The sequence below is a fragment of the Bacillus cereus genome, assembly GCF_002564555.1.
Lineage (GTDB): Bacteria > Bacillota > Bacilli > Bacillales > Bacillaceae_G > Bacillus_A > Bacillus_A cereus_K.
Map to the genome: position 1 here is coordinate 516,394 of NZ_NUVD01000020.1, position 57,671 is coordinate 574,064.

Genomic DNA, 57,671 nt, shown 5'->3' on the forward strand with positions numbered 1-57,671 from the left:
TTGTGAAAGAAGCTAATGCATCGTTAAATCGTACGCCAGATTTATTACCTGTATTAAAACAAGTTGGCGTTGTAGATAGCGGTGGTAAAGGTCTTGTTGTTGTATATGAAGGATTTTTAGCTGACTTAAAAGGAGAAACGATTTCTTCTAATGTGTCTGCTCAACCATCTATGAATGACATGGTGCGCGCAGAACATCACCGTAGTGTACAAAGCCAATTGAGTACAGAAGATATAAAGTATGGATACTGTACGGAATTCATGGTGAAATTAGAGCCTGAAAAAATGAAGGAACACAATTTCTCTGAACAAAAATTCCGTGAAGATATTAGTGTATACGGAGATTCACTACTTGTTGTATCGGATGATGAGGTTGTTAAGGTTCATATTCATGCGGAACATCCTGGAGATCCTATGAATTATGGACAACGCTATGGTAGTTTAATTAAGATTAAAGTAGAAAATATGCGTGAACAGCATACCGCTTTATTAGATGAACCTACTATGGTGCCTGAGCAAACAACTCAATCGAAAGAAAAACAACCATATGGTATCGTAACTGTAGCTATGGGATCTGGTATTAAAACTTTATTTGAGAGCATTGGTGCGACGAAAGTTATCGAAGGTGGCCAAACGATGAATCCGAGTACGGAGGATATTGTGAAGGCGATTGAAGAGGCGAATGCTGATAAAATTATTATTTTACCAAATAACGGAAATATCGTAATGGCAGCAGAACAAGCGGCATCAGTTGTAGATCAAGAAGTTATTGTTGTTCGTTCGAAAACAGTTCCTCAAGGTATGGCTGCAATGTTAGCATTTAATCCAGTTGGAACGTTAGAAGAGAATGAAGAAAACATGAAAGAAGCTTTATCTCATGTGAAAACAGGTCAAATTACGTATGCTGTTCGTGATACGGAAATTGACGGTGTGACAATTCAAAAAGATGATTTCATGTGTATTGCAGATGGGAAAATCGTATCAACAAACGCTGAAAAAGTAGGAGCTGCGAAGCAATTACTAGAGGCGCTAATTGATGAGGATTCTGAAATCGTAACGATTCTACAAGGTGAAGATGCAACTGACGAAGAAGTAGCTGAGTTAGTTGAATTTGTAGAAGAAAACTTTGAAGATGCAGAAGTAGAAGTACATGCTGGAAACCAACCAGTATATTCTTTCATCTTCTCTGTAGAATAAGAAAAGATTTGTTTTGAAAATAAATGGATTACTTATTTGCTAATGGATAAGAAGTAGTAATAGGAAGTTTATTACTGGTTTTTTATTCAAAAGGCTAGCATATTGAAGAAAGAAAAGAGCCTTGCTGCTAATAGTGAGGCTCTTTTTTTACTTGTTATATTGAGGGATTTGAGTAGTTTCTCTTAGAATGCCTATGATAGAATATATAAGGTGAAAGAGAGCGATTACGGATGTTAAGTAATACTCAAATAGAGTGCAATAAAGAAAATAATGTGACGGAGCGTGAGAATCTTGAATGAAGTTGTACAAGTTCCTGTTACGGATGTAAAGGGAATCGGAGGAGAAACATCTGAATTACTACATGAGATGGGAATTTATACAGTTTCGCATCTATTAGAGCATTTTCCGTACCGTTATGAAGATTATGCGATGAAAGATCTTGCTGAAGTAAAGCATGATGAACGTGTAACAGTTGAGGGGAAAGTTCACAGTGCTCCTTTACTACAATATTACGGGAAGAAGAAGTCACGACTTACAGTTCGTGTCCTTGTTGGTCGTTATTTAATTACTGCTGTATGTTTTAATAGACCGTACTATAAACAAAAGTTAAAGTTAGATGAAACAGTAACGATTACTGGTAAATGGGATCAGCATCGTCAAACAATTGCTGTATCAGAGCTTCATTTCGGACCGGTTGTACGTCAACAAGAAGTAGAGCCTGTATACTCCGTGAAAGGGAAACTTACAGTAAAACAGATGCGCCGTTTTATTGCCCAAGCGTTAAAGGAGTATGGGGATTCTATAGTAGAAGTGTTGCCAGATGGTTTGTTAAGTCGATATAAATTATTACCACGCTATGAAGCGCTCAGGGCGTTACATTTTCCTGTGGGCCAGGAAGATTTAAAGCAAGCGCGTCGCCGTTTTGTATATGAAGAATTTTTCTTATTTCAGCTAAAAATGCAAACACTACGGAAAATGGAGAGGGAAAATTCGAAAGGGACGAAAAAAGAAATCCCGTCAGCAGAATTACAAGAATTTATCGATGCACTTCCGTTTCCGTTAACTGGTGCGCAGCGCCGGGTTGTAGATGAAATTTTAAAAGATATGACATCTCCTTATCGGATGAATCGACTGTTACAAGGTGACGTTGGTTCTGGGAAAACAGTTGTTGCTGCGATTGGCCTTTATGCTGCGAAATTAGCTCATTATCAAGGAGCTTTAATGGTTCCTACAGAAATTTTAGCAGAACAACATTATCAATCGCTCGCGGAGACGTTTTCTCATTTTGGTATGAAGGTTGAATTGCTAACAAGTTCAGTTAAAGGTGTGAGACGCCGAGAAATTTTGGCGAAATTAGAGCAAGGAGAAATAGATATCCTTGTCGGGACGCACGCTTTAATTCAAGATGAAGTTATATTTCATAGGTTAGGTCTCGTTATTACTGATGAACAACATCGATTTGGTGTAGCGCAGCGCCGGGTTTTGCGGGAGAAAGGTGAAAGTCCTGATGTACTATTTATGACAGCGACACCAATTCCGCGTACGTTAGCAATTACTGCATTTGGAGAGATGGATGTTTCTATTATTGATGAGATGCCAGCTGGTAGAAAGGTAATTGAAACGTACTGGGCAAAACATGATATGTTAGATCGAGTTCTCGGTTTTGTAGAGAAAGAGATAAAAAAAGGAAGACAAGCATATGTTATTTGTCCTCTTATTGAAGAGTCTGAGAAGCTTGATGTACAAAATGCTATCGACCTACATAGTATGCTGACTCATCATTATCAAGGGAAATGCCAAGTTGGATTAATGCATGGGAGACTATCATCTCAAGAAAAAGAAGAAATAATGGGACAATTTAGTGAAAATAAAGTACAAATTCTTGTATCAACAACGGTTGTTGAAGTAGGTGTTAACGTACCGAATGCGACTGTTATGGTCATTTATGACGCAGAGCGTTTCGGTTTATCGCAGCTCCATCAGCTGAGGGGCCGTGTTGGGCGTGGTAGTGAACAATCGTATTGTTTATTAATCGCAGATCCGAAATCAGAAACTGGAAAAGAAAGAATGCGCATTATGACTGAAACAAATGATGGATTTGTATTGTCGGAAAAAGATTTAGAATTACGAGGTCCAGGGGATTTCTTTGGAAGTAAGCAAAGTGGTTTACCAGAATTTAAGGTTGCTGATATGGTACATGATTATCGGGCGTTAGAAACAGCAAGACAAGATGCGGCGATACTAGTAGATTCGGAAGCGTTTTGGCACAACGATCAGTACGCTGCCTTGCGCACGTATCTTGATGGGACAGGTGTGTTCCAGGGAGAGAAGCTCGATTAAAGGGAGTCAACGAAAATTTTTGTTGCATTCTACTTTTAATGATTATATACTACTGTTAGTACCTAGTCATAAAAATGGATGGTGCGGTATGAAAAAAAGAAGAAGTAAAAAAGAAAGACAAGAATTATTACAACAAACAATCGAAACGAATCCTTTTATAACGGATGAAGATTTAGCTGAAAAATTTCAGGTTAGTATACAAACGGTTCGTCTGGATCGAATGGAATTGTCTATTCCTGAATTAAGAGAGAGAATTAAGCATGTAGCTACAAAGCAACATGAAGAAGATGTGAAATCTTTACCGTTAGAAGAGGTTGTCGGCGAAATTATCGATATAGAATTAGATAGACATGCAATTTCTATCTTTGAAGTTAGGGTAGAGCATGTATTTAAAAGAAATCAAATTGCCCGTGGGCATCATTTGTTTGCACAAGCAAACTCACTAGCTGTTGCGGTTATTGATGAAGAATTAGCGTTAACTGCAAAGTCTACCATTCGATACATTCGTCCTGTAAAATTAGGAGAGCGTGTTGTTGCAAAAGCGCGCGTTGAAGATGTAGAGAATGATAAAGGACGGACGGTTGTCAAAGTGCGCAGCTTTGCTGGAGAAGAACTTGTTTTTACAGGCACTTTTGAAATGTATCGATCTAGTAATTATGGTGAGGAAGGTAACAACTTATGAAAATCGCAATAGATGCAATGGGCGGCGATCATGCTCCGAAGGCTGTAGTATTAGGAGCAATGAAAGCTATTAAGGAATATTCAGATATACATATTACGTTAGTAGGAAAAGAAGAAGAAATTCGTCAATACTTAACGAGTGAAGAGCGAATTACGATTCTTCATACAGACGAAAAAATCGAATCGACAGATGAACCAGTAAGAGCGGTTCGTCGAAAAAAACAAGCTTCGATGGTACTTGCAGCAGAGCAAGTGAAAAATGGTGAAGCAGACGCTTGTATATCAGCAGGTAGTACAGGAGCTTTAATGGCGGCTGGATTATTTGTTGTCGGTCGTATGGAAGGGATTGAACGACCAGCATTATCACCAACAATGCCAACTGTTGATGGAAAAGGTTTTGTTATGCTAGATGTTGGAGCGAATGTTGATGCAAAACCAATTCATCTATATCAGTACGCGGTAATGGGATCTGTTTACGCTGAAAAAGTAAGAGGAATTAAAAATCCTCGTGTTGGACTTTTAAACGTTGGAACAGAGGATGGAAAAGGTAACGAGCTTTCTAAACAAGTCTTTGCAATGCTGAAAGACGCGCCAATTAATTTCGTTGGCAACGTAGAATCAAGAGACTTATTGCAAGGTGTAGCAGACGTTGTTGTATGTGATGGTTTTACGGGGAATGTGGCGTTGAAATCATTAGAAGGAACAGCACTTGCTTTATTCTCTATGTTGAAAGAGCAACTAATGAGTTCGTTTACGAGTAAATTAGCGGCAGCGGTATTAAAACCGAAACTTATGGTATTAAAAGATAAAATGGATTATTCGGAGTATGGCGGAGCGGCATTATTTGGGTTGAAAGCTCCTGTCATTAAGGCTCATGGTTCTTCTAATGACCAATCGATATTCAGTGCGATTCGTCAAACGAGAGAAATGGTAGCGAAAGAAGTTATTCCTACAATTTCAAGTGTAATGGAGAAAGAGCCACTCCAATAAGAGGAGGATTTGAAATGGGAAAACTAGCATTTCTTTTTCCGGGCCAAGGTTCACAGGCAGTTGGAATGGGTAGACAGTTAGCGGATAATAATAAAGAGGTTGCGAAAGTGTTTGAAAAAGCAGATGAGGTGTTACAGGATTCACTTTCAGAAGTGATTTTTGAAGGACCACAGGAAAAGCTTACATTAACGACAAATGCACAACCGGCATTATTAACAACAAGTTATGCAATTTTGACAGCTTTGAAAGAGTACGATATTACACCTGACTTTGTAGCAGGACACAGTTTGGGTGAGTATAGCGCTCTTGTGGCAGCTGGTGCATTAACTTTCGAAGATGCTGTATATGCTGTAAGGAAACGCGGGGAATATATGGAAGAAGCCGTTCCTGGTGGGGAAGGTGCAATGGCAGCTATTTTAGGTGCTGATCCAGATATGCTGAAACGAGTTACAGAAGAAGTAACAAGTGAAGGATACGCAGTACAAATTGCTAATATGAATAGTACGAAACAAATTGTAATTTCTGGAACGAATCAAGGTGTAGAACTTGCTTCGCAAAGAGCGAAGGAAAACGGTGCTAAGAGAGCGATTCCGCTTAAGGTTAGTGGACCGTTCCATTCCTCGCTTATGAAACCGGCTGCTGAAAGGTTCCAAAGTGTGCTAAATGAAATTACAATTCAGGATACGAATATTCCTGTTATTGCAAATGTTACGGCAGATGTTATTACACATGGTATAGATATTCAAGAAAAGCTAATTGAACAACTTTACTCACCTGTATTATGGTACCCATCCATTGAGTATATGGTGAATCAAGGTGTAGATACATTTATTGAAATTGGACCTGGAAAAGTACTTGCTGGGCTTATGAAATCAATTGATTCTTCGGTAAAAGCATATGCGATTTACGATGAAGAGACATTAAAAGATACCATTTCAAATTTGAGAGGAGAAAACTGATGTTAAAAGGGAAAGTAGCATTAGTAACGGGTGCTTCACGCGGGATTGGTCGTGCAATTGCGATTGATTTAGCAAAAAAAGGGGCAAATGTAGTAGTAAATTATGCTGGTAATGAACAAAAGGCAAATGAAGTAGTTGACGAAATAAAGAAATTAGGTTCGGATGCAATTGCAGTAAGAGCAGATGTTGCAAATGCTGATGATGTTACAAATATGGTGAAACAAACAGTAGATACATTTGGACAAGTTGATATTCTTGTAAATAATGCTGGTGTAACAAAAGATAATTTATTGATGCGTATGAAAGAAGAAGAATGGGATACAGTTATTAATACAAACTTAAAAGGTGTATTCTTATGTACAAAAGCAGTATCTCGTTATATGATGCGTCAACGTCATGGTAGAATAATAAATATTGCTTCTGTTGTTGGTGTGATAGGAAATCCAGGACAGGCGAATTATGTTGCTGCTAAAGCTGGTGTAATTGGATTAACAAAAACATCTGCAAAAGAGTTAGCAAGCCGAAATATAACTGTAAATGCGATTGCTCCAGGGTTTATTGCAACAGATATGACAGATGTATTAGATGAAAATATAAAAGCTGAAATGTTAAAGGTTATCCCTGCTGCTCAGTTTGGTGAAGCGCAAGATATCGCAAATGCTGTAACGTTTTTTGCTTCTGATCAAAGTAAATATGTTACAGGACAGACGTTAAATGTTGATGGCGGTATGGTAATGTAATAAAAGAATCGATTTCAGCTAGTTTTTTTGGACAATATTTAATATAATATTTGAGGGGAGGTGAATGGAATGGCAGATGTATTAGAGCGTGTAACAAAAATCATCGTTGATCGTTTAGGTGTAGAAGAAACTGAAGTAGTACCAGCTGCAAGCTTTAAAGAAGATTTAGGCGCAGACTCCCTAGATGTAGTAGAACTTGTAATGCAATTAGAAGATGAATTCGAAATGGAAATTTCTGATGAAGATGCTGAAAAGATTGCTACTGTTGGCGATGCTGTGACTTACATAGAGAGTCATCTATAATGTTTGAGTGAAGTCCCGTTTTTTAGCGGGGCTTTCTCGGCTTATATCTGGAGGGACCTATGCCGTACCGAAAATATAGAGAAAAAAAATACGAAACAAAATATCGTGAAGCTTTTAAAGTGTTTCAAGAAAAGATAGGTATTACGTTTACAGATGAAAAATTATTGATTCAAGCATTTACGCATTCATCGTATGTGAATGAGCATCGAAAAAAACCGCATGAGGACAATGAGCGTCTGGAGTTTCTTGGAGATGCTGTATTGGAACTCACTGTATCACAGTACCTGTTTCAAAAATATCCGACAATGAGCGAAGGAGAGTTAACAAAACTACGTGCAGCTATTGTATGTGAACCATCTCTTGTTCGTTTTGCAAACGAATTGTCATTTGGTAGCCTTGTTTTATTAGGGAAAGGTGAGGAAATGACGGGTGGACGTGAACGACCAGCTTTATTAGCGGATGTCTTTGAAGCGTTTATTGGTGCCCTTTATCTTGATCAAGGGTTAGAAACAGTTTGGGGATTCTTAAAAGAAATTGTATATCCGAAAATTAATGAAGGTGCTTTTTCTCATGTGATGGATTATAAGAGTCAATTACAAGAATTGATTCAGCGTGATGGTAGTGGCAATATTGAGTATCAAATTTTGCAAGAAAAAGGACCAGCCCACAATCGAGAATTTGTGTCACGTGTTACATTAAATAATGTGGCATTAGGTCTTGGTAGTGGTAAGTCAAAAAAAGAAGCAGAGCAACAAGCTGCTGCAGAAGCATTAAAAAAATTAAAAGAACAACTATAAGGAATCCCCCTTTGGATGAGGGGGATTCCTTATGCATAGAATGAAACTTTCCTTTTATTTATAAATAAAAGGAAGGGAAATCCGTATAATAAATTGTTTTCGTACAGACAACATTTATAACAACGGAGAATAGGAGGAAGGCCTTTCGTGTTTTTAAAAAGATTAGAAATAGCGGGATTTAAATCTTTTGCTGAGCGTGTATCTGTCGATTTTGTCCCAGGTGTAACTTCTGTAGTTGGACCTAATGGGAGCGGAAAGAGTAATATTACTGATGCAATTCGCTGGGTACTTGGTGAACAATCTGCAAAGTCATTACGCGGTGCAAAGATGGAGGATATTATTTTTGCCGGCAGTGATACGAGAAGAGCGGTTAATGTTGCTGAAGTTACATTAACTTTAAATAATGAAGACCAACGTTTACCGATTGAATATAACGAGGTGTGTGTAACGCGCCGTGTATCTCGTTCAGGTGATAGTGATTTCTATATCAATAAACAATCTTGTAGATTGAAAGATATTATCGATTTATTTATGGACTCTGGTATGGGAAGAGAAGCTTTCTCTATTATTAGTCAGGGGAAAGTCGAAGAGATTTTAAGTAGTAAATCAGAAGAACGTCGTGGTGTATTTGAAGAAGCTGCAGGTGTGCTGAAATACAAACTTCGCAAAAAGAAAGCGGAAGGGAAATTAGCGGACACACAAGAAAACTTAAATCGTGTACAAGATATTATTCACGAATTGAGTAGTCAAGTGGAACCGTTAGAAAGACAAGCTTCTATTGCGAAAGATTATCTTGAGAAAAAAGAAGAATTAGAAAAAGTAGAGGCTGCGCTTATTGTACATGAAATTGAAGAATTACATGAGAAATGGGAAGCGCTTCGAAATCAATTTGGGCATAATAAAAACGAAGAAGCGAAAATGTCAACGAATTTGCAAAAAAGTGAAGAAGAGCTTGAGGAGTTACGTGGACAATTACAAGCGGTGGATGAGTCTGTAGATTCCCTGCAAGAAGTTCTTCTTCTTTCTAGTAAAGAGCTAGAGAAATTAGAAGGACAGCGTGAGTTGCTGAAGGAAAGGAAGCAAAATGCAACGACGCATTGTGCGCAACTGGAAAAGTTAATCATTGAATTGGCTGAGAAAGCTAAAAGTTATGATGGAGAAATTGAAACAAGTACAGAAGTGTTAATGCAATTTGCGAATCAAGTAAAAGAGTTGGAGAAAAAGCTGCATGATAACGAGCAATTACTGGCAACTTTTGCTGAGAATTTAGAGGAACAAATTGAAAATTTAAAAGGTGATTATATTGAACTTTTAAATCAACAAGCAAGCTATCGTAATGAATTGTCTATGATTGAAGAACAATCCAAACAGCAAAACTCTAAAAATGAACGACTTGATGAAGAAAATGAAAAGTATGTACAGAAACGTATGGAAATTACAGCGAAAAAGGCGAAGCTTGTAGAAAGTTATGAGCAAGTGAAAGCCAAAGTAGCCGGCATTATTTCCAGTATACAGAAAACAGAAGCAGCGCTTGGGAAATGTAAGACGCAGTATAGTGAGAATGAGACGAAACTGTATCAAGCGTATCAATTTGTGCAACAGGCCCGCTCTCGAAAAGAAATGTTAGAAGAGATGCAAGAGGACTATTCTGGTTTCTATCAAGGTGTACGTGAAGTATTAAAGGCTAGAGAAAATAGATTGCAAGGCATCGAGGGAGCTGTTGCAGAACTTCTGACTGTACCGAAAGAATATGAAGTCGCAATGGAAATTGCTCTTGGGGCAGCGATGCAACATATCGTAGTGCAAACTGAAGAACATGCTCGTAATGCAATTACGTTTTTAAAGCAAAATAAGCATGGGCGTGCAACGTTTTTACCTCAAGCTGTTATTAAAAGTAGATCGTTATCATTTGATCAATTACGCATTGTGAATCAGCATCCAGCGTTTGTGGGTGTAGCAGCAGAACTTGTGCAGTACAATAATAAGTATGAGAATGTAGTTTCAAATTTACTAGGTACTGTTGTTGTTGCGAAAGATTTACGCGGAGCAAATGAGTTAGCGAAGCAACTGCAATATCGTTATCGTATTGTAACGCTTGAAGGTGATGTAGTGAATCCTGGTGGTTCTATGACTGGTGGAGCGGTAAAACAAGCGAAATCTTCTTTATTAGGACGCCAACGTGAACTGGAAGAGTGGACTAAAAAGCTAACTGATATGGAAGAAAAAACGACGAAACTAGAAAACTTTGTTAAAGCAGTAAAACAAGAGATTCAAGAAAAAGAAATACAAATACGTGAACTACGACAAAGTGTAGAAACAGAGCGTATGGACGAACAAAAGTTAAGAGAAGAGATTAATCGTTTAGAACTAGAAGAACATCGTATCAATGATCGCTTATCTATCTATGATTTAGAGATTGAAGGATTTTTACAAGATCAAGTGAAAATGCAAGGGCGTAAAGAAGAGTTAGAAGTAATTTTAACAAAACTTCAAGCTGAGATAACGGAATTAGATAGCAAAATTCTCGCTCTAACGAAGCAAAAAAGCGAACAACAGTCTTCAAAAGAAAAAGTTCAGAAGGAAATGACTGAGCTAAAGGTACAAGCGGCTGAACAGCAGCAACGCTTGTCTAACCAAAAAGAAAAAGTTGAACGTTTGACGAAGGAAAAAGAAGAAACTGATGCGACACTTGTAAAAACACAAGAAGACTTAGCGTTCTTAAAGCAAGAAATGACATCTAATTCAAGTGGTGAAGAACAAATCACGAATATGATTGAAAAGAAAGCATATGATCGAAATCAAACTTCAGAATTAATTCGTTCTCGCCGTGAACAACGTATATTATTGCAAGAGAGAGTAGAACTTTTAGAACGCGATGTGAAAGAAACATTAGGTAAACATAAATACATTCTTGAGATGTTGAAAGATCAAGAGGTGAAAATTAACCGACTTGATGTAGAGTTAGAAAATAGATTACAACATTTACGTGAAACGTATACGATTTCATTTGAAGCAGCGAAGCTGAAGTATACTATGACGATGTCAGCAGAAGATGCGCGTAAGAAAGTGAAATTAATTAAATTATCCATAGAAGAGTTAGGTACAGTAAACTTAGGTGCAATTGATGAATATGAACGTGTAGCGGAACGTCATACGTTCTTACTAGAGCAAAGAGATGACTTGGAAGAAGCGAAAGCGACATTGTATCAACTGATTACCGAGATGGATGAAGAAATGAAAAAACGTTTTTCTACTACTTTTGAAGGGATTCGAACAGAGTTTCAATCTGTATTCACTGAATTATTCGGAGGCGGTAGAGCGGATTTAGTAATGACAAACCCTGAGGACGTATTAAATACTGGCATTGATATTGTTGCACAGCCACCAGGAAAGAAATTGCAAAACTTAAGTTTACTGTCAGGTGGAGAGCGTGCTTTAACGGCAATTGCGCTTTTATTTGGTATTTTAAAAGTACGTCCAGTACCATTCTGTGTACTAGATGAAGTAGAAGCGGCTCTTGATGAGGCGAATGTTGCTCGTTTTGCGCAGTATTTAAAGAAATTTAGTGATGAGACGCAGTTTATTGTGATTACACACAGAAAAGGTACAATGGAAGAGTCTGACGTATTGTACGGTGTGACAATGCAAGAATCGGGGGTATCAAAACTTGTTTCTGTTCGTCTAGATGCTGGAGAAGAACTTGTTGCAAGTCAATAGGAAGGGTGGAAAATATGAGCTTTTTTAAAAAATTAAAAGAGAAAATTTCAAAACAAACGGATACGGTAACCGAGAAGTTTAAACAAGGGCTAGAAAAAACAAGAAATTCATTCGCGGATAAAGTGAATGATTTAGTGTATCGATATCGTAAAGTAGATGAAGATTTCTTTGAAGAATTAGAAGAAATTTTAATCGGTGCTGATGTTGGTGTTGCGACAGTAATGGAATTAATCGATCAGTTGAAAGAAGAAGTACAACGTCGTAACATTCAAGATCCGAAAGAAGTACAGGCTGTTATTTCTGAAAAATTAGTGGGGATTTATAAAGGTGACAGCGACTTTAGTAATGAGATTAATATACAAGAGGATCAATTAACAGTTGTTTTATTTGTAGGTGTTAACGGTGTAGGAAAAACGACGACAATTGGTAAACTGGCACATAAATTTAAATCAGAAGGTAAGTCTGTCCTATTGGCAGCAGGAGATACATTCCGTGCAGGCGCGATTGAACAATTAGAAGTATGGGGCGATCGTGTTGGTGTAGAAGTAATTAAACAAGGATCAGGTTCTGACCCAGCGGCAGTTATGTACGATGCTGTACAAGCTGCGAAAGCGCGTAAAGTAGACGTATTACTGTGTGATACAGCAGGACGTCTACAAAATAAAGTGAACTTAATGAAAGAGTTAGAGAAAGTGAAGCGTGTAATTGAGCGTGAAGTACCAGGAGCTCCTCATGAAGTGTTGCTAGTTATTGATGCAACAACAGGACAAAATGGTTTAAGCCAAGCGAAAACATTCCGCGAGGCAACAAATGTGACTGGTATTGTTTTAACGAAGTTAGATGGAACTGCTAAAGGTGGTATCGTGTTAGCGATTCGTAACGAAATGGACGTTCCAGTGAAATTTGTTGGATTAGGCGAGCAAATGGATGACTTACAGCAATTCGATCCGGAACAATATGTGTACGGTTTATTTGCAAATTTAGTAGAAACAGAAGAAGTATAAGGAAAAGAAGCGGTATTTCCGCTTCTTTTTCTATAAAAATAAGTGATGTTAAGAAAAAAACTTGACACTCTTTTGTACTACATGTAAACTAATTGATGTAAAGGGAAATCACTTAACAAAGGATGATCCAACATGCTCGAAAAAACAACGAGAATGAACTATTTATTTGATTTTTATCAATCGTTGTTAACGCAAAAACAAAGAAGTTACATGTCGCTTTATTATCTAGATGATTTATCTCTTGGTGAAATTGCGGAAGAATTTGATGTAAGTCGCCAAGCCGTGTATGATAACATTAAACGGACTGAAGCGATGCTTGAAGAATATGAAGAGAAATTAGTATTACTTCAAAAGTTTCAAGAGCGACAGCGACTTGTTGCAAAGCTAAAACAGCTAATCAGCGAAGAAGAGCATGTGAATGAACAAATAAAACAAGTTGTTGAAGCTATCGAAAATTTAGATTAGGAGGGCGGCAATATGGCATTTGAAGGATTAGCCGACCGACTTCAACAGACAATGCAAAAAATCCGCGGCAAAGGAAAAGTTTCTGAAGCCGATGTGAAAGAAATGATGAGAGAAGTTCGTCTAGCTCTTTTAGAAGCAGATGTTAACTTTAAAGTAGTAAAAGATTTTATAAAGCGTGTGTCTGAGCGTGCTGTCGGACAAGATGTAATGAAAAGTTTGACCCCTGGACAACAAGTAATTAAAATCGTACAGGAAGAACTTACAGAACTTATGGGCGGAGAGCAAAGCAAAATTGCTGTTGCTAATAAGCCACCTACTGTTATAATGATGGTTGGTCTGCAAGGTGCGGGTAAAACGACGACAACAGGTAAGCTTGCGAATTTGCTTCGTAAAAAGCATAATCGTAAACCAATGCTTGTTGCAGCGGATATTTACCGTCCAGCAGCGATTAAACAGCTTGAAACATTAGGGAAGCAATTGGACATGCCTGTATTCTCATTAGGAGATCAAGTAAGTCCTGTTGAAATTGCGAAACAAGCGATTGCAAAAGCAAAAGAAGATCATCACGATTATGTTTTAATCGATACAGCAGGTCGTCTGCATATTGATGAAGAACTAATGGATGAATTAGCGAAAGTGAAAGAAATTGCGAAACCGGATGAAATTTTCCTTGTTGTCGATGCGATGACAGGACAAGATGCGGTAAATGTTGCACAAAGTTTCCATGAGCAGTTAGGTTTAACAGGTGTTGTATTAACGAAATTAGATGGTGACACGCGCGGTGGTGCGGCATTATCTATTAAGGCTGTAACAAACACACCAATTAAATTTGCTGGTATGGGTGAAAAACTAGATGCAATTGAAGCATTCCATCCAGAACGTATGGCATCCCGTATTTTAGGGATGGGCGACGTCTTAACATTAATTGAAAAAGCGCAAGCTACAGTTGATGAAGAGAAAGCAAAAGAACTTGAGCAAAAAATGCGTACGCTTTCGTTTACGCTTGACGATTTCCTAGAACAACTTGGACAAGTGCGTCAACTGGGACCACTTGATGAATTGTTAGGAATGCTTCCTGGTGCAAATAAAATTAAAGGGCTGAAAAATGCGCAAGTTGATGAAAAACAAATTGGGCATATTGAGGCAATTATTCGTTCTATGACTAAATTAGAGCGAGAACAACCGGAAATAATCAATGCTAGTCGCAAAAAACGCATTGCCAAAGGTAGCGGTACAACCGTACAAGAAATCAATCGTCTAATCAAGCAATTTGATGATATGAAAAAAATGATGAAGACGATGACGGGAATGCAAAAAGGTAAGAAAAAAGGACTAGGTGGATTGAAGTTTCCATTCATGTAAGGAAAAAAGATGGCTCTGTTAAGAAAAAATACTTTACAAAGCAATAGTCTTTTTGCTAATATAATTATCTGTGTGAAATAAATTCGGAGGTGCTTTATAAATGGCAGTTAAAATTCGTTTAAAACGTATGGGAGCTAAAAAAACTCCTTTCTATCGTGTAGTTGTTGCAGATTCTCGTTCTCCTCGTGACGGACGTTTCATTGAGGAAATCGGTACTTACAATCCGGTTGCTCAACCAGCTGAAGTTAAGATCAACGAAGAAGCAGCATTAAAATGGTTAGGAAACGGTGCTAAACCATCTGATACAGTTCGTAACCTATTCTCTAACCAAGGTATCATGGAGAAATTCCACTTATCTAAACAAGGTAAGTAATTGAGGCAATGACTATGAAGAAGTTAGTCGAGACGATTGTCAAGCCTCTTGTCGATCATCCTGAAGATGTAAAAGTTACACAGGAACTTTACAACGGAGAGATAAAGTATCGATTAACTGTACATCCTGAGGATGTTGGAAAAGTCATTGGAAAGCAAGGGAGAGTTGCGAAAGCGATTCGAATGCTCTTGTATTCAGTGGGACATCATAATGATGAAAAAGTAACACTGGAAATTCAATAAATGTAAAAAGGGCGAGGAGTTATTTCCTCTCCCTTTTTTAACATTTAAAGAGAAATTGCATGTTCCATATATGAAATGGAGATGCTTAATTTATATAGAAACCAGGGGTGACATACTATTTATGACAAAATGGTTTAACGTAGGGAAAATTGTAAATACTCATGGCGTAAAAGGAGAAATTCGTGTTATTTCTCGTACTGATTTTCCGGAAGAGCGATATAAAGTAGGAAACACGTTATACATATCGAATGAGAAAAGTACAGACTATCTTCCGGTAAAGGTAACTTCTCATCGTCAACATAAGACATTTGATTTATTAACATTTGAAGGATACAACAATGTAGATGAAGTAGAGAAGTTCAAAGGTTCTTTAATAAAAGTACCAGAAGAGCAGTTAGGCGAACTAGCTGAAGGTGAATACTACTATCATGAAATTATTGGTTGCAGTGTTGTAACGGAAGAAGGAGAAGCTTTAGGGACAATTAAAGAGATACTATCTCCTGGTGCGAATGATGTTTGGGTGATTAAACGACCAAAAGGTCAAGATCTTTTAATCCCTTATATTGATGACGTTGTACTTCAAGTTAACATTGAGAATAAATTAGTAACCATTCATGTAATGGAAGGGTTACTATAATGAAGATTGACATTTTAACGTTGTTCCCAGATATGTTTACGGGTGTGTTTGGATCTTCAATTTTAAAGAAAGCACAAGAAAAAGAAGCGGTAGAGCTTCGTGTTGTCAATTTCCGTGATTATACGACTAGTAAGCATAATAGTGTAGATGATTATCCGTATGGTGGTGGCGCTGGGATGGTATTAACCCCGCAGCCTATCTTTGATGCGGTGGAAGAGTTAACGAAGGGAACGGACCGTAAACCGAGGATCGTCTTAATGTGTCCACAAGGAGAGCGTTTTACGCAGAAGAAGGCAGAAGAGCTTGCTGAAGAAGAGCATGTTATTTTTGTATGTGGCCATTATGAAGGGTACGATGAACGAATTCGTGAACATCTTGTAACAGATGAGATATCTATTGGCGACTACGTATTAACAGGCGGAGAATTAGCCTCTATGGTGATTACTGATAGTGTCGTACGTCTCCTGCCAGGAGTACTAGGAAATCATGCTTCACAAGTGGAAGATTCGTTTAGTACAGGCTTATTAGAGCATCCTCACTATACACGTCCGGCTGATTTTCGTGGTATGAAGGTACCAGATGTACTAATGTCAGGAAATCATAAAAATATTGATGAATGGCGACATAAAGAGTCCTTGCGTCGCACGTATACACGTAGACCGGATTTACTGGAAGACCGAGAATTTTCTAAACAAGAAGAGAAATGGTTGAAACAGATTAAAGAAGACAAATAAGGGCTTGATATATTTGCTATTGCAACAGTCCTAGCAATATGCTATTATAACATTTGTGTTACTGAAATCAGTAGCCATATTAACGATGTTCCGCTGTAATTTATTAAGACTTTATAAGAGCATCTGTTTAAAGGAGAGAATTTAATATGCAACAATTAATCGCAGAAATTACAAAAGGCCAATTAAAAACTGACCTTCCTTCATTCCGTCCTGGAGACACTTTACGTGTACACGTAAAAGTAGTTGAGGGAACTCGTGAAAGAATTCAGCTTTTCGAAGGTGTTGTAATTAAACGTCGTGGTGGCGGAATCAGTGAAACATTCACAGTTCGTAAGATTTCTTACGGTGTAGGTGTTGAGCGTACATTCCCAGTTCACACGCCAAGAATCGCGAAAATCGAAGTACTTCGCCGTGGTAAAGTACGTCGTGCTAAGTTATACTACCTACGTAACCTTCGCGGTAAAAAAGCACGTATTAAAGAAATTCGATAAGACATGTATGGGAGCTTGTAAATGCGCAAGCTCCCTTTTTCCAATCTATATGAAATTTTGGTATAATACGAGCAGCTTACATAACCGTGGAGGGGAAATGTATGAAAAAAGAGAAGAGTTCACTTTGGGAATGGATCAAAGCAATTTTGATTGCTGTTGTATTAGCTGGTGTTATTAGACAGTTTTTCTTTGCACCAATTCTCGTAGATGGAGTATCGATGGCGCCAACTTTACACGATCGAGATCGGATGATTGTAAACAAAATCGGTTATCACATAGGAGACCCAAAACGTTTTGATATTATCGTATTTCGTGCAACAGAAGATAAAGATTATATTAAGCGTATTATTGGCCTGCCAGGCGATGAAATAGAGTATCGGAATGATAAACTATATGTTAACGGAAAGGCTTATGAGGAGCCGTATTTAGACAAGCAAAAAAAACAAATTGCTGACGGACCGCTTACATATGATTTTACTCTTGAAGAAATGACAGGAAAGAAAACTGTTCCAGAGGGTCAATTATTTGTTTTAGGCGATAATCGTCGTTTTAGTAAAGATAGTCGTTCCATCGGTACGATTTCAATGGATCAAGTAATTGGTGAAGCCAATATGTTATATTGGCCGTTAAAAGATGCACGTATTGTGAAATAAATGAAAAAGAAGGTGGCAACATGGTAATTCAATGGTTTCCAGGGCATATGGCAAAAGCTAGACGCCAGGTAACAGAAAAATTAAAGTTAATTGATGTTGTAATTGAACTTGTAGATGCTCGATTACCATTATCATCTCGAAACCCGATGATTGATGAAATTATTACACATAAGCCAAGGCTTGTTGTTTTAAATAAAGCGGATATGGCAGATGATCGTTTAACGAAAGAATGGATCGCATATTTTAAAGAAAAAGGCCATATGGCAATTTCAATTAATGCGCAAGCTGGACAAGGTATGAAGGAAATTACTGCGGCTTGTAAAGTGCTCGTTAAAGAGAAGTTTGATAAGATGGTTGCTAAAGGTATTAGACCGAGAGCAATTCGTGCATTAATTGTAGGTATACCGAATGTTGGTAAATCAACGTTAATTAATAAGTTAGCGAAGAAAAATATTGCTAAAACAGGAGATCGTCCAGGTGTGACAACAGCTCAACAATGGATTAAAGTTGGGAAAGAAATGGAACTGTTAGATACACCGGGTATTCTATGGCCTAAATTTGAAGATCAATTAGTCGGTCTTCGTTTAGCGACAACGGGTGCAATTAAAGATTCAATTTTAAATTTACAAGATGTAGCTGTTTACGCATTACGTTTTATGGAGAAACACTACCCAGCACGTTTAAAAGAGCGATATAATTTAAATGAGATTCCGGAAGATATTGTGGAGTTATTCGATGCAATCGGAAAAAACCGAGGTTGCTTAATGGGCGGCGGAATGATTGATTATGATAAAACATCTGAGCTTATACTTCGTGAGCTTCGTGGTGGAAAACTTGGAAAAATGACGTTTGAAACACCAGAAGAGTTTGCAGAGCAGGTAGAAGATGTGAAAAAAGTAGAAGAAGTATAGGACGTGCGTTTGTGCGTCTTTTCTTTTTGGTTACGTTTAAAAGGAGTGTTCATGGATGCAAAAAATGACTATTCAAGAAGCTGAATGTTTACTGCAAGAAATTATGAGTGAAGAAGATGAGCATTTTCAACTATTATTGAAAGATGAGCGAAAAGGTGTTCAAAAATTAATTTTGAAGTGGTATAAACAAAAAGAATTAGCGCGAAAAGATAGAGAAAAATTTCTAGAAATGTCAAAGTACGAAAATGCGTTACGTGAAAAGGGTCTCACATACATTGCTGGCATTGATGAAGTGGGACGTGGACCATTAGCAGGACCGGTTGTGACGGCGGCTGTTATCCTCCCAGAAGATTTTTATATCCCAGGATTAAATGACTCGAAAAAGCTGAGTGAAGCGAAACGTGAGCGTTTTTATGATGAAATTAAAGAACATGCGATTGCGATTGGAGTTGGTATTGTATCACCACAAGTTATTGATGAAATAAATATTTATCAAGCGACGAAGCAAGCAATGTTAGATGCTGTTGCTAATTTATCATGTACACCAGAATATTTATTAATCGATGCGATGAAGCTCCCTACAGCAATTCCGCAAACATCAATTATTAAAGGTGATGCGAAAAGTATCTCGATTTCGGCTGCATCTATAATTGCGAAAGTGACGAGAGATCGTATGATGAAAGAATTAGGAGAAAAGTATCCTGCATATGGATTTGAACAACATATGGGATATGGCACAAAACAACATTTAGAAGCGATTGAAGCCCATGGAGTATTAGAGGAGCATCGAAAATCATTTGCGCCAATTAAAGATATGATTCAAAAATAAGCTGTGAATATACAGCTTATTTTTTTATTTTGGTATATGAAGATTATTATTTTCAAAAAAGAATAAAGCGATTTCAGTTTTCTGACACTTTATTGTAGACAGCGTGCCAATCATCTTATACAATGGCAATGTAATGTTTTTTCAACATTAAAAAACTTTTCGAGTAAAACAGGAAAACAGGGGAGGATGGGACCATGAATATCCATGAGTACCAAGGTAAGGCAGTCCTTAGAAGCTATGGGGTTAGCGTTCCGAACGGGAAGGTTGCATTTACAGTAGAAGAAGCTGTAGAAGCAGCGAAAGAATTAGGAACGGATGTATGTGTAGTTAAAGCACAAATTCACGCTGGTGGACGCGGCAAAGCTGGCGGAGTAAAAGTTGCCAAAAATTTAGATGAAGTTCGTACATATGCAGAGAGCATTTTAGGAACTACACTTGTGACACATCAAACAGGTCCTGAAGGTAAGGAAGTAAAACGCTTACTTATCGAAGAAGGTTGCGATATTAAAAAAGAATATTATGTAGGTCTTGTGTTAGATCGTGCAACTTCTCAAGTTGTTTTAATGGCGTCTGAAGAAGGCGGAACAGAAATTGAAGAAGTAGCAGAAAAAACACCTGAAAAAATCTTTAAAGAATATATTGATCCAGCAGTAGGCTTACAAGGCTTCCAAGCGCGCCGAATCGCATTTAACATCAATATTCCAAAAGAGCTTGTAGGACAAGCTGTGAAGTTTATGATGGGCTTATACCGTGCGTTTATCGAAAAAGATTGCTCTATCGCTGAGATTAATCCACTTGTTACAACAGGTGACGGTAAAGTTATGGCGTTAGATGCAAAATTAAACTTTGATTCTAATGCTTTATATCGCCATAAAGACATTTTAGAACTTCGTGATCTTGAGGAAGAAGATGCAAAAGAAATTGAAGCTTCTAAATATGACTTAAACTACATTCCTTTAGATGGAAATATCGGTTGTATGGTTAATGGTGCAGGTTTAGCGATGGCTACAATGGATATCATTAAACATTACCATGGTGACCCAGCTAACTTCTTAGATGTTGGTGGCGGTGCGACAGCTGAAAAAGTTACAGAAGCATTCAAAATTATCCTTTCTGACAAAAATGTAAAAGGTATCTTCGTTAACATTTTTGGTGGCATTATGAAGTGTGATGTTATTGCAGAAGGTGTTATTGAAGCAACGAAGCAAGTAGGTCTTGAGTTACCTTTAGTTGTACGTCTTGAAGGTACGAACGTAGAGTTAGGTAAGAAAATTTTAAATGAGTCTGGTTTAAATATTGTTGCAGCAGAATCTATGGCAGACGGTGCACAAAAAATTGTTTCACTAGTGGGCTAATAGAAAGCGGGGGAGAAAAATGAGCGTATTAGTTAATAAAGATACAAAAGTTATTGTTCAAGGTATTACAGGTTCTCAAGGGTTATTCCACACAAAGCAAATGATTGAATACGGTACGAAAATTGTCGGTGGTGTAACACCAGGTAAAGGTGGCACTGATATTGAAGGTGTACCAGTATTTGATACAGTAGAAGATGCTGTGAAAGCAACAGGCGCAAACGCTTCAGTTGTATACGTTCCACCCGCTTTTGCGGCTGATGCAATTATGGAAGCAGTTGATGCAGAAATTGATTTAGTAGTATGTATTACTGAAGGAATTCCTGTATTAGATATGGTAAACGTAAAGAGATATATGGCGGGTAAACATACACGTTTACTTGGACCGAACTGCCCAGGTGTTATTACGCCTGATGAATGTAAAATTGGTATCATGCCAGGATACATTCATAAAAAAGGTCACGTTGGTATCGTATCTCGCTCTGGTACATTAACGTATGAAGCTGTACATCAGTTAACACAGGAAGGTATTGGCCAGTCTACTGCTGTAGGTATCGGTGGTGACCCTGTTAACGGTACTGACTTTATTGATGCGTTAAAAGCATTTAATGAAGATGAAGAAACACATGCTGTAATTATGATTGGTGAAATCGGCGGTACAGCAGAAGAAGAGGCAGCGGAATGGGTAAAAGCTAATATGACAAAACCGGTTGTAGGCTTCATTGGTGGCCAAACAGCACCTGAAGGCAAACGTATGGGTCATGCTGGGGCAATCATTTCTGGTGGTAAAGGAACTGCTGCGGAAAAGATTAAAACAATGGAAGCTTGCGGTATTAAAGTAGCTGAAACTCCAGCAGTTATGGGAGAAACGCTAATCTCTGTCTTAAAAGAAAAAGGCTTATTTGAGACTTGTAAAAACTACTAATCTGTTGAAAGACACCTTCTTGCTTGAGGGTGTCTTTTTACAATTTTTATTGTTTACATAATAAAAATTATGGGTAAGGAGAAAAGGGATGAAAAGAGAACGATTATTACATCTTCATTACATGCTAGCGGATCATTGGAAGGCGATAGAGAGGCTACTATATGTTGATCCGGAATTGAAGGGAATATATGCTTTTAGCTCAAAACAAATTGAATACTACACTGGAATATCCTCAAAAAAATCTTCTGAATTAGTAAATTTTCTTCAAAGTTCAAATCTCCTGCAATATATATCTTATTTAGAGGAAAATCGAATCTTTTATATAACTATATGGGATGAAGATTATCCACAATTATTACGTGAAATACAAGATCCTCCTTTTGTTTTATATGGAAAAGGAGAGAGGGATTTTCTTAATAAAGCAAATAAACTAGCGGTTGTTGGAACGAGAGAACCAACTTTATATGGGCATGAGAGTATGAAATTTATTTTACATCCTTTATTAGAAAAGGAATGGCTTATTGTGAGTGGCTTTGCAAAAGGAATAGATACAATTTCTCATGAAATTACAGTAAGAAAGAATTGTCCGACTATTGCGGTATTGGGACACGGATTATCTTATATGTATCCAAAAGAAAATAGACATTTATATGAAGCCTGGAAGGAATATATATTGTTATTAACAGAGTACCCGCCGCACTATGCACCGAAAAAATGGTATTTTCCAAAAAGAAACCGGATTATTAGTGGTATAAGTAAAGGGGTTTTAGTTGTAGAAGCGAAATCGAGAAGTGGAACACTTATTACTGCGGACCTTGCGTTAGAGCAAAATAGAGAGGTATTTGCGCTTCCTGGACCTATATTTATAGAGGGTGCATCGGGAACAAATCATCTTATTCAGCAAGGTGCAAAACTAGTAAGAAATGCAGAAGATATCTTAGAAGAGATTTTAAATTAATCTTATATTTTTATGTTTTTATTAAACAATTATTGACAAATGGTAGATTCGCACTGTATGGTATATTCATTCTTGATTGACAAAAACAAGAGAAATCAATAAGATTAATGAAGACTTGAATCCACCTCTTAAGGAGGCACTAGCATGTCAGATTACCTCGTAATCGTGGAGTCGCCTTCTAAGGCGAAGACCATTGAGAAATATTTAGGGAAAAAATACAAAGTTGTCGCGTCTATGGGACACGTTCGCGATTTGCCAAAAAGTCAAATGGGGATAGAAGTAAAGAATAACTTCACCCCGAAGTATATTACCATTCGTGGTAAAGGTCCCGTCTTAAAAGATTTAAAATCAGCGGCAAAAAAAGCAAAGAAAGTCTATCTCGCGGCCGATCCAGACCGCGAAGGGGAAGCAATTGCTTGGCATTTAGCAAATACGCTAAATGTGGACGTTGAATCGGATTGCCGAGTTGTGTTTAATGAGATTACAAAAGATGCAATAAAAGAATCATTTAAACATCCTCGTGCGATTAATATGGATTTAGTAGATGCACAACAAGCAAGACGTATACTTGATCGTCTTGTTGGTTACAATATTAGTCCTTTATTATGGAAGAAAGTAAAAAAAGGATTAAGTGCAGGACGCGTACAATCTGTAGCAGTTCGTCTAATCATCGAACGTGAAAGAGAAATTGAAAACTTTGAGCCTGAAGAATTCTGGACAATCAAGACAGAATTTGTGAAAGGGAAAGACACATTTGAAGCAAGTTTTTACGGTGTAGATGGTGAGAAAGTTCAATTAACGAATGAAACGCAAGTAAATGAAATAATTGAACAGATGAAAGATAATGCGTTTTCAGTTGAAAATGTAACGAGAAAAGAGCGAAAACGTAATCCTGCATTACCGTTTACAACATCTTCCTTGCAACAAGAAGCAGCACGTAAGTTAAATATGCGAGCAAAGAAGACAATGATGCTTGCGCAGCAATTGTATGAAGGGATAGATCTTGGAAAACAAGGGACTGTGGGTCTTATTACGTATATGAGAACTGACTCAACACGTATCTCAGAAACAGCTCAAACAGAGGCTCGTACTTACATTACTGAGGCGTTTGGTGCGGAATACATAGGAACAGAAAAGAAGAAAGAAACGAAAAAATCAAATGCACAAGATGCGCATGAGGCGGTTCGTCCTACTTCAGTAATGAGAAAGCCAGAGGAACTGAAAAGTTTCTTAAGTCGTGACCAACTTCGATTGTATAAATTGATTTGGGAGCGATTTGTTGCAAGTCAAATGGCGTCTGCTATAATGGATACTGTTACAGCAAAACTCATTAATAACAATGTTCAGTTCCGTGCAAGTGGATCAGTAGTGAAATTCCCAGGATTTATGAAAGTGTATGTAGAGTCAAAAGATGATGGTGCGGAAGAAAAGGATAAGATGTTGCCACCTTTAGAAGTAGGGGAAACTGTATTTTCAAAGGATTTAGAACCGAAGCAACACTTCACACAACCACCGCCGCGTTATACAGAGGCTCGACTAGTAAGAACACTTGAAGAACTTGGAATAGGGCGACCATCTACTTACGTACCGACACTTGAAACAATTCAAAAGCGTGGTTACGTAGGTTTGGATAATAAGCGCTTTGTCCCGACTGAACTGGGTGAAATAGTAATCGAACTTATTTTAGAGTTTTTCCCAGAAATTATTAACATCGAATTCACTGCCAATATGGAGCGAGGCCTTGATGAAGTTGAAGAAGGAAATGCGAATTGGGTGAAAATTGTTGATGATTTCTACGTAGGATTTGAACCGCGTTTAGAAAAAGCGGAAAAAGAAATGCGTGAAGTGGAAATTAAAGATGAACCAGCTGGTGAAGACTGTGAATTATGTAATCATCCAATGGTCTTTAAAATGGGTAAATATGGGAAGTTTATGGCTTGTTCGAATTTCCCAGATTGTCGTAATACAAAACCGATTGTAAAAGAAATCGGTGTTACTTGTCCAAAGTGTGATAAAGGGCAAATTATTGAACGTCGTAGTAACAAAAAGAAACGTCTTTTCTATGGATGCGGTACGTATCCAGAATGCGACTTTGTATCTTGGGATAAGCCAATTGGCCGTAAATGTCCGAAGTGTGAAGGTATGCTCGTAGATAAGAAGTTGAAAAAAGGCGTGCAAGTACAATGTATTTCGTGTGATTATGAAGAAGAACAACAAATGTGAGCGTAACTGCTCACATTTTTTTCGGGAAGAAAAGGAAAGGTGATATATATGACAACACAAGTAGTAAACGTCATTGGCGCAGGTCTTGCAGGAAGTGAAGCAGCTTACCAAATTGCAAAACGTGGTGTCCAAGTAAGATTATATGAAATGAGACCAGTAAGGCAAACACCAGCTCATCACACTGATAAATTTGCTGAATTAGTATGCAGTAACTCGCTTCGTGCAAACACATTAACAAATGCTGTTGGTGTTATTAAAGAAGAAATGCGTTTAATGGATTCAGTAATTATTCGCGCAGCTGATGAGTGCTCTGTACCAGCTGGAGGCGCTTTAGCGGTTGATCGTCATGAGTTTGCAGCTAAAGTAACTGAATACGTGAAGAATCATCCGAATGTAACTGTAGTGAATGAAGAGCTTACTGAAATTCCAGAAGGACCAACAATTATTGCAACAGGTCCACTTACATCTCCGGATCTTTCTGCTAAATTGAAAGAATTAACAGGTGAAGATTATTTCTATTTCTACGATGCAGCAGCACCAATCGTAGAAAAAGACAGCATTGATATGAACAAAGTATATTTAAAATCTCGTTATGATAAAGGGGAAGCGGCATATTTAAACTGTCCAATGACAGAAGAAGAATTTGACCGTTTTTATGAGGCTTTAATTGCTGCTGAAACAGTACCTTTAAAAGAATTCGAAAAAGAAATTTTCTTTGAAGGTTGTATGCCAGTGGAAGTTATGGCAAGCAGAGGAAGACAGACGTTAGTATTTGGACCAATGAAGCCTGTTGGATTAGAAGATCCGAAAACAGGGGAAACGCCATTTGCGGTTGTTCAGTTACGTCAAGATGATGCAGCGGGAACGTTATACAATATCGTAGGCTTCCAAACGCATTTAAAGTGGGGACCACAAAAAGAAGTGTTACAGTTAATTCCGGGACTGGAAAACGCAGAAATTGTACGCTACGGTGTAATGCATCGTAATACGTTTATTAATTCACCTAATTTGCTTCGTCCAACATATCAATATAAACAACGTGATGATTTATTCTTCGCTGGTCAAATGACTGGAGTAGAGGGATATGTTGAATCGGCGGCATCAGGATTATTAGCGGGTATTAACGCCGCTCGACTTGTGAAAGGTGAAGAGCCAGTTGTATTACCACCTGTAACTGCAATGGGAAGTATGGCGAATTACATTACAGCGACAAATGCGAAAAACTTCCAACCAATGAATGCAAACTTCGGTCTATTCGCACCGTTAGAGAAGAAGATTAAAAGGAAAGCAGAACGAAATGAAGCGTATGCTACACGCGCTTTAGAAACAATTCAAAATTTTGTAAATATTTAGTTAAATTTCTTGCAAAGGCTACTAAGTTGTGATACGATTTAGTAGCCTTTATTGAGGTGAGTTATGTGAATGTGAAGAAATTGTTACAATTATTCGTTGGATATTTACAAATTGAAAGAAATTATTCAAAATATACAATTGCAAGTTATCAAAATGATTTAGAACATTTTGTGCAATTTATGGAGCGAGAAGGTATATCCTCTTTTTTAGATGTTACATACGCGGATGTTCGTTTATACTTGACGACGTTACACGATGAAAAGTTAGCCCGTAAATCTGTCGCAAGAAAAGTATCAAGCTTACGAAGTTTATATCGTTTTTTGATGCGTGAAGGTTATCGGAAAGATAACCCGTTTGCACTTGCTTCACTCCCCAAGAAAGAATTGTCGATCCCAAAGTTTTTATATGCTGAAGAGTTAGAGGAATTATTTGAAGTTTCTGATACGAACACGCCACTAGGTCAAAGAAATCAAGCTTTATTGGAGTTGATGTATGCGACTGGGATTCGTGTAAGTGAATGCGTTAATTTGCAGCTTACAGATATTGACTTTGCAGTGGGAACAATTTTAGTGATGGGAAAAGGGAAAAAACAAAGGTACATTCCGTTCGGAAGCTACGCACAAGATGCTTTAATTACTTATATAGAGAACGGGAGAAAACAGTTAGCTAACAAGACTGAAGAACACTCTCATATGGTATTTTTAAATGCGAAAGGTACGCCGCTAACAAATCGAGGTGTGCGTTATGTATTAAACGAACTCATTAAGAAGGCTTCACTGACAATGCGGATAAGTCCTCATATGTTAAGGCATACATTTGCTACACACATGTTAGATGAAGGAGCGGATCTACGTACTGTACAAGAGCTATTAGGTCATGAAAATTTGTCGACGACACAAATTTATACGCATGTCTCTAAAGAAAGATTGCGTTCTGTTTACATGAAGCATCACCCGCGAGCATAAATTGCTTTTAAAGCTATAAAAACATATAAAGGAGTTTTTTCTATGGGAAATTTCCACGCTACAACGATATTTGCAGTTCAACATAATGGAGAATGTGCAATGGCTGGAGATGGGCAGGTGACGATGGGAAATGCTGTTGTAATGAAACATACAGCTCGTAAAGTTCGTAGGCTTTTCCAAGGTAAAGTTTTAGCTGGTTTTGCAGGTTCAGTTGCTGACGCATTTACTCTTTTTGAAATGTTTGAAGGGAAATTAGAAGAGTATAATGGCAACTTGCAACGTGCTGCTGTTGAAATGGCAAAACAATGGCGTGGCGATAAAATGTTACGTCAGCTAGAAGCGATGCTCATTGTCATGGATAAAACGACTATGCTCCTTGTTTCAGGTACAGGAGAAGTGATTGAACCGGATGATGGTATTTTAGCAATTGGATCTGGTGGGAATTATGCACTTTCTGCAGGTCGTGCTTTAAAGCAATATGCAAGTGAACACTTAACAGCGAAACAAATTGCGAAAGCGAGTTTAGAGATTGCTGGCGATATTTGTGTTTATACGAATCACAATATAATTGTTGAAGAATTGTAGAATCGTAAGGGAGGCATTTTATATGCATTTACATTTTACTCCGCGCCAAATTGTGGAAAAATTAGATCAGTACATCATCGGTCAAAAAGATGCAAAGAAAGCGGTTGCTGTAGCGTTGAGAAATCGATACCGTCGTAGTAAATTAGCTGAGAATTTACGTGATGAAATAGCACCTAAAAATATTTTGATGATTGGACCGACAGGTGTTGGGAAAACAGAGGTAGCACGACGAATGGCGAAACTCGTTGGAGCACCTTTTATTAAGGTTGAAGCTACGAAATTCACAGAAGTTGGATATGTAGGTAGAGATGTAGAGTCGATGGTACGTGACCTTGTGGAAACGTCAGTTCGTATCGTGAAAGAAGAAATGGTAGTGAAAGTTCAAGATAAAGCAGAAGAGCAAGCGAATCAACGTCTTGTTGAAATTTTAGTGCCGAGTCCGGAGAAGCAATCTGGATTTAAAAACCCGTTAGAAATGCTTTTTGGCGGCGCTCAAAATTCGAATCAAACATCTGATGCACAGGAAGATGCTGAAATCGAAAAGAAACGTCTAGACGTAGAAAAAAAGCTTGCTGCAGGACTTCTTGAAGAAGAAATTGTATCGATTGAAGTGACTGAGCAGCAGTCTTCGATGTTTGATATGTTACAAGGAACTGGTATGGAACAAATGGGGATGAATTTCCAAGATGCATTAGGAAGTTTTATGCCGAAAAAAACGAAAAAACGTAAACTTTCTGTAAAAGAAGCGAGAAAACTCTTGACAAATGAAGAGGCACAGCGCTTAATTGATATGGATGAAGTTACACAAGAGGCTGTTTATCGTGCTGAACAGCTCGGGATTATTTTTATCGATGAAATTGACAAAATTGCTGGTAAGCAGTCGAATAGCGTAGATGTATCACGTGAAGGTGTGCAACGTGACATTCTGCCGATTGTAGAAGGATCGAATGTTGCGACAAAATACGGATCAGTAAAAACGGATTATATTTTATTCGTTGCAGCTGGAGCGTTTCATATGTCTAAACCGTCGGATTTGATTCCGGAATTGCAAGGGAGATTTCCGATTCGAGTAGAATTAACAAAATTATCGACAGATGATTTTGTTAAAATATTAATCGAGCCTGACAATGCGCTAATCAAACAATATATGGCATTATTAGCGACTGAAGGTATAGAAATTGAATTTTCAGACGAAGCTATTCGTAAGATTGCTGAGATTGCTTATCAAGTTAATCAGGATACAGATAATATTGGAGCGAGAAGACTTCATACGATTATGGAGAAGCTCCTTGAAGATTTATCATTTGAAGCATCTGAAATTACGTTAGAGAAAATAACGATAACACCTCAATATGTTGAGGAGAAATTAGTGACAATCGCTAAAAATAAAGATGTGAGCCAGTTTATTTTGTAATAGTGTCATCAGGTGACTCGCCCTAGTTTCCAAGTGATGAAAAAATATGTAAGTAACATGTAGGAGGAACTTTTGAAATGGAATTATTAGCAAAAACGAGAAAATTAAATGCGTTATTACAAAGCGCAGCAGGAAAACCTGTAAACTTTAGAGAAATGTCTGACACAATGTGTGAAGTAATCGAAGCGAACGTATTCGTTGTTAGTCGTCGCGGTAAATTACTAGGATATGCTATTCACCAACAAATCGAGAACGAACGTATGAAGCAAATGCTAGCGGAGCGTCAATTCCCAGAGGAGTATACGCAAAGTTTATTCAATGTTACAGAAACATCTTCAAATTTAGGTGTGGATAGTGCTTACACAGCATTCCCAGTAGAAAACAGTGAATTATTCGGTCAAGGTTTAACTACAATCGTACCGATCGTTGGTGGCGGTGAGCGTCTAGGTACATTAGTATTAGCTCGTCTTGGTCAAGAGTTCTTAGATGATGATTTAATCCTTGCTGAATACAGCTCAACTGTTGTAGGTATGGAAATCTTACGTGAAAAAGCAGAAGAAATCGAAGAGGAAGCACGTAGTAAAGCTGTTGTTCAAATGGCAATCAGCTCATTATCTTACAGTGAGTTAGAAGCAATTGAGCACATCTTCGAAGAATTAAATGGAACAGAAGGTTTACTTGTTGCAAGTAAAATTGCTGATCGTGTAGGGATTACTCGTTCTGTAATCGTAAATGCACTACGTAAATTAGAAAGTGCTGGTGTTATTGAGTCTCGCTCTTTAGGTATGAAAGGAACATACATTAAAGTGCTAAACGACAAGTTTCTACAAGAACTTGCTAAATTAAAAACAAACTAATTGATAAAAAACTCTCCTCGGTTGAGGAGAGTTTTTTGCTTTGTAAGAGGTTGATGTTGCTTATGTGAAGCGTCATGGCAATGTTCTTTAGAAACTATTAAATGAATGTCACTCCCTTGCTTAAAGAAAATGAAGATTGGGAATACTAGAATTCGAGCATGGAAAAAAGAAAGTTTTACATTGTTCGCATTTTCGACTTGATTGTAATATTTCAGTATGATATAGTAAGCAGTGGTGTCAGTACAAAGTACACACGTTTACTGATTTAAGTGTTGGTGCTACGTTTGTAGTTTCGCTTAGAGTTGAAGTAAACGGAGGATATCAAAAACCATTTAGGAGGAACTATATTATGTCAGTAATTTCTATGAAGCAATTGCTTGAAGCTGGTGTTCATTTCGGACATCAAACTCGTCGTTGGAACCCAAAAATGAAGCGTTACATTTTCACAGAGCGTAACGGTATCTACATCATCGACTTACAAAAAACTGTGAAAAAAGTTGAGGAAGCTTACAGAACGATGCGTGACATCGCTGCTGAAGGCGGAGACATTTTATTCGTAGGTACTAAAAAACAAGCACAAGAAGCTATTAAAGAAGAAGCAACTCGTGCTGGTATGTACTTCGTTAACCAACGTTGGTTAGGTGGAACTTTAACAAACTTCCAAACAATCCAAAAGCGTATCAAGCGTCTTAAAGACATCGAAAGAATGCAAGAAGATGGTACTTTCGAAGTACTTCCTAAGAAAGAAGTTGTTCAACTTAAAAAAGAGTTAGAGCGTCTTGAGAAATTCTTAGGCGGTATTAAAGATATGAAAGGTCTTCCAAGTGCATTATTCGTAGTAGACCCTCGTAAAGAGCGTATTGCAGTTGCTGAAGCACGCAAATTACACATTCCAATCATCGGTATCGTTGATACAAACTGTGATCCAGACGAAATCGATCACGTTATCCCAGCAAACGATGATGCAATTCGTGCTGTAAAACTTCTTACATCTAAAATGGCAGACGCGATCCTTGAAGCAAAACAAGGTGAAGAAACTGTTACTGCGTAACAAATTTGGAAAGGTGATAAGGGGTTCGGCCTTTTATCACCTTTTTTAAGGTATAAACACCTTTTCAAAAGGTATAAATACATATTTTAGGAGGATGAAAAATATGGCAATCACTGCACAAATGGTAAAAGAACTTCGTGAAAAAACAGGCGCAGGTATGATGGACTGCAAAAAAGCTTTAACTGAAACAAACGGTGACATGGAGAAAGCAATTGATTTCTTACGTGAAAAAGGTATTGCGAAAGCTGCTAAAAAAGCAGACCGTATCGCTGCTGAAGGTTTAACTTTCATCGAAACAAACGGTAACGAAGGTTTAATCTTAGAATTAAACTCTGAAACTGATTTCGTTGCGAAAAACGAAGGTTTCCAAGCATTAATTAAAGAATTAGCTGCTCATTTATTAGCTAACAAACCAGCTAACATTGAAGAAGCTATGGCTCAAACAATCGAAGGCGGCAAAACAGTAGAAGAGCACATCAACGAAGCAATCGCTAAAATTGGTGAAAAACTTACACTTCGTCGTTTCGAAATCGTATCAAAAACTGATGCTGATGCATTTGGCGCTTACCTACACATGGGTGGACGTATTGGTGTATTAACAGTTCTTGAAGGTTCTACTGACGAAGCAGCTGCTAAAGATGTTGCAATGCACATCGCAGCAGTTAACCCTAAATACATCGACCGCGATGCTGTAACAGCTGAAGAAGTTGAGCATGAGCGTCAAGTATTAACACAACAAGCTTTAAACGAAGGCAAGCCTGAAAAAATCGTTGCAAAAATGGTTGAAGGCCGTCTTGGCAAATTCTTCGAAGAAATTTGCTTACTTGACCAAGCATTCGTTAAAAACCCTGATATGAAAGTTCGCCAGTTCGTTGAGTCTAAAGGCGGAACATTAAAAGGATTCGTTCGCTACGCTGTTGGTGAAGGTATCGAAAAACGCGAAGACAACTTTGCTGAAGAAGTAATGAACCAAGTAAAAGGTAGCAACTAATACAGATTAGGGAACACTTTGTGTTCCCTTTTTTAAAATAAAGATGTAAGCAATTGGAGGTTCATTATGAGTAAACCGAAATATAATCGTGTCGTATTAAAGCTAAGCGGAGAAGCGTTAGCTGGCGAACAAGGATTTGGAATTAACCCAGCTGTTATTAAATCAGTTGCGGAACAAGTGAAGGAAATTGCAGAACTTGATGTAGAAGTTGCTGTTGTTGTTGGTGGCGGAAACATTTGGCGTGGAAAAATCGGAAGTGAAATGGGAATGGATCGTGCTGGAGCAGATTACATGGGTATGTTAGCAACAGTTATGAACTCATTAGCTCTTCAAGATAGCCTAGAGAACATTGGCATTCAAACTCGTGTCCAAACTTCAATCGAAATGCGTCAGGTTGCAGAGCCGTACATTCGTCGTAAAGCAGTTCGTCACCTAGAGAAAAAACGTGTTGTGATCTTTGCAGCAGGTACAGGTAACCCGTACTTCTCTACAGACACAACGGCAGCATTACGTGCAGCGGAAATCGAAGCGGACGTTATTTTAATGGCGAAAAATAATGTGGATGGCGTATATAGTGCGGATCCATCTATTGACCCAACAGCTACAAAATACGAAACACTTACTTACTTAGACGTATTAAAAGAAGGTTTAGGTGTAATGGATTCTACAGCTTCTTCTTTATGTATGGATAACGATATTCCATTAATTGTATTCTCGGTTATGGAAAAAGGTAACATTAAACGTGCCGTTTTAGGCGAAAATATTGGAACAGTTGTAAGGGGGAAATAAATATGGGACAACAAGTATTGAAGTCTTCAAATGAAAAAATGGAAAAAGCAGTTGCAGCTTATTCTCGTGAATTAGCAACAGTTCGCGCTGGTCGTGCAAGCTCATCTGTATTAGATAAGGTACAAGTTGATTACTACGGTGCACCAACACCAGTTGTGCAATTAGCGAACATCACAGTTCCAGAAGCACGTTTACTTGTAATTCAGCCTTATGATAAAACTTCTATTGGTGATATCGAAAAAGCAATTTTAAAAGCAGATTTAGGCTTAAACCCTTCTAATGATGGAACTGTAATTCGTATTGCATTCCCTGCATTAACAGAAGAGCGTCGCCGTGATCTTGTTAAAGTTGTGAAAAAATATGCTGAAGAAGCAAAAGTTGCTGTTCGTAACGTACGTCGTGACGGTAACGATGATCTTAAGAAGCTTGAAAAAGCTGGCGAGATTACAGAAGATGATTTAAGAGGATATACTGAAGATATCCAAAAAGAAACAGATAAATATATTGCAAAAGTTGACGAAATCGCAAAAAACAAAGAAAAAGAAATCATGGAAGTGTAATAGCGATACCTTCGCAAATATGACCCTCTTCTTAAGGGGGTCTTTTTACACTTTTAGGCATACGTCTGCTTGCTGGAGGGTATGAATGATGTTTAAAAACTTTCCTTTTTTTAAAGGTAAAAAGGACACATCGTTTGATCATCTCGTTGAAAAAGTGAAAAAAGGATACATCCCAGAACATATTGCTATCATTATGGATGGCAATGGAAGATGGGCAAAGAGGAGAGCAATGCCTCGTATTGCGGGACATCATGAAGGCATGCAAGTTGTAAAGAAAATTACAAAATTTGCAAGTAAACTTAATGTAAAAGTATTAACTCTCTATGCTTTTTCAACTGAGAACTGGAAAAGACCGAAAAAAGAAGTTGATTATTTAATGAAGCTTCCAGAAGAATTTCTAGGTACATTTTTACCGGAATTGATTGAAGAGAACGTACAAGTCCGAGTAATAGGACAAAAAGATCGTCTTCCTACGCACACACGCAGAGCGATGGAAAAAGCCATGGAAGATACGAAAGAGAATACGGGATTAATTTTGAACTTCGCGTTAAACTATGGAAGTCGAGATGAAATCGTTTCTGCTGTGCAACATATGATGAAAGATAGTGAGGAAAGAAAAATTCGTGTTGAAGATGTAAGTGAAGAAATGCTTTCTTCATATTTAATGACGAGTTCTTTACCTGATCCAGAGTTGTTAATCCGTACAAGCGGAGAGCTACGTATTAGTAATTTCATGTTATGGCAAATTGCATATTCGGAATTTTGGTTTACAGATGTGTATTGGCCAGACTTTACTGAAGAACATTTGCTAAATGCGATTACAGACTTTCAGCATAGAGGGCGCAGATTCGGAGGCGTGTAGAAAGAGAGGGTTTGGTAGTGAAACAGAGAATTATTACTGGAGTGGTTGCTGCCGCGCTATTCATTCCCATCGTAATTTACGGTGGCGTGCCTTTTACGGTTTTAGTGTATGCACTTGCTTCTATAGGTTTATATGAATTAATTCGTATGAATAAGCTTACGCTTATTTCAGTACCAACAGTTTTAGCTGCAGTATTATTATGGATTATTTTAGTTCCAAGTAGTGCATCAGAACTGTTTACGTGGATTGGACTAGGTAAATTAGAAATCACATTTGTGATTGTTTTATTACTTTTATCATATACAGTCCTTTCTAAGAATACATTTACTTTTGATAATGCTTCATTTTTACTAATGGCAACGACATATGTTGGAATGGGATTCTTATATTTAAATGAAACGAGAATATTAGGAATTAAATATGTGTTTTGCGCATTATTTGTTATATGGGCTACTGATTCAGGCGCATATTTCATAGGAAAAGCATTAGGAAAAAGAAAATTGTGGCCAGAAATTAGTCCAAATAAAACGATTGAAGGTTCATTAGGCGGTATTGTTTGTGGGATTGTTGTTGCAGTTGTTTTCAACATGTTCTTCCCAGTTGAAGCGAATGTAGGGATTTTAATTGTGTTGACAATTATCATTTCTATTTTTGGACAAATTGGTGATTTGGTACAATCTGCATTTAAACGTCATTACGGCGTAAAGGATTCAGGTACAATTTTGCCTGGACATGGTGGTATATTAGATCGAACAGATAGTTGGTTATTTGTTTTACCAATTCTCTACTTCTTATTACAATATAATTAATAAATGAACGAGGGGTTGGAGTCATGAAGAACATTAGTTTATTAGGTGCAAGCGGATCAATTGGTACACAAACTTTAGATGTATTACGCTCGCACCCAGACCAATTCCGTCTCGTTGCTTTTTCTGTAGGGAAAAATATTGACTACGCAGTAAAGGTAATTCAAGAGTTTTCTCCGCAAATCGTCTCTGTGCAAAGAGAGGAAGATGTTTTAAAATTACAAGCTGTTTCGGGTAATACAAAAGTTGTATATGGTAGTGAAGGACTTTTAGAAGTAGCTTTACATCCAGATGCGGAGATTGTAGTAAATGCTGTTGTAGGTAGCGTAGGGTTGTTACCAACACTTCGTGCAATTGAGGCGAAAAAAACAATTGGAATTGCAAATAAAGAAACATTAGTAACTGCAGGGCATCTTGTAATGGAGGCTGCACGAAAACATAATGTTTCGTTACTTCCAGTAGATAGTGAACATTCAGCTATTTTTCAATGCTTGAATGGTGAAAATGAAAAAAGAATTTCTCGACTCATTATAACGGCTTCTGGTGGAAGTTTTCGTGATAAAGCGAGAGATGAATTGCATCATGTGACCGTAGAAGATGCGCTTCGACATCCAAACTGGTCAATGGGTTCGAAAATTACAATTGATTCTGCTACAATGATGAATAAGGGACTAGAAGTAATTGAAGCACATTGGCTTTTTGATATCCCTTATGAGCAAATCGATGTTGTTTTACATAAAGAAAGTATTATCCATTCTATGGTTGAATTTGAAGATCGTAGTGTAATGGCACAGCTTGGCTCACCTGATATGCGAGTACCAATTCAATATGCACTTACATATCCTGATAGATTACCTCTTTCAGACACAAAACAGTTAAATTTATGGGAAATGGGAACATTGCACTTTGAGAAAATGAATCAAGAACGTTTCCGTTGTCTACGTTTTGCGTATGAGGCTGGAAAAACAGGTGGGAGTATGCCAGCTGTAATGAACGCAGCGAATGAAGTTGCTGTTGAGGCTTTTTTACAAAAGAGAATCGGTTTCTTAACAGTGGAAGACCTTATTGAAAAAGCAATGAACCATCACAATGTCATTGCACGTCCGAGCTTAGAGGAAATTCTGGAAATTGATGCAGCCACAAGACGGTTTGTGATGGAACAAATTTAGCAAAGGTGGTTATGGAATTGGATACAGCGATTGCCTTTATATTAATTTTCGGTGCACTCGTATTTTTCCATGAGCTAGGGCATCTATATTTCGCAAAAAGAGCAGGTATTTTATGCCGCGAGTTCGCGATTGGTTTTGGTCCGAAAATCTTCTCATTTGAAAAGAATGAAACGGTGTATACGATTCGATTACTGCCCCTTGGTGGCTATGTAAGAATGGCTGGTGAGGATGCGGACACAGTTGAGTTAAAGCCAGGGAAAAAGGTTGGACTTGTACTAAATGAAAAAGACGAAGTTGTGAAATTAGTTTTTGATGGATATGAAAAGTATCCAAATGTTCGTGTCATTGAAGTCGAGCAAGCTGATTTAGAGCATAATCTTATGATTTCGGGATATGAAGAGTACGAGGAAGAGCTTCAAACGTTCCGTGTGAATGAAAAAGCTCGTATCATTACTGCTGGGGAAGAAATTCAAATTGCTCCATACAATAGGCAATTTGGCTCTAAAAAATTAGGTCAACGTGCTTTAACAATCTTTGCGGGTCCTGCAATGAACTTCATTTTAGCGTTTGTTATCTTTGTGATTCTTGGATTTGTACAAGGGGTTCCTGTTGACAAACCAATGGTCGGAAAAGTGATGGAGAACAGTGCAGCACAGCAAGCTGGATTAAAAGAAAATGATACAATTCAAGCGATCGATGGGAAAAACACTAGTACATGGAAAGATGTTGTAAATATTGTACGTGAAAACCCAAATAAAGAAATTACGTTACATGTAAAGCGTGATAGTGAACAGCTTAATGTAAAAGTAACGCCAACACTTGATAAAGAAGGTAAAGAAGAAGTTGGTAGAATTGGTGTTTACTCTCCTGTAGAGAAAACAGTGATGGGTTCGATTAAATCAGGATTTGAACAAACGTATCAATGGACGAAACTAATTTTTGAGTCTCTTGTGAAATTAGTAACTGGTCAATTTTCTATTAATGAGTTGTCAGGTCCAGTAGGGATTTATAATCTAACGGATCAAGTGGTAGATTATGGATTTACGCGTGTGCTAAGTTTAGCAGCAGTGTTAAGCATAAACCTTGGTTTATTTAATTTATTACCAGTCCCAGCTTTAGACGGTGGACGTTTATTCTTCTTCTTAATTGAAGCGTTACGAGGGAAACCAATTGACCGTCAAAAAGAAGGAATAGTTCACTTTATTGGTTTTGCTTTATTAATGTTACTTATGTTAGTTGTAACATGGAATGACATCCGTAAGTTTTTCTTGTAAAATAAAGTGGAACTTATAATGAAATAGAGTTCGTAGAATAAAATCCCTCACCTAACTCGAGGTGAGGGGTTTTACTGCGTGTAAGAGTAAAATGAAGAGGTGCGAATCAATGAAACAAAGTATGGTATTCAGTCCTACATTACGTGAAGTTCCAGCAGATGCTGAAATTAAGAGTCATCAGTTATTACTTCGTGCAGGTTTTATGCGTCAAAATGCGTCCGGTATTTATAGTTTTCTACCATTTGGTTTAAAAGTACTACACAAAGTAGAACGTATCGTTCGAGAAGAAATGGAGCGTGCGGGGGCTGTAGAATTATTAATGCCAGCTATGCAAGCTGCAGAATTATGGCAAGAGTCAGGCCGTTGGTATTCTTACGGGTCTGAATTAATGCGTATGAAAGATCGTAACGCTCGTGAATTTGCATTAGGAGCGACACATGAAGAAGTAATTACGGATCTTGTACGTGATGAAATAAAATCATATAAAAAATTACCATTAACACTATATCAAATTCAAACAAAGTTCCGTGACGAACAAAGACCTCGTTTCGGTTTATTACGTGGAAGAGAGTTTCTAATGAAAGATGCATATTCTTTCCATGCTACGCAAGAGAGCTTAGATGAAGTGTACGATCGCTTGTACAAAGCATACTCTAACATTTTTGCTCGTTGTGGCTTGAATTTCCGTGCGGTTATTGCTGATTCTGGAGCAATGGGCGGAAAAGATACACATGAATTTATGGTATTATCTGATGTTGGTGAAGATACAATTGCATACTCTGATACATCTGATTATGCTGCGAACATCGAAATGGCTCCTGTTGTAGCTACGTATACGAAGAGTGACGAAGCGGAAAAAGCACTTGAAAAAGTAGCAACACCAGATCAAAAAGCAATTGAAGAAGTATCTGCATTCTTAAACATTGAAGCTGACAAGTGTATTAAGTCTATGGTATTTAAAGTAGATGAGAAATTAGTAGTTGTACTTGTTCGTGGTGATCATGAAGTAAACGATGTAAAAGTGAAAAATGTATACGGTGCTTCAGTTGTTGAGCTTGCTTCTCATGAAGAAGTAAAAGAACTATTAAATTGTGAAGTTGGTTCATTAGGACCGATAGGTGTAACAGGTGATATCGAAATTATTGCTGATCATGCTGTAGCATCAATTGTCAACGGATGTTCAGGAGCGAACGAAGAAGGATTCCATTATGTAAATGTAAATCCAGAACGTGACTTTAAAGTAAGTCAATATACAGATTTACGCTTCATTCAAGAAGGAGACCAATCTCCAGACGGAAACGGAACAATTCTTTTCGCACGCGGAATTGAAGTTGGTCATGTATTCAAATTAGGAACTCGTTATAGTGAAGCAATGAACGCAACATTCCTAGATGAAAACGGAAAAACACAACCACTTATTATGGGTTGTTACGGCATTGGTGTATCTCGTACAGTGGCAGCAATTGCAGAGCAGTTTAATGATGAGAACGGTTTAGTTTGGCCAAAAGCTGTTGCGCCGTTCCATGTGCATGTAATTCCAGTAAATATGAAATCTGATGCACAACGTGAAATGGGTGAAAACATCTACAACTCATTACAAGAGCAAGGATATGAAGTATTACTAGATGATCGTGCAGAACGTGCAGGTGTTAAATTTGCAGATGCAGATTTATTCGGCCTTCCAGTTCGCGTTACAGTTGGTAAAAAAGCAGACGAAGGTATTGTAGAAGTGAAAGTACGTGCTACAGGTGAGTCTGAAGAAGTAAAAGTAGAAGAACTTCAAACATATATTGCAAATATTTTAAAATAAGAAGAGGTACCTCGTAATGGGGTACCTTCTCTTTCTTTGTAAACGTATTTTGTAAAAGAAGAAGGGAGAAATCTTTCTTTGTAGTACGTTTCAATTTATAATAGCAAATGGAAGGAGAGTGCTTATGTCTTTAACAAATGAACAACAAGAGCGATTTCAAATCTTGCTCCAACAGTTGCAAATACCAGACGACCTTATAAATCAATATTTACATGGCGGTGGTATTGAAAGACTCGTTATTGATAAAGCGAATAAAAGTTGGCATTTTGATTTACAAGTGCCACGTATTTTGCCGACAGAATTATATGAATTGCTAGAAACAAAGCTTAAGCAATCATTTTCTCATATTGCAAGAACAACATTTGCATTAGAAGCAGAGAATAAACAGTTTACAGAAGAAGAAGTGAGGGCGTATTGGCCGCTTTGTACGGAACGAATTACATTTTCACCTATGTTTGCGTACTTAAAAAAACAACTTCCGCAGGTGAATGGCGTGAAGTTGCTAATAAATGTGAATAATGATCTGGAATCTACTGCATTAAAGAAAAATGTTGCGAAACCAGTAGGTGATCAATATGAAGCTTTTGGATTTCCGCGTTTTCAGTTAGATACACATATAAAGCAAAATACAGAAGAAATGCAAAAGTTTCGTGAGCAAACGCAGCAAGAAGACCGCGAGCGTGTTATACAAGCTATGGAAGAAATGGCGAAGAAGCAAGCTGAAGAAAGCAGCGTTGTGCATGAAGGACCGATTACACTCGGGTATCTTATTAAGCCAGATGAAGAGATTACACCGATGCGAGAAATTCAAGATGAAGAAAGAAGAAAAACAGTTCAAGGATATGTCTTCCATGTAGAAACAAAAGAGCTTCGTAGTGGCCGTACGTTATTAACTTTAAAAATAACAGATTATACGGATTCTATTATGATTAAAATGTTCTCGCGTGACAAAGAAGATATTCCGATGCTGCAATCCTTGAAAAAAGGAATGTGGGTGAAAGCACGTGGTTCTGTTCAAAATGATACGTTTGTTCGAGATTTAGTAATGATTGCAAATGATATTAATGAAATAACGGGACCGTCTCGTAAAGATAAAGCGCCAGAAGGTGAAAAACGTGTAGAGCTGCATCTTCACACACCAATGAGCCAAATGGATGCTGTTACCCCTGTTTCTAGACTTGTAGCCCAAGCAGGTAAATGGGGGCATGAGGCAATTGCGGTTACAGACCATGCTGTTGCGCAGTCATTCCCAGAAGCATATTCTGCGGGTAAAAAGGCTGGGGTTAAAGTTATATACGGTGTCGAGGCGAATTTAGTTAATGATGGTGTACCAATAGCATATAACGAAGCGCATCGTCTACTTGCAGATGAAACATATGTTGTCTTTGACGTTGAGACGACAGGGTTATCTGCTGTATATGACACTGTCATTGAGTTAGCTGCCGTAAAAGTAAAAGGTGGGGAAATTATTGACCGCTTTGAATCGTTTGCAAATCCACATCAACCGTTATCTGCAACGATTATTGAATTAACGGGTATTACAGATGATATGTTAACGGATGCACCAGAAGTGGACGAAGTGTTTAAAAAGTTTGAGGAATGGATGGGCGATCATACACTTGTTGCCCATAACGCAAGCTTCGATATGGGATTCATTAACGTGGGCTTTAAAAAGGCTGGAATCGAAAAAACGAATAACCCAGTTATTGATACGTTAGAACTTGCAAGATTCTTATTCCCGGAAATGAAAAATCATCGATTAAATACGATGTGTAAAAAGCTTGATATTGAATTAACGCAACATCACCGTGCAATTTATGATACAGAAGCAACGGGATATTTACTGGTGAAAATGTTAAAAGATGTGATTGAAAAGGGATTTGAATATCACGATCAATTAAATGATAGCATGGGGCAAGGGGATGCATATAAGCGTGGACGTCCAAGTCATATGACGCTACTTGCTACATCAGATGTTGGATTGAAAAATTTATATAAACTTGTTTCCTATTCGCATCTAAATTACTTTTACCGTGTACCACGTGTACCGAGGTCACTATTAAAAAAATACCGTGAAGGAATTTTAGTAGGAACGGCTTGCGATAAAGGTGAAGTATTTGAGGCAATGATGCAAAAAGCACCTGAAGAGGTAGAAGAAATTGCACAGTTCTATGATTACATTGAAGTAATGCCTCCAGATGTGTTACGTCATTTAGTAGAACGTGAACTTGTTCGTGATGAAGGACAATTAAAAACAATCATTTCTAACTTAGTAAAACTAGGTGAGACGTTAGATAAACCAGTTGTCGCTACAGGGAATGTGCATTATTTAGACCCAGAGGATGCAATGTATCGTAAAATTTTAGTAAGTTCGCAGGGCGGAGCAAATCCGTTAAATCGTCATTCGTTACCACCTGTACATTTCCGTACAACAGATGAAATGTTAGAGTGTTTTTCATTCTTAGGTGAAGACGTAGCGAAAGAAATTGTTGTAACGAATACACAAAAGGTTGCATCATTAATTGGCGATGTTCATCCAGTAAAAGATGATCTATACACACCGAAAATTGAAGGTGCGGATGATGAAACGCGTGATATGAGTTATAAAATGGCACGTAGCATTTATGGTGAAGAACTACCAGAAATTGTAGAAGCTCGTTTAGAAAAGGAATTAAAAAGTATTATTGGGCATGGATTTGCCGTAATTTATTTAATTTCGCATAAGCTTGTGAAAAAATCGTTAGTCGACGGCTACCTAGTAGGTTCGCGTGGATCGGTAGGTTCATCATTTGTTGCAACGATGATGGAAATTACAGAAGTAAACCCATTACCACCACATTATGTATGTCCAAAGTGTAAGCAATCAGAATTCTTTAATGACGGTTCGGTTGGTTCTGGTTTTGACTTGCCAGATAAAGAATGTCCAACCTGTAATGTGTCATATGTAAAAGATGGACATGATATTCCGTTCGAAACATTCCTTGGATTTAAAGGAGATAAGGTGCCCGACATCGATTTGAGTGCGACACGTTCTTAACTGAAAAGGTTAAGCACTAGCATCTGCTAGTAGAACTGCTATTCCGAAGTATGGAACGATGGAGTAACGTCCTGAAACATACTCACTGAAGCTACGGCAAGCGATAGCGATAATGCAAACATCAACATCGTTTGAAGCCCGTTAAAGTAGGCTGAAGTTCACCCTAACGTAAAAGACGAGGAAAGGGAGATATAAATCTTCTGTGAATGATAGGTCTGGTGTCTATAAAATCCCTATGGTTAGAATCAGTAGAATCACTGGGACGAACCCTCGACTGACTTTTCGTGAATGTCACGTTACAGAAATGTAACGGGGTCCAAAGAGGACTTCCAAGTGTGGATGAGTAAGCGTTTGGTTATGAAAATCCATACTGTGTTACAGGCACAGTCAAGCTTGGCGGAATTTAGGGGGAACCTAAGGGGATTATGTACAGATAAGAATAGTGGAACGTGTGAAGCTTTCGACATAAGAGAAGATTGCACTTCGATGACGATGGTATGTGGAAAGGCAGATGCTATAACACATTTTACGAAAGTGGCAGTAGTGCCGTAGTACCGCTTAATGAAATGCCAAAGATGACTGAATAACCAATAAGTCGGAGGATAAAACATTTCAGAGGGAAGGGCACAAGTCGTTAACGTCGACAAAGTTAACGATGGAACGCCGTGTGAGTGTGAAAGCCTCATGCACGGTGTGGAGTGGGGGAAAAGCTGGAGATAACATCAAATGCTTACCTATCACTATACTTCTCCGGGGAATACCAACCACGTGCCCATAACTATACGAAAGTATTGTTTGGTGAAGATTATGTATATCGTGCAGGAACGATTGGTACGGTTGCGGAAAAAACTGCTTATGGGTATGTAAAAGGTTATGCTAATGATCATAACTTGACAATTCGAAATGCAGAGATTGATCGTCTTGTTTCGGGATGTACAGGGGTAAAACGTACAACTGGACAGCATCCAGGCGGTATTATCGTTGTTCCTGATTACATGGACATCTTTGATTTTTCACCAATACAGTTTCCAGCAGATTCAATTGGGGCCGAGTGGAGAACAACGCACTTTGACTTCCACTCGATTCATGATAATTTATTGAAACTTGATATATTAGGACATGATGACCCGACCGTTATTCGTATGCTTCAAGATTTAAGTGGTATTGATCCGAAGACAATCCCAACAGATGATCCAGAAGTAATGAAGATTTTCTCTGGTCCAGAATCATTGGGAGTAACGGAAGAACAGATTAACTGTAAAACAGGTACACTTGGTATACCGGAATTCGGTACGAAATTCGTAAGACAGATGTTAGAAGAGACAAAACCAACGACGTTCTCAGAGCTAGTCCAAATTTCTGGACTATCACATGGTACTGACGTATGGCTCGGTAATGCAAACGAGTTAATTTATAACGGTACATGTACGCTAAGTGAAGTTATCGGTTGTCGTGATGACATCATGGTATATTTAATTTATCAAGGATTAGATCCATCATTAGCTTTCAAAATCATGGAGTCGGTGCGTAAAGGTAAAGGCGTACCCGAAGAATGGGAAGAGGACATGAAAAATAACAATGTACCAGGTTGGTATATTGATTCATGTAAAAAGATTAAGTACATGTTCCCTAAAGCCCATGCGGCTGCTTATGTACTTATGGCTGTTCGTATTGCATACTTTAAAGTACACTTTGCACTTTTATTCTACGCAGCATATTTTACAGTTCGTGCAGATGATTTTGATGTAGAGGCGATGGCAAAAGGCTCAGCATCTATACGTGTAAAAATTGATGAAATTGCACAAAAAGGATTGGATGCAGCGCCGAAAGAGAAGAGTTTATTAACGGTACTAGAAATGACACTTGAAATGTGTGAGCGTGGATACTCATTCCAAAAGGTTGATTTATACCGCTCGCATGCAACGGAGTTTATTATTGATGGGGATACTTTAATTCCTCCATTTAATGCAGTGCCTGGTCTTGGTACAAATGCAGCATTAAGTATTGTGGAAGCGCGCAAAAATGGAGATTTCTTATCAAAAGAAGACTTACAGCAGCGAAGTAAGGTTTCGAAAACAATTATTGAGTATTTAGATAGCCAAGGTTGTTTAGGAGACTTGCCGGATCAAAACCAATTATCACTGTTCTAATAGGTAGGAAAATTCTTTGCAAATCAATATTTGCTATGGTATACTATAAACCGAGATAACCATGTCATGTATATTTTGTGAAAAAGAGAGTGGGGAAACCCACTCTTTCGTGTTACTATCTACATTTTATTCGTGTAGATAGTAAAGACATTTCTGTCGTATATACATATTTTGTTACAAGTTTTACTTCTTAAATTTGGTAATACTAAGACAGATATTCCCTGCTTAACGGCGGGGGCTTTTGTTAGCTAACGAGAAAGAATAAGATAGACCGTCTTTATGAACGGGATCTTTTCTTGTAAATGGTACATGGCGGCAGGAAGGAGGCTGTTTATGGATAAGAAAGTCACAGAAGTTGTAGAAGCATTTGCGCAGCCGATCGTTGAAGAGTTAAATCTTGAACTTGTAGATGTAGAGTATGTGAAAGAAGGACAAGACTGGTTCTTACGCGTATTCATCGATTCTGAAAAGGGAGTCGACATTGAAGAATGCGGTGCGGTAAGTGAACGTTTAAGCGAAGCTTTAGATAAAGAGGATCCAATTCCTCACCTTTACTTTTTGGATGTATCATCTCCTGGAGCAGAACGCCCATTAAAGAAAGAGAAAGACTTCCAGCAAGCGGTAGGAAAACAAGTGGCAATTAAAACATATGAGCCGATTGATGGCGAAAAGATGTTTGAAGGAAAGTTACTTTCCTACGACGGTACTACAATTACACTACTATTAACAATTAAAACACGTAAAAAAGAAATCCAAATTCCAATGGATAAAGTTGCAAATGCGCGACTTGCTGTTACGTTTTAGTAAGAAGGGGGATCTTCATGAGCACTGAGTTGTTAGATGCTTTGCTCGTATTAGAGTCAGAAAAAGGTATTAGCAAAGATATTATTATTGATGCGATTGAAGCAGCATTAATCTCTGCTTATAAACGCAATTTTAACCAAGCACAAAACGTTCGTGTGAGCTTTAACCCAGAAGTGGGAACAATTCAAGTTTTAGCACGTAAGGACGTTGTTGATAATGTGTTTGATCCACGTCTTGAAATCTCTGTAGAAGAGGCAAGACAAATTAATCCAAACTACCAAGATGGCGACGTACTAGAAATTGAAGTAACGCCAAAAGATTTTGGTCGTATTGCAGCACAAACTGCAAAACAAGTTGTAACGCAACGAGTGCGTGAAGCAGAACGTGGTGTTATTTATTCAGAATTTAGTGATCGTGAAGAAGACATTATGGTTGGTATTGTACAACGCCAAGATGCTCGTTTCATCTACGTAAGCTTAGGGAAGGTAGAAGCTTTACTACCTGTAAGTGAGCAAATGCCAAATGAGCAATATAAACCACATGATCGTATTCGCGTATTTATTACAAAAGTAGAAAAGACAACAAAAGGACCACAAATTTACGTATCACGTACACATCCTGGTCTTTTAAAACGTTTATTCGAAATGGAAGTTCCTGAAATTTATGATGGAACTGTTGACATTCGTTCTGTAGCGCGCGAAGCAGGAGATCGTTCTAAAATCTCTGTGCATGCAGAAAACATCGATGTTGATCCAGTTGGTTCTTGTGTAGGACCGAAAGGACAACGTGTACAACGCGTTGTAGATGAACTAAAAGGTGAAAAGATTGACATCGTTCGCTGGTCAAATGACCCAGTTGAATATGTTGCAAATGCTTTAAGCCCATCACAAGTTGTTAAAGTACTTGTAGATGAAGAAGAAAAAGCAACAACTGTTGTTGTTCCAGACCACCAGCTGTCATTAGCAATTGGTAAGCGTGGACAAAATGCGCGTCTTGCAGCTAAATTAACAGGCTGGAAAATTGATATTAAAAGTGAGTCTGATGCGAAACAACTTGGTATTGTGACAGAAGAAGATAGCGTAATCGCATTCGGATTCGATTCAGTTGAAGACGAAATCGAATAGAGGTGATGAGTATGAGCAATCGAAAAGTTCCGTTACGAAAATGTATTGCGACGCAAGAAATGAAATCAAAACGAGAGCTCGTTCGCATTGTTCGTTCCAAAGAGGGCGAAGTGTCTATTGATTTATCAGGAAAAAAATCAGGACGAGGTGCATATTTGTCAAAAGATAAAGAATGCATAATTCAAGCTCAAAAGAAAAACATTTTGGAACATCATCTAAAAGCGAAAATCGACAGTTCTCTGTACGAAGAGCTTCTTGAGCTTGTTGAGAAGGAGTCGAATTAAGTGTCCGATTGGAAATCGTTTTTAGGACTAGCAAATCGCGCTCGAAAACTCATTTCGGGTGAAGAACTCGTTTTAAAAGAAGTACGAAGTGGTAAAGCAAAGCTCGTATTACTTTCTGAAGATGCGTCAGCGAACACTACAAAACGTATCACTGATAAAACGACGTACTACAACGTACCAATGAAAAAAGTCGAAAATCGACAACAATTAGGGCATGCGATTGGGAGAGACGAGCGAGTCGTTGTAGCTGTGTTAGATGAAGGCTTTGCGAAAAAGCTACGTAGCATGCTCGATACAAATTACCGGGGGTGAAGGTATGAGTAAAATTCGAGTACATGAATATGCAAAAAAAAATAATATCTCAAGTAAAGATCTTATGACAAAACTAAAAGAGATGAATATCGAGGTTTCGAATCATATGACAATGTTAGAAGATGAAGTAGTAAACAAATTAGATAATGAATATAGCACTGGAGCGGAAAAACCTTCTGTTGCAGATGAGTTTGAAGTAGAAGAGAAAGTTGTTCGCAGTAAAAAGAACAGCAATAAGAAGAAGAAAAAAGGCAAAGGAACTGAAGACAAACGTCAAGATAACTTTGCTGGAAGACAACAAACACAAATAGTAGAAACACCAGATAAAATTACTTTCTCTGGAAGCCTTACAGTAGGTGAACTTGCTAAAAAATTAAGCAAAGAGCCATCTGAAATTATTAAGAAGCTCTTCATGCTAGGAATTATGGCAACAATTAACCAAGATTTAGATAAAGATACAATTGAGTTAATTGCTACTGATTACGGTATTGAAGTAGAAGAAGAAGTAGTTGTAAGTGAAACTGAGTTTGAAACATTCATCGATGAGCAAGATGATGAAGAAAACTTAAAAGAGCGTCCGGCTGTTGTTACAATTATGGGACACGTTGACCATGGTAAAACAACATTACTTGACTCTATTCGTAACTCAAAAGTAACTGCTGGCGAAGCGGGTGGAATTACTCAGCATATCGGTGCATACCAAGTTGAAGTAAATGATAAGAAAATTACATTCTTAGATACGCCTGGTCACGCGGCATTTACAACGATGCGTGCTCGTGGTGCGCAAGTAACGGATATTACAATCCTTGTTGTTGCGGCTGATGACGGTGTTATGCCACAAACAGTTGAAGCGATTAGCCATGCAAAAGCAGCTGGAGTACCAATTATTGTTGCTGTGAATAAAATGGATAAACCAGCGGCGAATCCTGATCGTGTAATGCAAGAATTAACAGAATATGAATTGGTTCCAGAAGCTTGGGGCGGAGACACGATTTTCGTACCAATTTCTGCAATTCAAGGCGAAGGAATTGACAACTTGCTAGAAATGATTCTACTTGTAAGTGAAGTAGAAGAATATAAAGCAAATCCAAATCGTTATGCAACTGGTACTGTAATTGAAGCACAGCTTGATAAAGGTAAAGGAACTATCGCGACATTACTTGTTCAAAACGGTACGCTTCGAGTTGGAGATCCAATCGTTGTTGGAACTTCATTCGGACGTGTTCGTGCAATGGTAAGTGATATTGGTCGTCGAGTAAAAGTTGCTGGTCCATCAACTCCTGTTGAAATTACAGGTTTAAATGAAGTACCACAAGCTGGAGATCGTTTCATGGCATTCGCTGATGAGAAGAAAGCTCGTCAAATCGGTGAATCACGTGCACAAGAAGCGTTAGTTGCACAACGTGGTGAGAAATCTAAATTAAGCCTTGAAGATTTATTCCAACAAATCCAAGAGGGCGATGTAAAAGAAATTAACTTAATCGTAAAAGCAGACGTACAAGGTTCTGTTGAAGCGATGGCAGCATCACTTCGTAAAATTGATGTTGAAGGCGTAAAAGTTAAAATCATTCACACTGGTGTAGGTGCGATTACAGAATCTGATATTATTTTAGCTTCTGCATCTAATGCAATTGTAATTGGATTTAACGTACGTCCAGATGTGAACGCGAAGCGTACAGCTGAACTAGAGAACGTTGATGTTCGCTTACACCGCATTATCTATAAAGTAATCGAAGAAATTGAATCAGCAATGCAAGGTATGCTTGATCCAGAATTCGAAGAAAAAGTAATCGGCCAAGCGGAAGTTCGTCAAACATTCAAGGTAACAAAAGTGGGAACAATCGCAGGTTGTTACGTAATAGATGGTAAAATTACACGTGATAGTGGCGTTCGTATTATCCGCGATGGTGTAGTAATTTTCGAAGGACAACTTGATACGTTAAAACGTTTCAAAGACGACGTAAAAGAAGTTGCACAAAACTATGAGTGTGGTATTACAATTGAGAGATATAATGACCTTAAAGAAGGGGACATCATTGAAGCATACGTTATGGAAGAAGTGAAGCGATGATTATCGCTTCACTCTCATTCGAGTGTATGATTTACGATGTACATTCTTTAAAAGAGAAACGGGCAATTTTGCAACGAGTGCTAACTCGTGTGAAGCAGCGTTATAACGTAGCTGTTTCAGAAGTAGGGCATCAAGATGTATGGCAACGTACAGAAATTGCGATTGTTTCCGTATCCTCAAATCGTGTTATCTGTGAAAAAGAAATGAATCGTGTACTTGAGTACATCGATTCATTTCCTGAAATTGAACGTACGATAACACAATTGGAATGGTATTGAATGAGGTGAAGAGTTATGAAATTACGTGCAAACCGTGTAGGCGAGCAAATGAAAAAAGAATTAGGCGACATCATCAGTCGTAAAATTAAAGACCCACGTATCGGATTTGTTACAGTAACAGATGTACAAGTGAGTGGAGATTTACAAATTGCTACAGTGTATATTTCTGTTTTAGGTGATGAAGAACAGAAAGAAAGTACATTAAAAGGTTTAGCGAAGGCAAAAGGCTTCATTCGTTCAGAAATTGGCCAACGTATTCGCCTGCGTAAAACACCGGAAATTTCCTTTGAATTTGATGAGTCTATCGGATATGGTCATCGAATTGATACACTTTTACATGAAATTAATAAAGACGGTAAACGTGAAGAATAATGGATAGACATTTGTCTATCCATTTTTTCAATGCAAAATAAGTTTTGAATATTTACTATGAAAGAATTCTGATGAGGTGAACATATATGGAAGGTGTAGTATTATTACATAAGCCAAAAGGCATGACGTCGCATGATTGTGTATTTAAATTAAGAAAGATATTGCGAGAAAAGAGAATTGGTCATACGGGAACATTAGATCCAGATGTAACGGGCGTATTACCGATTTGTGTTGGTAGAGCAACGAAGATTGCACAATTTCTAACGAGTGAGACGAAAACATATGAAGGTGAAGTGACATTAGGGTTTTCAACAACAACTGAAGATGCTTCTGGTGAAGTTGTGGAAACAAAAAATGTTGACCGTGTTATTACCCGTAAGGAAGTAGAGGGAGCTCTTGCGGAATTAACAGGTACGATCGAACAAATGCCACCTATGTTCTCAGCTGTAAAAGTTAACGGAAAAAAATTATATGAATATGCAAGAGCAGGACAAGAAGTTGAACGTCCAGTTCGTACAATTACAATTCATGAATTCGTATTACTTGATGACCGTGAAGTTTTTGAAGGGGAAAACATTTCATTCCGTTTCCGTGTAACGTGTAGTAAAGGGACATATGTAAGAACGCTAGCAGTAATGATTGGAGAAAAACTTGGTTTTCCATCACATATGTCTCACCTTGTAAGAACAGCGTCTGGTGAATTTTTATTAGAAGATTGCATATCATTTGAAGAAATTGAAGAAAACGTGCAAAATGGAACAGTAGAGTCTATCTTCATTTCAATTGATGAAGCTTTAAGTAAGTTTCCAAAAATGGTTGTAGATGACAAGCAAGCAGAGAAAATAAAGAATGGTATGTTCTTAAAGAATGATTTAGAAATAACAGCACCATTTATTACAGTGTTTGATAAAAATGACCGTTGCTTAGCAATTTATGAGCATCATCCAAAACACCCTGGTATGCTAAAGCCGATGAAAGTACTTGTGAATAATCAAGAACTAAAGCTATAATGAATTATTGGAAGGATTATTACAGAAAAAGGTGAATTCAAGCGTGAAACTTATTCATTTAACTCATCCACATGAACAAAATAAATTAGAATTACCACCTACTGTAATGGCATTAGGGTTTTTTGATGGCATTCACTTAGGGCACCAACGTGTAATTCGAACGGCGAAACAAATAGCGGATGAACGCGGATATAAAAGTGCAGTTATGACATTTCATCCCCATCCATCTGTTATTTTAGGGAAGAAGGAAGCGCATGTGGAGTACATTACACCAATGCGTGATAAAGAAAAAATAGTCGAAAGCTTAGGAATCGATATATTATATGTGATTAAATTTGATGAATCATTTGCAGGATTATTACCACAACAATTTGTAGATGATTACATTATTGACTTAAATGTAAAGCATGTAGTAGCAGGGTTTGATTATTCATATGGACGTTTAGGAAAAGGGAAGATGGAGACTTTACCATTTCATGCAAGAGGGGAGTTTACACAGACCGTGATCGAAAAAGTTGAATATCAAGAAGAAAAAGTAAGTTCTACTTCATTACGAAAATTAATTCGAAATGGCGAAATGGAGCAGATCCCATCTATTTTAGGGAGAGCCTATACGGTAGAAGGAACGGTTGTGCACGGTGATAAGCGTGGACGTCAAATTGGTTTTCCGACAGCTAATGTAAGTTTAAGTGATGAGTATTTATTGCCACCTGTAGGTGTTTATGCAGTGAGATTAAAAGTTCACGATGAATGGTACGATGGCGTATGTAATATTGGATATAAACCAACGTTTAAAGAAAATGAGCGTCAATTATCTATTGAAGTACACTTATTTGAATTTAACAAAGACATATATGATCAAAGTGTTACAGTTGAGTGGCATATGCGTATAAGAGAAGAGAAGAAATTTAATGGCATCGATGAATTAGTTGAACAAATCGCAAAAGATAAGAAAATAGCACAAGAATATTTTGTGAGCGAAAAGAATATACTTGCTTTTTCAAATGAAAAGTAGTATTCTATGTTATGTACTTTATGACAACCATTGCTTGGCATTGCGACTCACCGACGCTTGCTAGGTAATTGGGGGTTTAATTAATAGGAGGTGAAATAGGATGGCTTTAACACAAGAACGTAAAAATGAAATCATTGCACAATTTAGAACTCATGGAACTGATACTGGTTCTCCAGAGGTTCAAATTGCTGTCCTAACGGAGCAAATTAACACTCTAAACGAGCACTTACGTACTCACAAGAAAGATCATCATTCACGTCGTGGTCTATTAAAGATGGTTGGTAAACGTCGTAACTTACTAACTTACCTTCGTAATAGCGATATCACACGTTACCGTGAATTAATCACAAAGCTTGGCTTACGTCGATAGTCAAAGAAGCGGGAATATTCCCGCTTTTTTGTTAGGTAAAAATATATCTTCGGCGCTTTATAGCTTACTTAATTTTCGGCAATACTAGAGGTAGAATATTTTGATATACTATCCATTTACATAGAAGAATTGAATACTTTAAATTGAGAGGGGTACTTAAATGAGTCAAGAAAAGCAAGTCTTCTCGATAGATTTAGCTGGTCGCCAGCTAACAGTTGAAACTGGTCAGCTTGCAAAACAAGCGAACGGAGCAGTATTAGTGAGATATGGCGATACAGCGGTTCTATCTACAGCAACTGCATCAAAAGAGGCTAAAAATGTAGATTTCTTCCCACTTACAGTAAACTATGAAGAGCGTTTATATGCAGTCGGAAAAATTCCAGGCGGTTTTATTAAACGTGAAGGTCGTCCGAGTGAAAAAGCAATTTTGGCAAGTCGTTTAATCGACCGTCCAATTCGTCCACTTTTCGCAGATGGTTTCCGTAACGAAGTACAAGTTGTCAGCATCGTAATGAGTGTTGATCAAGACTGTTCTTCTGAAATGGCAGCTATGCTTGGTTCTTCATTAGCGTTATCGATTTCAGATATTCCATTTGAAGGTCCAATCGCTGGTGCAACAGTTGGTCGTATTAATGGTGAATTCGTTATTAACCCAACAGTAGAACAGCAAGAACAAAGTGATATTCACCTTGTTGTAGCTGGTACGAAAGATGCAATTAACATGGTTGAAGCAGGAGCAGATCAAGTACCTGAAGAAACAATGTTAGAAGCAATTATGTTTGGACATGACGAAATTAAACGTCTAATTGCATTCCAAGAAGAAATCGTACAAGCTGTAGGTAAAGAGAAATCAGAAGTAAAACTTTACGAAGTTGACGCTGATCTTAATCAAGCTGTGCGTGAAATGGCTGAGAAGGATATGCATTCTGCAATTCAAGTACATGAGAAACATGCACGTGAAGATGCAATTAACGCAGTGAAAAAGCGTGTAATTGAGCATTACGAAGCTGAGGAAGCTGATGCTGACACATTAGGACAAGTAAGTGAAATTCTATATAAAATTGTAAAAGAAGAAGTACGTCGTCTTATTACAGTTGAAAAAATCCGCCCAGATGGCCGTAAAGGTGACGAAATTCGTCCTTTAGCATCAGAGGTTGGTATTTTATCTCGTACACACGGTTCTGGTTTATTCACACGTGGACAAACACAAGCATTAAGTATTTGTACATTAGGTGCATTAGGCGATGTGCAAATTTTAGATGGTCTTGGTGTAGAAGAATCAAAACGCTTCATGCACCATTACAATTTCCCATCATTTAGTGTTGGTGAAACAAGACCGATGCGTGGACCAGGTCGTCGTGAAATTGGTCACGGTGCACTAGGAGAACGAGCTCTTGAGCCTGTAATTCCATCTGAAAAAGATTTCCCATATACAGTACGTCTTGTATCTGAAGTGTTAGAATCAAATGGTTCTACTTCACAAGCAAGTATTTGTGGTAGTACTTTAGCAATGATGGATGCTGGTGTTCCACTTAAAGCTCCAGTTGCAGGTATTGCAATGGGCCTAGTTAAATCTGGTGAGCATTACACAATTTTATCTGATATTCAAGGTATGGAAGATCATTTAGGTGATATGGACTTTAAAGTAGCAGGTACAGCAAAAGGTGTAACTGCACTGCAAATGGACATTAAAATCGATGGTCTATCTCGTGAAATTTTAGAAGAGGCATTACAACAAGCGAAAATTGGTCGTGTGCACATTCTAAATCATATGTTATCTGTTATTGCAGAGCCACGTACTGAATTATCAGCTTACGCTCCAAAGATTATTACAATGACAATTAACCCAGATAAAATCCGTGACGTTATTGGACCGAGCGGTAAACAAATCAATAAAATTATTGAAGAAACTGGTGTTAAAATTGACATCGAGCAAGATGGTACAGTATTCATTTCATCAATAAATCAAGAAATGAATGACAAAGCTAAGAAAATTATCGAAGATATCGTTCGCGAAGTACAAGTAGATGAAATCTACGAAGGAAAAGTAAAACGTGTTGAGAAATTCGGTGCTTTCGTTGAATTATTCAGTGGTAAAGATGGATTAGTTCACATTTCTGAGCTTGCACTTGAGCGTGTAGGTAAAGTAGAGGACGTTGTGAAAATCGGTGATGTAATTACAGTTAAAGTTATCGAGATTGACAAGCAAGGCCGTGTGAACCTATCTAGAAAAGTATTGTTAAAAGAAGAGCAAGAAAAAGAAGCTGCTAAAGAAGAAAACAAACAAGAGCAGCAATAAGTAAAAGCCAGTTTAGCTGGCTTTTTTTGTTGTGTAAAAATCGAGATTTACATATATTTTTATGCGAGTATAGGTATAGTTTTCAATATAACGCTCAAATTAACAAAGATAAGAAGAAAATGTTTTTTTATATAGTTAATGGGAGGGTTTATATGAAAGCTCGTATATTGGCATACATATGTATATTTTTTTTATATGTCGGTGTAGGCTCTAGTTCTGTTTTGGCACAGGATAATTTGTATGAAGAAATTCAAAAACAAGCAAAACAGTATGAGATTGCTCCTCAAAATGCGATGATCGATAAGATTTGGAAAGCGACACCTGGATATAATGGAAGACAAGTAGACGTAGAAGCGTCGTATAATAATATGAAAAAGCTCAAGACATTTGATCAAAAACATCTTGAATTCAAGGAAGTATCACCAAGTGTCCATTTAGAAGATTTATCACCGGCCCCGATTTATAGGGGACATCCAAATAAAAAGATGGTGGGATTAACAATAAATGTGGCATGGGGAAATGAGTATTTGCCGCGCATATTAGAGATATTGAAAAAACATGATGTAAAGGCGACTTTTTTCTTAGAAGGTCGTTGGGTGAAAGAAAATTTAAGATTTGCAAAAATGATTGTTGATGCAAATCAAGAAGTCGGAAACCATTCTTACACGCACCCTAATATGAAAACGTTATCGTCAGAGGAAATACGAGAACAGTTACAAAAAACAAATCGGATGATCGAAGTAGTTACGAATCAAAAAGTGAGATGGTTTGCTCCGCCGAGTGGAAGCTTTCGAGATGAAGTTGTGAAAATTGCAGATGATTTCCAAATGGGAACGATTATGTGGACTGTAGATACAATTGATTGGAAGCGACCAGAACCGGACGTACTATTGCAGAGAGTAATGCGAAAAATACATTCAGGTGCCATTGTATTAATGCATCCTACTTCGTCTACAGCAGAAGCATTAGATATAATGATTACAAAATTGAAGGAACAAGGATATAAAGTAGGGAATATAACAGAATTACTGGATGAAAAACGTGTGGATTAAATACATTTGCATGACATTCATCCTTAAACTTGTTATCATTAAATGATAGCGTTTATTTAGAGAAACTGGCAGTAGGAGGAAAGTTTTTGATTAAAAAATATACTTGTAAAAATGGTGTAAGAATTGTTATGGAGAATATACCAACAGTAAGATCGGTTGCAATTGGTATTTGGATTCATGCAGGGTCAAGAAATGAGAATGAAAAAAATAACGGGATTTCACACTTTTTAGAGCATATGTTCTTTAAAGGGACAGAAACACGTAGTGCACGCGAAATTGCAGAATCATTTGATAGCATTGGTGGACAAGTAAATGCATTTACTTCAAAAGAATATACATGTTACTATGCAAAGGTGCTAGATGAGCATGCTAAATACGCGTTAGATGTTTTAGCTGATATGTTCTTTAATTCAACATTTGATGAGGAAGAACTGAAAAAAGAGAAGAATGTCGTATGTGAAGAAATTAAAATGTACGAAGATGCGCCTGATGACATTGTGCATGATATGTTAACGAAAGCAACATATGAAACGCATCCACTTGGATATCCTATTTTAGGAACAGAAGAAACACTTGAAACATTTACAGGTGATACGTTACGTCAATATATTAAAGATCATTACACACCTGAAAATGTAGTTGTATCAATTGCAGGAAATATTGACGAAGCATTTCTACAAACTGTAGAGCAATATTTCGGTAGTTATGAAGGAACAACAAACCGTGAACAAGTACATAGCCCAATTTTCCATTTTAATAAAGTATCACGTAAAAAGGAAACAGAACAAGCTCATTTATGTCTAGGATATAAAGGCTTACAAATGGGACACGAAGATATTTATAACTTAATTGTATTAAATAATATTTTGGGTGGTAGTATGAGTAGCCGCTTATTCCAAGAAGTACGTGAACAACGTGGATTAGCATATTCAGTATTTTCTTATCACTCTTCTTATGAAGATACTGGTATGTTAACGCTTTATGGTGGAACAGGTAGCCAACAATTAGATACATTGTATGATACAATGCAAGAAACACTAGAGACATTGAAAAATACAGGTATTACAGAAAAAGAACTTATTAATAGTAAAGAGCAATTAAAAGGAAACTTAATGCTAAGTTTAGAAAGTACGAATAGTCGTATGAGCCGTAATGGTAAAAATGAATTGCTTCTTCGTAAGCATCGTTCACTTGATGAGATTATTGAAAGTGTAAACACTGTAACAAAAGAAAATGTAGACGGATTAATTCGCAACATGTTTACAAATGAATTCTCTGCAGCACTAATTAGTCCAGATGGAAAACTTCCAAAAGGAATAAAACTATAATTGGTATTTGTGATGTATTCGAAAATAACCGTATCTCTTTTAAATGAGATACGGTTATTTTTTTTAGTCATACAGAATAGGTACTAATTATGGATAACTTACATTAAAAATTCGGTAGGAGGAGAGTGTATGCGATTAAGTGAATTCAGTGGTAAAGAAATTGTGAATTTGGAAAGTGCAGAAAAAATGGGAGTTTTAGGTTATGTGGATTTAGAGATTAATGAGAGAGGGGGACAAATACAAACACTTATTATACCCGCTGGGAAATGGGGAGGTTTTAAAAAGGAACCGCAAGAAGTAAGGGTAGCGTGGAGTCAAATTAAGAAAGTGGGACGTGATATAATTCTTTGTGATAGTATAGACCATTCACATTCGAAGTGAAAGATGGCCATTTTGGTCATCTTTTTTATATCTACATATAAATCTGATAAATCAAATGTGCGTTTCGTTTTTCAATCACCTAAAACTCGTACATTACATATGATGTGGAGGAAAAAGAAAAAGTAGGCACTTTTCTTATAAATGACAGAAAAAGAAGGTGAATTAGGGAATGTTGACTGAGATGCATATTGCTGTCATAGGAGGAGATGCAAGACAGCTAGAAGTAATTCGCAAGCTAGTTGAATTGGATGCTAAACTTTCCTTGATAGGATTTGATCAGCTAGATCATGGCTTCACAGGGGCAGCAAAAGAAAGTATACAAAATTTAGATTTCACTTCTGTAGATGCAATTATTTTGCCAGTTGCAGGTACAAATGCCAAGGGAGAAGTAGATACTATTTTTTCAAATGAAAAAG

Annotated in this window: 54 protein-coding genes and 2 pseudogenes (2 of these 56 only partly in view); all 56 read left to right on the forward strand. The window is 37.7% G+C overall.

The window, feature by feature from the left end; all coding sequences use genetic code 11:
- Positions 1-1,196 carry the 3' portion of a DAK2 domain-containing protein gene (locus COI75_RS13230; RefSeq protein ID WP_000027126.1) on the forward strand. The gene continues 481 nt to the left of window position 1, outside the view, so the window shows 1,196 of its 1,677 coding nt (coding positions 482-1,677); its start codon lies off the left edge, out of view; it ends in the stop codon at positions 1,194-1,196.
- A 291-nt stretch (positions 1,197-1,487) separates the two neighbouring features.
- Positions 1,488-3,536, forward strand: coding sequence for an ATP-dependent DNA helicase RecG (recG, locus tag COI75_RS13235; protein WP_001006875.1), 2,049 nt, complete (start codon positions 1,488-1,490; stop codon positions 3,534-3,536).
- A gap of 88 nt (positions 3,537-3,624) precedes the next feature.
- Positions 3,625-4,218 carry a transcription factor FapR gene (gene fapR / locus COI75_RS13240; protein WP_000747356.1) on the forward strand — a complete coding sequence of 198 codons (594 nt, stop codon included), beginning with the start codon at positions 3,625-3,627 and terminating at the stop codon, positions 4,216-4,218.
- Complete coding sequence (plsX, locus tag COI75_RS13245; RefSeq protein ID WP_000684087.1) at positions 4,215-5,207, forward strand: phosphate acyltransferase PlsX; 993 nt, start codon at positions 4,215-4,217, stop codon at positions 5,205-5,207. The genes fapR and plsX overlap by 4 nt, the downstream gene beginning before the upstream one ends.
- A gap of 14 nt (positions 5,208-5,221) precedes the next feature.
- The gene (gene fabD, locus COI75_RS13250; protein ID WP_000516959.1) at positions 5,222-6,166 is read left to right on the forward strand and encodes an ACP S-malonyltransferase; all 945 of its coding nucleotides are present in this window, start codon (positions 5,222-5,224) and stop codon (positions 6,164-6,166) included.
- Positions 6,166-6,906: a 3-oxoacyl-[acyl-carrier-protein] reductase gene (fabG, locus tag COI75_RS13255; RefSeq protein WP_000911767.1), complete on the forward strand. Its 741-nt coding sequence runs from the start codon at positions 6,166-6,168 to the stop codon at positions 6,904-6,906. Before fabD ends, fabG begins: the two co-directional genes overlap by 1 nt.
- Before the next feature lie 69 nt (positions 6,907-6,975).
- Positions 6,976-7,209: an acyl carrier protein gene (acpP, locus tag COI75_RS13260; protein ID WP_000786062.1), complete on the forward strand. Its 234-nt coding sequence runs from the start codon at positions 6,976-6,978 to the stop codon at positions 7,207-7,209.
- Positions 7,210-7,268: 59 nt separating this feature from the next.
- The gene (rncS, locus tag COI75_RS13265; RefSeq protein WP_001146876.1) at positions 7,269-8,006 is read left to right on the forward strand and encodes a ribonuclease III; all 738 of its coding nucleotides are present in this window, start codon (positions 7,269-7,271) and stop codon (positions 8,004-8,006) included.
- 147 nt (positions 8,007-8,153) lie between these two features.
- A complete protein-coding gene (smc, locus tag COI75_RS13270) occupies positions 8,154-11,723 on the forward strand; it encodes a chromosome segregation protein SMC (protein ID WP_000479003.1) in 3,570 nt (1,189 codons plus the stop codon).
- A 14-nt stretch (positions 11,724-11,737) separates the two neighbouring features.
- A complete protein-coding gene (gene ftsY / locus COI75_RS13275) occupies positions 11,738-12,727 on the forward strand; it encodes a signal recognition particle-docking protein FtsY (RefSeq protein ID WP_000007654.1) in 990 nt (329 codons plus the stop codon).
- A 132-nt stretch (positions 12,728-12,859) separates the two neighbouring features.
- A complete protein-coding gene (locus COI75_RS13280) occupies positions 12,860-13,192 on the forward strand; it encodes a putative DNA-binding protein (RefSeq protein WP_000891063.1) in 333 nt (110 codons plus the stop codon).
- A gap of 12 nt (positions 13,193-13,204) precedes the next feature.
- Positions 13,205-14,554, forward strand: a complete 1,350-nt coding sequence (gene ffh, locus COI75_RS13285) for a signal recognition particle protein (protein WP_000863454.1) — start codon at positions 13,205-13,207, stop codon at positions 14,552-14,554.
- Between the two features lie 100 nt (positions 14,555-14,654).
- On the forward strand, positions 14,655-14,927 hold the full coding sequence (gene rpsP / locus COI75_RS13290) for a 30S ribosomal protein S16 (RefSeq protein ID WP_000268750.1): 273 nt from the start codon (positions 14,655-14,657) through the stop codon (positions 14,925-14,927).
- A gap of 14 nt (positions 14,928-14,941) precedes the next feature.
- A complete protein-coding gene (locus tag COI75_RS13295; protein WP_000737399.1) occupies positions 14,942-15,169 on the forward strand; it encodes a KH domain-containing protein in 228 nt (75 codons plus the stop codon).
- Positions 15,170-15,290: 121 nt separating this feature from the next.
- Complete coding sequence (rimM, locus tag COI75_RS13300; protein ID WP_000170265.1) at positions 15,291-15,806, forward strand: ribosome maturation factor RimM; 516 nt, start codon at positions 15,291-15,293, stop codon at positions 15,804-15,806.
- Positions 15,806-16,540, forward strand: a complete 735-nt coding sequence (trmD, locus tag COI75_RS13305; RefSeq protein WP_000686895.1) for a tRNA (guanosine(37)-N1)-methyltransferase TrmD — start codon at positions 15,806-15,808, stop codon at positions 16,538-16,540. Before rimM ends, trmD begins: the two co-directional genes overlap by 1 nt.
- A 146-nt stretch (positions 16,541-16,686) precedes the next feature.
- On the forward strand, positions 16,687-17,031 hold the full coding sequence (gene rplS, locus COI75_RS13310; protein ID WP_001186516.1) for a 50S ribosomal protein L19: 345 nt from the start codon (positions 16,687-16,689) through the stop codon (positions 17,029-17,031).
- Between the two features lie 101 nt (positions 17,032-17,132).
- The gene (gene lepB / locus COI75_RS13315) at positions 17,133-17,684 is read left to right on the forward strand and encodes a signal peptidase I (protein ID WP_000711854.1); all 552 of its coding nucleotides are present in this window, start codon (positions 17,133-17,135) and stop codon (positions 17,682-17,684) included.
- Between the two features lie 20 nt (positions 17,685-17,704).
- On the forward strand, positions 17,705-18,595 hold the full coding sequence (gene ylqF, locus COI75_RS13320) for a ribosome biogenesis GTPase YlqF (RefSeq protein WP_000236687.1): 891 nt from the start codon (positions 17,705-17,707) through the stop codon (positions 18,593-18,595).
- Positions 18,596-18,650: 55 nt separating this feature from the next.
- Positions 18,651-19,424: a ribonuclease HII gene (locus tag COI75_RS13325; RefSeq protein ID WP_001171126.1), complete on the forward strand. Its 774-nt coding sequence runs from the start codon at positions 18,651-18,653 to the stop codon at positions 19,422-19,424.
- 194 nt (positions 19,425-19,618) lie between these two features.
- Positions 19,619-20,779 carry an ADP-forming succinate--CoA ligase subunit beta gene (gene sucC / locus COI75_RS13330; protein ID WP_001020788.1) on the forward strand — a complete coding sequence of 387 codons (1,161 nt, stop codon included), beginning with the start codon at positions 19,619-19,621 and terminating at the stop codon, positions 20,777-20,779.
- Between the two features lie 19 nt (positions 20,780-20,798).
- The gene (gene sucD, locus COI75_RS13335) at positions 20,799-21,701 is read left to right on the forward strand and encodes a succinate--CoA ligase subunit alpha (RefSeq protein WP_000115179.1); all 903 of its coding nucleotides are present in this window, start codon (positions 20,799-20,801) and stop codon (positions 21,699-21,701) included.
- 88 nt (positions 21,702-21,789) lie between these two features.
- Positions 21,790-22,659 carry a DNA-processing protein DprA gene (gene dprA, locus COI75_RS13340; RefSeq protein WP_000818048.1) on the forward strand — a complete coding sequence of 290 codons (870 nt, stop codon included), beginning with the start codon at positions 21,790-21,792 and terminating at the stop codon, positions 22,657-22,659.
- 144 nt (positions 22,660-22,803) lie between these two features.
- Positions 22,804-24,882: a type I DNA topoisomerase gene (gene topA, locus COI75_RS13345; protein WP_001286958.1), complete on the forward strand. Its 2,079-nt coding sequence runs from the start codon at positions 22,804-22,806 to the stop codon at positions 24,880-24,882.
- Positions 24,883-24,930: 48 nt separating this feature from the next.
- Entirely contained in the window at positions 24,931-26,235 is a 1,305-nt protein-coding gene (gene trmFO / locus COI75_RS13350) for an FADH(2)-oxidizing methylenetetrahydrofolate--tRNA-(uracil(54)-C(5))-methyltransferase TrmFO (RefSeq protein ID WP_000213008.1), read from the forward strand.
- Between the two features lie 65 nt (positions 26,236-26,300).
- Positions 26,301-27,200 carry a tyrosine recombinase XerC gene (gene xerC, locus COI75_RS13355; RefSeq protein ID WP_001101246.1) on the forward strand — a complete coding sequence of 300 codons (900 nt, stop codon included), beginning with the start codon at positions 26,301-26,303 and terminating at the stop codon, positions 27,198-27,200.
- A 42-nt stretch (positions 27,201-27,242) separates the two neighbouring features.
- Positions 27,243-27,785, forward strand: coding sequence for an ATP-dependent protease proteolytic subunit HslV (gene hslV / locus COI75_RS13360; RefSeq protein WP_000526275.1), 543 nt, complete (start codon positions 27,243-27,245; stop codon positions 27,783-27,785).
- Between the two features lie 22 nt (positions 27,786-27,807).
- The gene (gene hslU / locus COI75_RS13365; RefSeq protein WP_000550075.1) at positions 27,808-29,199 is read left to right on the forward strand and encodes an ATP-dependent protease ATPase subunit HslU; all 1,392 of its coding nucleotides are present in this window, start codon (positions 27,808-27,810) and stop codon (positions 29,197-29,199) included.
- Positions 29,200-29,276: 77 nt separating this feature from the next.
- The gene (codY, locus tag COI75_RS13370) at positions 29,277-30,056 is read left to right on the forward strand and encodes a GTP-sensing pleiotropic transcriptional regulator CodY (RefSeq protein WP_000421293.1); all 780 of its coding nucleotides are present in this window, start codon (positions 29,277-29,279) and stop codon (positions 30,054-30,056) included.
- A 349-nt stretch (positions 30,057-30,405) separates the two neighbouring features.
- Positions 30,406-31,107: a 30S ribosomal protein S2 gene (gene rpsB, locus COI75_RS13375; RefSeq protein ID WP_000111485.1), complete on the forward strand. Its 702-nt coding sequence runs from the start codon at positions 30,406-30,408 to the stop codon at positions 31,105-31,107.
- 103 nt (positions 31,108-31,210) lie between these two features.
- Positions 31,211-32,098: a translation elongation factor Ts gene (tsf, locus tag COI75_RS13380; protein ID WP_001018584.1), complete on the forward strand. Its 888-nt coding sequence runs from the start codon at positions 31,211-31,213 to the stop codon at positions 32,096-32,098.
- A gap of 66 nt (positions 32,099-32,164) precedes the next feature.
- Entirely contained in the window at positions 32,165-32,887 is a 723-nt protein-coding gene (gene pyrH / locus COI75_RS13385) for a UMP kinase (protein WP_000042664.1), read from the forward strand.
- 2 nt (positions 32,888-32,889) lie between these two features.
- Entirely contained in the window at positions 32,890-33,447 is a 558-nt protein-coding gene (frr, locus tag COI75_RS13390; protein ID WP_000531505.1) for a ribosome recycling factor, read from the forward strand.
- Between the two features lie 85 nt (positions 33,448-33,532).
- Positions 33,533-34,309 (forward strand): isoprenyl transferase, encoded by a 777-nt coding sequence (gene uppS, locus COI75_RS13395; RefSeq protein WP_000971304.1) that lies wholly within the window; start codon positions 33,533-33,535, stop codon positions 34,307-34,309.
- A gap of 17 nt (positions 34,310-34,326) precedes the next feature.
- The gene (cdsA, locus tag COI75_RS13400) at positions 34,327-35,118 is read left to right on the forward strand and encodes a phosphatidate cytidylyltransferase (RefSeq protein WP_000813587.1); all 792 of its coding nucleotides are present in this window, start codon (positions 34,327-34,329) and stop codon (positions 35,116-35,118) included.
- 23 nt (positions 35,119-35,141) lie between these two features.
- A complete protein-coding gene (gene dxr / locus COI75_RS13405) occupies positions 35,142-36,284 on the forward strand; it encodes a 1-deoxy-D-xylulose-5-phosphate reductoisomerase (protein WP_000790367.1) in 1,143 nt (380 codons plus the stop codon).
- A gap of 17 nt (positions 36,285-36,301) precedes the next feature.
- A complete protein-coding gene (gene rseP / locus COI75_RS13410; RefSeq protein WP_000379065.1) occupies positions 36,302-37,558 on the forward strand; it encodes an RIP metalloprotease RseP in 1,257 nt (418 codons plus the stop codon).
- A gap of 109 nt (positions 37,559-37,667) precedes the next feature.
- On the forward strand, positions 37,668-39,368 hold the full coding sequence (locus tag COI75_RS13415) for a proline--tRNA ligase (RefSeq protein WP_000814293.1): 1,701 nt from the start codon (positions 37,668-37,670) through the stop codon (positions 39,366-39,368).
- 124 nt (positions 39,369-39,492) lie between these two features.
- A pseudogene (locus tag COI75_RS13420) lies at positions 39,493-42,390 on the forward strand (PolC-type DNA polymerase III); the annotation flags it as partial.
- Positions 42,391-42,744: 354 nt separating this feature from the next.
- Positions 42,745-42,957 (forward strand): hypothetical protein, encoded by a 213-nt coding sequence (locus COI75_RS13425; protein ID WP_223267285.1) that lies wholly within the window; start codon positions 42,745-42,747, stop codon positions 42,955-42,957.
- Positions 42,958-43,139: 182 nt separating this feature from the next.
- Positions 43,140-44,555 (forward strand): annotated as a pseudogene (locus COI75_RS13430) (PolC-type DNA polymerase III); the annotation flags it as partial.
- A gap of 333 nt (positions 44,556-44,888) precedes the next feature.
- Complete coding sequence (rimP, locus tag COI75_RS13435) at positions 44,889-45,359, forward strand: ribosome maturation factor RimP (RefSeq protein ID WP_000359095.1); 471 nt, start codon at positions 44,889-44,891, stop codon at positions 45,357-45,359.
- A gap of 17 nt (positions 45,360-45,376) precedes the next feature.
- Positions 45,377-46,483, forward strand: coding sequence for a transcription termination factor NusA (nusA, locus tag COI75_RS13440; protein ID WP_000102595.1), 1,107 nt, complete (start codon positions 45,377-45,379; stop codon positions 46,481-46,483).
- A gap of 11 nt (positions 46,484-46,494) precedes the next feature.
- The gene (gene rnpM / locus COI75_RS13445) at positions 46,495-46,767 is read left to right on the forward strand and encodes an RNase P modulator RnpM (RefSeq protein WP_000071124.1); all 273 of its coding nucleotides are present in this window, start codon (positions 46,495-46,497) and stop codon (positions 46,765-46,767) included.
- Positions 46,768-47,079 (forward strand): YlxQ family RNA-binding protein, encoded by a 312-nt coding sequence (locus COI75_RS13450; RefSeq protein ID WP_001286527.1) that lies wholly within the window; start codon positions 46,768-46,770, stop codon positions 47,077-47,079. It abuts the gene before it with no gap.
- Between the two features lie 4 nt (positions 47,080-47,083).
- Complete coding sequence (infB, locus tag COI75_RS13455; protein ID WP_000036348.1) at positions 47,084-49,150, forward strand: translation initiation factor IF-2; 2,067 nt, start codon at positions 47,084-47,086, stop codon at positions 49,148-49,150.
- Positions 49,147-49,428 (forward strand): DUF503 domain-containing protein, encoded by a 282-nt coding sequence (locus COI75_RS13460; protein ID WP_000582364.1) that lies wholly within the window; start codon positions 49,147-49,149, stop codon positions 49,426-49,428. Before infB ends, COI75_RS13460 begins: the two co-directional genes overlap by 4 nt.
- Before the next feature lie 15 nt (positions 49,429-49,443).
- A complete protein-coding gene (rbfA, locus tag COI75_RS13465) occupies positions 49,444-49,800 on the forward strand; it encodes a 30S ribosome-binding factor RbfA (protein ID WP_000776438.1) in 357 nt (118 codons plus the stop codon).
- Positions 49,801-49,886: 86 nt separating this feature from the next.
- Positions 49,887-50,810 (forward strand): tRNA pseudouridine(55) synthase TruB, encoded by a 924-nt coding sequence (gene truB / locus COI75_RS13470; RefSeq protein WP_000399355.1) that lies wholly within the window; start codon positions 49,887-49,889, stop codon positions 50,808-50,810.
- A gap of 43 nt (positions 50,811-50,853) precedes the next feature.
- Positions 50,854-51,825 carry a bifunctional riboflavin kinase/FAD synthetase gene (gene ribF, locus COI75_RS13475; protein WP_000766726.1) on the forward strand — a complete coding sequence of 324 codons (972 nt, stop codon included), beginning with the start codon at positions 50,854-50,856 and terminating at the stop codon, positions 51,823-51,825.
- A gap of 100 nt (positions 51,826-51,925) precedes the next feature.
- On the forward strand, positions 51,926-52,195 hold the full coding sequence (rpsO, locus tag COI75_RS13480; RefSeq protein WP_001229393.1) for a 30S ribosomal protein S15: 270 nt from the start codon (positions 51,926-51,928) through the stop codon (positions 52,193-52,195).
- A gap of 160 nt (positions 52,196-52,355) precedes the next feature.
- Positions 52,356-54,494 (forward strand): polyribonucleotide nucleotidyltransferase, encoded by a 2,139-nt coding sequence (gene pnp, locus COI75_RS13485; RefSeq protein WP_000076741.1) that lies wholly within the window; start codon positions 52,356-52,358, stop codon positions 54,492-54,494.
- A gap of 152 nt (positions 54,495-54,646) precedes the next feature.
- Positions 54,647-55,546 (forward strand): polysaccharide deacetylase family protein, encoded by a 900-nt coding sequence (locus tag COI75_RS13490; RefSeq protein WP_000647524.1) that lies wholly within the window; start codon positions 54,647-54,649, stop codon positions 55,544-55,546.
- An 86-nt stretch (positions 55,547-55,632) separates the two neighbouring features.
- Positions 55,633-56,874: a M16 family metallopeptidase gene (locus COI75_RS13495; protein WP_000592991.1), complete on the forward strand. Its 1,242-nt coding sequence runs from the start codon at positions 55,633-55,635 to the stop codon at positions 56,872-56,874.
- Between the two features lie 129 nt (positions 56,875-57,003).
- Complete coding sequence (locus COI75_RS13500; RefSeq protein ID WP_001239728.1) at positions 57,004-57,255, forward strand: YlmC/YmxH family sporulation protein; 252 nt, start codon at positions 57,004-57,006, stop codon at positions 57,253-57,255.
- A 169-nt stretch (positions 57,256-57,424) separates the two neighbouring features.
- On the forward strand, positions 57,425-57,671 hold the beginning of the coding sequence (gene dpaA / locus COI75_RS13505) for a dipicolinic acid synthetase subunit A (protein ID WP_000954736.1). 656 nt of this gene lie beyond the right edge of the window; only the first 247 of its 903 coding nucleotides appear in the window; its start codon is at positions 57,425-57,427; the stop codon falls past the right edge of the window.

Excerpts from the sequence above, each read along its gene's own strand:
- fapR (WP_000747356.1), top strand. The coding sequence starts at position 3,625 with ATGAAAAAAAGAAGAAGTAAAAAAGAAAGACAAGAATTATTACAACAA.
- plsX (WP_000684087.1), top strand. The coding sequence starts at position 4,215 with ATGAAAATCGCAATAGATGCAATGGGCGGCGATCATGCTCCGAAGGCT.
- fabD (WP_000516959.1), top strand. The coding sequence starts at position 5,222 with ATGGGAAAACTAGCATTTCTTTTTCCGGGCCAAGGTTCACAGGCAGTT.
- fabG (WP_000911767.1), top strand. The coding sequence starts at position 6,166 with ATGTTAAAAGGGAAAGTAGCATTAGTAACGGGTGCTTCACGCGGGATT.
- acpP (WP_000786062.1), top strand. The coding sequence starts at position 6,976 with ATGGCAGATGTATTAGAGCGTGTAACAAAAATCATCGTTGATCGTTTA.
- rncS (WP_001146876.1), top strand. The coding sequence starts at position 7,269 with ATGCCGTACCGAAAATATAGAGAAAAAAAATACGAAACAAAATATCGT.
- ftsY (WP_000007654.1), top strand. The coding sequence starts at position 11,738 with ATGAGCTTTTTTAAAAAATTAAAAGAGAAAATTTCAAAACAAACGGAT.
- COI75_RS13280 (WP_000891063.1), top strand. The coding sequence starts at position 12,860 with ATGCTCGAAAAAACAACGAGAATGAACTATTTATTTGATTTTTATCAA.
- ffh (WP_000863454.1), top strand. The coding sequence starts at position 13,205 with ATGGCATTTGAAGGATTAGCCGACCGACTTCAACAGACAATGCAAAAA.
- rpsP (WP_000268750.1), top strand. The coding sequence starts at position 14,655 with ATGGCAGTTAAAATTCGTTTAAAACGTATGGGAGCTAAAAAAACTCCT.
- COI75_RS13295 (WP_000737399.1), top strand. The coding sequence starts at position 14,942 with ATGAAGAAGTTAGTCGAGACGATTGTCAAGCCTCTTGTCGATCATCCT.
- rimM (WP_000170265.1), top strand. The coding sequence starts at position 15,291 with ATGACAAAATGGTTTAACGTAGGGAAAATTGTAAATACTCATGGCGTA.
- trmD (WP_000686895.1), top strand. The coding sequence starts at position 15,806 with ATGAAGATTGACATTTTAACGTTGTTCCCAGATATGTTTACGGGTGTG.
- rplS (WP_001186516.1), top strand. The coding sequence starts at position 16,687 with ATGCAACAATTAATCGCAGAAATTACAAAAGGCCAATTAAAAACTGAC.
- lepB (WP_000711854.1), top strand. The coding sequence starts at position 17,133 with ATGAAAAAAGAGAAGAGTTCACTTTGGGAATGGATCAAAGCAATTTTG.
- ylqF (WP_000236687.1), top strand. The coding sequence starts at position 17,705 with ATGGTAATTCAATGGTTTCCAGGGCATATGGCAAAAGCTAGACGCCAG.
- COI75_RS13325 (WP_001171126.1), top strand. The coding sequence starts at position 18,651 with ATGCAAAAAATGACTATTCAAGAAGCTGAATGTTTACTGCAAGAAATT.
- sucC (WP_001020788.1), top strand. The coding sequence starts at position 19,619 with ATGAATATCCATGAGTACCAAGGTAAGGCAGTCCTTAGAAGCTATGGG.
- sucD (WP_000115179.1), top strand. The coding sequence starts at position 20,799 with ATGAGCGTATTAGTTAATAAAGATACAAAAGTTATTGTTCAAGGTATT.
- dprA (WP_000818048.1), top strand. The coding sequence starts at position 21,790 with ATGAAAAGAGAACGATTATTACATCTTCATTACATGCTAGCGGATCAT.
- topA (WP_001286958.1), top strand. The coding sequence starts at position 22,804 with ATGTCAGATTACCTCGTAATCGTGGAGTCGCCTTCTAAGGCGAAGACC.
- trmFO (WP_000213008.1), top strand. The coding sequence starts at position 24,931 with ATGACAACACAAGTAGTAAACGTCATTGGCGCAGGTCTTGCAGGAAGT.
- hslV (WP_000526275.1), top strand. The coding sequence starts at position 27,243 with ATGGGAAATTTCCACGCTACAACGATATTTGCAGTTCAACATAATGGA.
- hslU (WP_000550075.1), top strand. The coding sequence starts at position 27,808 with ATGCATTTACATTTTACTCCGCGCCAAATTGTGGAAAAATTAGATCAG.
- codY (WP_000421293.1), top strand. The coding sequence starts at position 29,277 with ATGGAATTATTAGCAAAAACGAGAAAATTAAATGCGTTATTACAAAGC.
- rpsB (WP_000111485.1), top strand. The coding sequence starts at position 30,406 with ATGTCAGTAATTTCTATGAAGCAATTGCTTGAAGCTGGTGTTCATTTC.
- tsf (WP_001018584.1), top strand. The coding sequence starts at position 31,211 with ATGGCAATCACTGCACAAATGGTAAAAGAACTTCGTGAAAAAACAGGC.
- pyrH (WP_000042664.1), top strand. The coding sequence starts at position 32,165 with ATGAGTAAACCGAAATATAATCGTGTCGTATTAAAGCTAAGCGGAGAA.
- frr (WP_000531505.1), top strand. The coding sequence starts at position 32,890 with ATGGGACAACAAGTATTGAAGTCTTCAAATGAAAAAATGGAAAAAGCA.
- uppS (WP_000971304.1), top strand. The coding sequence starts at position 33,533 with ATGATGTTTAAAAACTTTCCTTTTTTTAAAGGTAAAAAGGACACATCG.
- dxr (WP_000790367.1), top strand. The coding sequence starts at position 35,142 with ATGAAGAACATTAGTTTATTAGGTGCAAGCGGATCAATTGGTACACAA.
- COI75_RS13415 (WP_000814293.1), top strand. The coding sequence starts at position 37,668 with ATGAAACAAAGTATGGTATTCAGTCCTACATTACGTGAAGTTCCAGCA.
- COI75_RS13425 (WP_223267285.1), top strand. The coding sequence starts at position 42,745 with ATGAGTAAGCGTTTGGTTATGAAAATCCATACTGTGTTACAGGCACAG.
- rimP (WP_000359095.1), top strand. The coding sequence starts at position 44,889 with ATGGATAAGAAAGTCACAGAAGTTGTAGAAGCATTTGCGCAGCCGATC.
- nusA (WP_000102595.1), top strand. The coding sequence starts at position 45,377 with ATGAGCACTGAGTTGTTAGATGCTTTGCTCGTATTAGAGTCAGAAAAA.
- rnpM (WP_000071124.1), top strand. The coding sequence starts at position 46,495 with ATGAGCAATCGAAAAGTTCCGTTACGAAAATGTATTGCGACGCAAGAA.
- infB (WP_000036348.1), top strand. The coding sequence starts at position 47,084 with ATGAGTAAAATTCGAGTACATGAATATGCAAAAAAAAATAATATCTCA.
- COI75_RS13460 (WP_000582364.1), top strand. The coding sequence starts at position 49,147 with ATGATTATCGCTTCACTCTCATTCGAGTGTATGATTTACGATGTACAT.
- rbfA (WP_000776438.1), top strand. The coding sequence starts at position 49,444 with ATGAAATTACGTGCAAACCGTGTAGGCGAGCAAATGAAAAAAGAATTA.
- truB (WP_000399355.1), top strand. The coding sequence starts at position 49,887 with ATGGAAGGTGTAGTATTATTACATAAGCCAAAAGGCATGACGTCGCAT.
- rpsO (WP_001229393.1), top strand. The coding sequence starts at position 51,926 with ATGGCTTTAACACAAGAACGTAAAAATGAAATCATTGCACAATTTAGA.
- pnp (WP_000076741.1), top strand. The coding sequence starts at position 52,356 with ATGAGTCAAGAAAAGCAAGTCTTCTCGATAGATTTAGCTGGTCGCCAG.
- COI75_RS13490 (WP_000647524.1), top strand. The coding sequence starts at position 54,647 with ATGAAAGCTCGTATATTGGCATACATATGTATATTTTTTTTATATGTC.
- COI75_RS13500 (WP_001239728.1), top strand. The coding sequence starts at position 57,004 with ATGCGATTAAGTGAATTCAGTGGTAAAGAAATTGTGAATTTGGAAAGT.